The following is a 56,670-nucleotide window of genomic DNA, read 5'->3' on the forward strand; positions in this document are numbered from 1 at the left end:
CCGCGACACGGCGTTCGTCAACAAGCCCGAGGTCGGGACGCTCATCCTCCACCGGCAGCCGAATGGCTCGTACATCTTCGACAATCAGAGCTTCTTCCCACTGGACAACCTGGGCTGGGTCGCCTCCGGGCAGGAGCCCTTGCGCGGCGACAACGGCAACCCCGCCCGGCCGCGCAACTTCAGCTTCACCAGCGAGACGCGCTATTGGTTCGAATACAAGGGCACCGAGGTCCTCGATTTCCGAGGCGATGACGATGTCTGGGTGTTCATCAATCGCATCCTCGCCCTCGACATGGGCGGGGTACACGGCGCGATGAGTGGCAACGTCAGCCTGTCGAACCAGGCCACGCGGCTCGGGCTCACGCCAGGCGGTATCTACGAGGTCGCGGTGTTCCAGGCGGAGCGCCACACCACCGCGTCCTCGTACCGACTCACCCTCCACGACTTCACCACCCGGCACACCGAGTGCAGCGCGCTCTGCGGCAACTTCATCGTCGATGAAGGGGAGCAGTGCGACGACGGCACGAACAATGGGGGCTACGGCGAATGCGCGCCGGGCTGCGTACTGGGGCCTCGCTGCGGAGACCACGTCGTTCAATTCACCTCCGGCGAGGAGTGCGACGACGGCAACGGCCAGAACAACGACGGCTGCAGCGCCACCTGTAAAATCGAGATTCACTGAGCCCTGAAGGAACGGGCTCCGGGGACCTCTTGCTCCGGAGCCCGTGGCACCTCGCGCGGAGGGCCAGGCACCGCGGGTCAGCGCCGGCTCACGAGCGGATGCGCCGGTACATCAGGTCCGTCCGCAGCGCGTACTTGCGGCCCGCGGTGACCTCCGCCCCTTCGTGAAGCAGGTGGTGGTTGAAGAGCAGCGCGGTGCCCGTACGCGGCGTCACGGAGCGGTCGAGCGAGAGGAAGTTCGTCGCGCCACCGTGGGTGCAGTCGTTCAGGTACACCATGAAGGTGAGCAGGCTTCGCTCGTCACGGTCGCGAACGAAGGCCCCGTCGAAGTGCGGGGCGAAGTACTGCCCCGCATCGTAGCGGTAGCACCGAAGCCGCTCGTTCGTGCCAGAGAGCTCCCACTGACGCTCCAGCCGGCGCGGGACGTGCGGCGAGATGCGCTGGAACAACAGGTCCGCCAGCTCGTAGTCGTCGAACATCACGCGGGTGTTGTTGCGGATGTCGGGACGCATCACGAAGCCCGAGGAGGTGGTGATGGGCGCCGCCGTCGGGCCCGCCTCCTCGATTCGCTCCACCAGCGCCCGGCACTCGTCGTCGGTGAGCAGGTCATCCACGGTGATGACCAGCGGGTTGCGAGCATCCAGCTCGCCATCGGGGTCGGGGAGCAGTGGCGTCATGGGCCCCCATAATTCAGCCCCCTCGAAATGTAAATCACCCCTCCCCCGGCACGGCCTCGGCGAAGACGCGGCTCGCGGAGGAGGCACGGAGCAGGCTCGCCGCGGCCCCTCCGAGGTGCGCGGCCCACTGTGCTCACATCTTCACGGAGTCTTCATGACGGAGGCATGAAGGGTTCAGCCCCAGCCCGTTCCGGGCGATACCAGGGGACGGCTGGGGCGACGACGCCAGCCCCCCACGCGAGTCCCCCGGGACGGATGGAAAGGAAGCCATGCAACTCATCACCAGCGCGAGACAGGGAGCCAGGGTGCGGTTGGAGAGCATCGACACGACTCCGCCGAAGAAGGCCCTCAAGGCCGATGCCAAGGCGGAGTTCGACGCGCTCGGCGAGGAGCTGTTCGACCTCCAGGACCTGCAATGGGGCGCGCGCCTGAACTCCGTGCTCATCGTCCTCCAGGGCCGCGACACGGCGGGCAAGGACGGCACCATCAAACACGTGGTGGGCAGCCTCAATCCCCGAGGCGTCAGCGTCGCCTCCTTCGCCGTCCCCAGCACCGAGGAGCGCGAGCACGACTTCCTCTGGCGCATCCACCGCCATACACCCCGCCAGGGCGAGTTCTCCATCTTCAACCGCTCCCACTACGAGGATGTGCTCGCCGTGCGCGTCCATGACCTGGCGCCCAAATCTCTCTGGACGAAGCGCTACGAGCACATCCGCGACTTCGAGGAGATGCTCTCCGAGAACGGCACCATCGTCCTGAAGTTCTTCCTCCACATCAGCAAGAAGGAACAGGAGCAGCGCCTGCTGGACCGCGAGAAGGAGCCGCGCAAGGCCTGGAAGATCAGCGCCGGGGACTGGGAGGACCGCCGGCACTGGGCGGACTACACCCAGGCCTACCAGGACGTGTTCGCGCGCACGTCGACCAAGAACGCCCCGTGGACCATCGTCCCCGCCGACTCCAAGTGGTACCGCAACCTCGTCGTCGCGCGCACCGTGGCCGCCGCCCTGCGGCCCTACCGCAAGCGCTGGCAGGACAGGCTGGATGAAGTGGGCGCGAAGAAGAAGGCGGAGCTCAAGGCCTGGCGCAAGAAGCCGTAGCGGAAGCTCGCCCGCAACGCACCCCGCAGCCCAGGCACCCGCGCGTGCCTTGCAGGTCCCCCTGATGTCGCGTTCGACGCACCGCCGCGATACTCAACGCGGCGCCTGTCGATTGGCACACGTGCTTCGCCAGACAAGCGCAAGGTCTCCAGGCGCGAACTGAACTCCATGCATTTCATGGATTCCGGCGGTTTCCCGAAGGGCTGACTGACCTCGGGAGCTGTCGGTCTGTTGAGTGGAATGGAGCAAAACATGGAGTTCAATCGAAGGGCCACGCTGTGGCACACGCTGAGCACGGTGTTGATGTTCACCGTTCTCGGCGCCTGTGGTGTCAATTCAGAGGGGGATGCCCCCGCCAACGACGAGTCCGCGAAGCAGGAGGAAGAGGACTCGACGGACAAGGTGTCCGAGTTCGCGATAGACCCTTACGCGGACGCGGTGGCACCGGGCGGTGTCGTCGCCGTCCTCAACCCGAACAACGCAATAGGCGCGCCGAATGGGACGGTGGCGAGCTTCCTCGCGGCCCTGGGCGGCTCGCTCAACCTGGACATGGGCGAAGGCGAGGAAGGCACTGGCCCGCTGCGCATCCACTACCGGGGCCTGACGGTGGCGGTGGTGGCGCAGGTGGAGTTCCTGCGCGCCGACATGACGGTCATCACCACCGGACAGGTGCGGCTCATCGAGCTGGGGCTCGGCACCTATACGGCGCTGGTCCCCTATACGAATGCCACGCCCTATCGCTTCGTGAAGCTGCGGGGCGGGCTGGCCGCCCTCTACCAGGTGGACGCGGTGGAGGCGACGGGACCGCTGTGCGGCGATGGCAGGGTGGTGACGGGCGAGGGCTGTGACGACGGCGCCCGCACGGGGGGCGACGGCTGTAGCGCCACCTGCCAGGTGGAGCCGGGGTACGCCTGTTCGGGCCAGCCCAGCGTCTGCACGGACGTCAATGAGTGCACCAACGGCACTTCTCAGTGCTCCACCAACGCCACCTGCACCAACACGCCGGGCAGCTACACCTGTACGTGCAAGGGTGGCTACACGGGCAACGGCAGGACGTGCAACGACATCAACGAGTGCACCAACGGCACCTCGCAGTGCTCCGCCAACGCCACCTGCACCAACACGCCAGGCAGCTACACCTGCGCGTGCAAGGGCGGGTACACGGGCAACGGCAGGACGTGTACGGACGTCAACGAGTGCACCAACGGCACCTCGCAGTGCTCCACCAACGCCACGTGCAGCAACACGCCGGGCAGCTATACCTGCGCGTGCAAGGGCGGGTACACGGGCGATGGCAGGACGTGCACGGACGTCAACGAGTGCACCAACGGCACCTCGCAGTGCTCCGTCAACGCCACCTGCTCCAACACGCAAGGCAGCTACACCTGCGCGTGCAAGGGCGGCTACACGGGCAACGGCAGGACGTGCAACGACATCAACGAGTGCACCAACGGCACCTCGCAGTGCTCCGCCAACGCCACCTGCAGCAACACGCAGGGCAGCTACAACTGCACGTGCAAGGCGGGTTACTCGGGCAACGGGCGCACGTGCAATGACATCAACGAGTGCACGCTCGGGACGCACACCTGCACCCCGGGCCAGCGGTGCGTGAATCAGACCGGCGGCTTTGACTGCGTGCCCGGCAGCTGCCCGGCGCCGCAGGTCAAATGCTCGGGGCGGTGCGTGGACGCAAACACGGACGAGGCGAACTGCGGCTGCTGCGGCAACACCTGCGCCAGCGGGAGGACCTGCACGTCCGGGGTCTGCGGAACCAGCGTGACGCCGTTCCAGCTCACCGCGACGTGGGAGCAGGCGCTGGACACCCAGCTCATCATCCGGACGCCCTCCGGCGAACTCGTCAGCTACGAGGCTGGCATCACCGGCGAGCAGGCCCGGGCGCCGGGCGGGGAGGAGGCCGCGCCTGCGCGAGGCATCTATGACGTCTGTCTGAAGACCACGAGCTTCGAGACGACGCATGGCGACGACAGCCCGCTGCCCTACACCCTCACGGTGAAGCGGCCGGGCCAGCCGAGCCGCATCCTGCGCGGCACCATCGTCGGTGCCGACGTGGAGGCCGCGTGCCATCCAGGCCACCCGTCCTTCGTCGAGTCCATCTCCTATCCTTGATGGCCTGAGCCGATGAGTCCCTGACGCGCGGGGAGCTGTCTTCCCCGCGCGCCACGGGCGCGGCGATGCGTCACTCGTAGCGCTTCCACGTGGTGCCGTCGAACGAGGCCACGTCGTCGCGGCCAATCGACCACAGCACGTCCTCCGCGGTCGCCAGCCCGTAGCACGTAGGCGTTCCCGCCTCGCCGAAGTCGACCTCGACGAGCCTGTCGCCCTCCAGCGTGTACAGCGCGGACAGGGTGGCGACGTAGAGCTTGCCGCGGAACCAGCACAGGTCCCACAAGTCACTCGTCACTTCCTCCGCCCAGGGGACCGCGGCGAAGGCGCTTCCGCGCCCCTTGAGCAGCACGCCCTGCTGCCCCGCCACATAGACGGTGCCATCCGGCGCGCAGCAGACAGCGCTGAGGATGACGCGCGTGGGGCTCTCGCAGGGCGACCAGCTCTTCCCGTCGTAGCGCCACACCTCTCCGCCCCAGCCCGCGGCATAGAGGTCGGTCTCCGAGGTGCCGTCGATGGCCGCGAAGCCCGCCTTCTCCGTGGCCTCCGCGGCAGGCGCGTTCATCGCCACCCACTTCGCCTCGCCGATGCGCTTGTAGACCTGTCGCTTCATCCCACAGGCGTAGACCCACCCCGCGATTTCGCGCGCGTTGCGAATCATCACCGGCGCGGGCTTCAGCGCCTCGTTCTTGCTCTTCCCACCGACGTAGGTGACGACCTCTCCATCCTCCCCCACCACGACCATCTTCTCGGAGGGCTGTCGCGCCACCGCGATGGCCGTCGAATTCCAGGTCGTGTCCACGCCGTCGGCCCAGTCCCCACCGTCGACGCTCACCACGCTGGTATGCGCGATCTCGTCCCTGAGCAGCGTCTTGCCCTTGCTGATGATGTAGACGAGGTCATGAAACCGTGCGGCGCCTCGGACGAGTTCTCGTGTCGCGATGATGGGGTTTTTCATGGGGTACCTGGCGGATGAATACCCCACCTCTCCGGGCGAAGCCCAGGTTCGACCGGGCGAGGCAGCCACACCCTGAAGCGGGTGCCCTCCTCGGCGGAGTCCACGTCGATGCGCCCATCGTGCCCCAGGACAATCTGCCGGGAGATGTAGAGCCCCAGGCCGATGCTGCCTTTATTCGTGCGTGCCTCGGGGCCTCGCCGGTACGGCTCGAAGAGGGTGGGCAACAGGTCCGGAGGAATGGGAGCGCCCGCGTTGTGGACCTCCAGGCACACGCCTTCCTCTTCCTGCCGGAGCACCACCCGCACGAGCGAGCCCGGCTCGCTGTGCTGGAGCGCGTTGCCCACCAGGTTGGTCACCACCTGCGCCAGCCGGTCCTCGTCCGCGTCCAGCCGCCCGTCTCCGTGCAGCTCCACGTGGACATGCCGCTGGGGATGCGCGAGCAACAGCTCATCCACGGCCTGCCGTGTCAGTCCATGCAGGTCCATGGGACGCGGCCGGATGGGAATGCGCTCGCCCACGCGCGCCTGGGTGAAGTCCAGCAGGTCGCGAATCATGCGCGTGGCCCGCTGCGTCGCATCGCGGATGCGTCCGATTCCCTTCACCCCTTCCTCGGACAGCCCGGCGCGCCGGAGCAGCGCGGTGGCCGTCAGGTGGATGGCGTTGAGGGGATTGCGCAGGTCGTGGCTCACGATGGCCACCACGTCCTCGCGGACCCGCACCGCCTCGCGCGCCTCCCGGTACAGCCGCGCGTTCTCGATGGCCACCGCCGCGCGGTCGGCCGCGCCTCGCGCCAATTCCACCAGCGCCTCCATCTCCGCGGGCGCATGCGGACGCGTCCACACCAGGTGGATGAGCCCCAGGGCGCGCCCGCGAGACACCAGCGGCACCAGCGCGGAGGACCGGGGCGACAGGGCCTCCAGCAGCGCGCGGTGCGCCGCGTTGGTGGACACGGACTCCAACCAGTCCGGCGTCACCTGGGGCACGGCGAGGGCCTCGGCTCGAGCCAGCGCCTGGCTCAGCGGCGTGTCCACGTCCACGCGGGGAGCGTAGGGCATGATGCGGCGGATGAGCTCCTGGCGCGAAGGCTCCCTCGCGGCGGCCTCCAGCCGGACGAGCTTCCCTTCCCCATCCAGCAGGTCCACCGTGCAGTAGTCGGACAGGTGCGCCACCACCAGGCCCGCGAGGCTCCGGAGGGTCGCCTCCAGCTCCAGCGAGGCTGACAGCACCCTCCCCGCCTCCAGCAGGAAGTCCCGGGCCGCGTTCGTGCGGCGGATGTCGGTGATGTCCGTGGAGATGCCGCAGACGAAGGGGCCGTCCGGTCGCGCCCCGCCGGGCAGCGGGAACTTCATGGCGAACCAGGTGCGCACGCCCTTCACGCCGGGGATGTACTCGTCCGCCATCAGGGGCGCGTGCGTGTCGCGCACCCGCGCGTCGTGCTCACGGTTGCTGTGCGCCACATCGAAGGGGAACAGGCCGTAGTCCGTCCTCCCGAGGATGCGCGAGCGCGGTATCCCCAGCGCCTCCTCGAAGCTCCGGTTGACGAGGACGAAGCGCCCCTGTGCGTCCTTCGCGAAGATGACGGGCGGGGCGTGGTCGATGATGGCCTGGAGCCAGGCACCGTCATCATGCATGTGGGAGTTCGCCGAGTGGCGACTCACCGCGTCCGCGGTCGCCTCCGCCAGCACCGCCTCCACGATTCGCAGCTCACGAAGGGACGCGCGCGCCCCGACCTCCTCGAGCAACTCCAGCAGGCAGTCGTGGAACAGGCCGTACTCTCGCGCCAGCAGGCCCACGTCCGCGTCCGGGCGTTCCTGCCAGCGCTCCGCCTGCCCGACGCGCAGGGCATGGAGCATGGCGGGAGACGGAGGAACGCGCGCTTCCCAGAGCGCCCGGGTGAGGGCTTCCAGGAGCACGGGGAGCATCTCCACCAGCCTGCTTTCGGCGAGGCCCCGGGGACCGCGCTCCCGCTCCACCCGGCGTACGTAGCGAGCCCTCAGCTCACTCTCCCAACCGGCCAGCAAGTCCCCCACCCGAGCGGCGGAGGCATCCCCCTCGTGCATCACGCGCGGCTCCTTCCTGAAACGACTGCGCGGCGCGTCCTCACGGACCCCCTCGCGCGCCCTCCCTCACGAACCCCATCGCCCCGTGTCCCTTCCAGGGGGAAGCGGGACTCGCTCCAGATCTACGCACGGGAGCCCCGGGGGCTCATGCGGTCAGCCGACCGTGAAGCCCCCAGGCCAGGCAATCCGCCAGCCCCCGGTCGCCTGCCCCCACCTTCCGGAGGTCGTCGCCTCGCTCGATTCCCCAAGGCACGCGCCCGTGCTCAGCCCTCGCTCCGGATGAAGTGCGCCACCCAGGCCTCCAGCCCCCGGAGCCGGCCGCCCATGAGGTACGGGCAGCACGACAGCCCGCTGCGCCGCTCCACGGTCCCCGCGTCGGAGAAGTGGGGCTTCAAACCACTGCTCTGCGACGTCCGGAGCTTCAACTCCTTCGGCGGCTCGTTCCACTGCGCCACACTGGATGTCCGGCGGCGAGGGGGGCCTCCAGACCTCCTTCTAGGGACGCTGGAAGGCGTGCCAGTCCGCGAGGGGTCCGTTAAAAAGGGCCCCCATGACGGCACTGGCTGACCTCTTTCCGACCGACGAGCAGATTCCCCCGGGTGTGCGGCTCCCCGCCTATCTCGAGCAGCGCGAGTATCTGGTTGGCGGCGAGCTTCGGACGTGGGCGGGAGACCTCAGCCCCGTGCGCAGCCCCGTCTACGTGAAGACGCCCGAGGGACTGAAGCAGAAGGTGATGGGCGCCACGCCGCTGCTCACCTCTCGCGAGTCGCTGGAGGCGCTCGCGGCGGCCGTGAAGGCGTATGACCTGGGCCGGGGGGTCTGGCCGACGATGAAGGTCGCCGAGCGCATCGAAGCCGTCGAGCGCTTCGTGGTGGCGATGCGTGCCCAGCGCACGGCGGTGGTGAATCTCCTGATGTGGGAGATTGGCAAGACGCAGCCGGACTCCGAGAAGGAGTTCGACCGCACCATCGACCTCATCGTGGAGACCATCCGCGCGCTGAAGGAGCTGGACCGCACCTCGTCCCGCTTCGTGCAGGAGCAGGGAATCATGGCGCAGATTCGCCGGGCCCCCATGGGCGTGGCGCTGTGCATGGGGCCCTACAACTACCCGCTCAACGAGACGTTCAGCACGCTCTTCCCCGCCCTGCTGATGGGCAACACGGTGGTGTTCAAGCCGGCGAAGTTCGGCGTGCTGCTCATCCGCCCCTTGCTGGAGTCGTTCCGCGACTGCTTCCCGCCGGGCGTCATCAACATCATCTACGGCAAGGGCCGCGAGACGGTGGGCGCGCTGATGGAGAGTGGCCAGGTGGACCTCTTCGCCTTCATCGGCACCAACCGGGGCGCCAGCGAGCTGAAGAAGATGCACCCCCGGCCCCACCGTCTGAAGTCCGTGCTGGGGCTGGACGCGAAGAACCCGGCCATCATCCTGGAGGACGCGAACCTGGATGAGGCGGTGAAGGAGTGCATCACCGGGACGTTGTCCTTCAACGGCCAGCGGTGCACGGCGCTCAAGCTGCTCGTGGTGCACCGGAGCATCGTCGATACCTTCTTGAAGAAGTTCACCGCCGCGGTGGACCAGCTCAAGCCCGGCATGCCGTGGGAGCCGGGCGTCTCCGTCACGCCCCTGCCCGAGCCGGGCAAGGCGGACTACCTCCAGGGCCTCGTGGACGACGCGGTTTCCAAGGGTGCGCGCGTGGTGAACGCGACGGGAGGCCAGGCGGCCCATTCCTTCTACGCGCCGACGGTGGTGTACCCGGTGACGCAGGACATGCGGCTGGCGAGCGAGGAGCAGTTCGGCCCCGTCGTCCCGGTGATGGTGTTCGACGAGGACGAGGAGGTGGTGCGGCTGGTGGTGAACTCCCAGTTCGGCCAGCAGCTGAGCCTGTTCGGAAAGGACTCGGCGCGCATCGGCCGCTTCATCGACGCGTTCTCCAACCAGGTCGGCCGCATCAACCTCAACTGCCAGTGCCAGCGAGGCCCGGACACTTTCCCTTTCAACGGGAGGAAGGACTCCGCCGAGGGCACGCTGTCCGTCGCGGATGCGTTGCGCGTGTTCTCCATCCGCACGCTCGTCGCCACGAAGACGACGCCCGCCAACACCACGCTCGTCCAGTCCATCCTGACCCGGCGGGAGTCGGACTTCCTCACCACGGACTTCCTCTTCTAACGAGCCACCCACGGCGAGAAGGGCCCGTCGATTTTCCGCAACAGCGGGCTCCGGCCTGTCTCCTCCTGTCGGGGGTTGGTTCCCCACCGACTTGATGCAGGAGGACCCGATGAAGAAGATGCTGCGTGCCCTGTCACTGTCCCTCTCGCTGTCCCTCCTCGCCACGGCATGTGGCGACTCCCATGAAAAGGAAGAGGAGGGGGGCGCGCTCCAGTGCCATGCCGTGAGCTGGTGCTCGAACATGAGCGTGGACGACACCGAGGTGACGAACGCACCTGCGCTCACCGGAGGAACCCTTCCGGACGGCCTCTATCGCCTCGAGCAGGGCCTCGGTGCTCGGTCCACCGAAGCCATGCTCATCAAGGGAAGCTCCTTCATCCACATGGAGCAGGTCTGGGACAACACGCTGGGGACCTGGAAGGTGGCGGACGGAAAGCTGGTGATGACGAGGGCCACCTCCTGCGACACCTCTGGCGAGAGCTCGCTGGAGTCCAACCAGGACGTCTTCACCTTCGCGGTCCGTGGGGATGAGCTCTTCACCCGGTATGACGATGTCGACCAGTCCATCAGGCGCTGGAAGCGCGTGAGCGACCTGTGCGAGGCGTCCAACTCGTTCAAGTGCCGTGGGAGTCGTCCATGCGCCTGTATCAGCGCGACGAACGAGTCCCTGACCGGCAACCAGAACTGCACCCTCTGACCCTCTCGAGCGGAAACGGACGGCTCGGACGGGCCGTGCCCAGGGCTCAATCGAACTCGAGCGCGCGCTGGAAGTCAGCCGGGTTGGAGGCAGCGCCCTGGGCGGTCTCCAGGGTGATGAGCCCCTCGCGGTAGAGCTGTGTCAGGTGCTGGTCGAAGGACTGCATGCCGAACATGTCGCGGCCCTTCTCGATGACGTCCTTCAGCTCGTTGGCGCGGTCGTCCCGGATGTACTGCTCCACCGTCTTCGTCTGCACCATGATTTCCAGCGCCACCGTGCGCCCCTTGCCGCTGGCCCGGGGCAGGAGCCGCTGGGACACCGTCGCCTTCAGACAGTCCGCCAGTCGCATGCGCACCATCGTCTGCTCCTCGGCGGGGAACACGGACACCAATCGGTTGATGGTGCGCGAGGCATCCGTCGTGTGCACCGTGGAGAGCACCAGGTGGCCCGTCTCCGCCGCCTTGAGCGCGATGTCGATGGTCTCCGTGTCGCGCATCTCTCCCACCAGGATGACATCCGGGTCCTGGCGCAGCGCCCCTCTCAGCGCCACCGCGAAGCTCGTCGTGTCCGAGCCAATCTCGCGCTGGGAGATGGACGACTTGATGTTCTTGTAGATGAACTCGATGGGGTCCTCGATGGTGAGGACGTGCAGGTTCTCCGTGCGATTGATGTGGTCAATCATCGACGCCAACGTGGAACTCTTCCCGGAGCCCGTCGCGCCCGTCACCAACACCAACCCTCGCTCGTTGCTCGCAATCGTCTTGAGCACCTGCGGCAGGCCCAGCCCGTCGATGGTAGGGATTTCATCCGGGATGATGCGCAGGATGCACGCCAGCGAGCCCCGCTGACGGTAGATGTTCACCCGGAAGCGCGCGACCCCCGGCAGGCTGTAGGACGCGTCGCACTCCTGAAGCGTGTCCAACTGCTTCTTGATGGAGGGGTCCGTGATGACGTGGAACGCCACCTGCTTGGTGTGGTCCGCCTGGAGCTTGTCCATCTTCAGGGGGCGCAATGCGCCGTTCACCCGGTAGATGGGCGGGTCACCCGGGCGGAAGTGGATGTCCGATGCGCCATTCTGCACACCCACCGAGAGCAGCTTGTTCAGCGTTGCCAGGTCCAGGAGACAGCCTCACTTCAACGAGGAGAACCCGGGATTCTAGGGCAACGCCTCTCACCTGCCCACGGAGTGGGTAATGACCTCGCAGCCCCTGGGTTGAGAGAACCCCGGCCCCACGTGTCACTCGGCCGCGAGGACCTCGGCGGGAATGGGCGCGAGCGGCACCATGGCGAACCGCTGCGCGGTGTTGCCTGTCATCAGCCCCTTGGAGAGCGTGGACATCTGACCGGCGATGCGCCTCCAGCGGCCTTCCTCGACGAGGAACTCGCCTCGCGCCACGTAGGACATCTCCATCATCCCAGGCATCGACTTCGACGGGTCGGAGTGCTCGAACTTGCCGTCGTGCCGCTCCGCGAGCGTGAAGTCGATGACGGCCACCGTGCGCCCCTCCGCCTCGCGCTCCAGCGCCACCAGCTCCACGCGGTTGAGGACTTCATGCTCGCCCTGCCACCGGCCGCCCATCTTCAGGAGGTCCGCGCTGTGGGTCCACACCTCCCCCACGGAGACCGGCTTCGTCGGCAGCTCCACCATGAACGCCAGCAGGTTGCGCTGCTCTCGCTTGAGGTCGCTGGTCACCAACCCCGAGGGCGTCAGGCTCCCACGCAACTGCACCGTGCCCTCCATGGACTTCATCGCCTTGGCCATCGCCTGGTCCTGCTTCGACGGGCGCCTGGCCTTGGGCATGTCCATCCGCGTCACCACCACCTTGGCGGCCACGTCACCCGAGGGCTTCGGCGTGAGCACCAGCACCATCTCGGCCTGCGTGGGCTGCTGAATCGTGAAGAGCTGCCGACGCTTGCCCACTGAGACGCCCTGCGACTTGAGGCTGGAGAGGTCCACGCGCATCCGGCCGCCCTGGGGGTCCGTGTCCTCCGTCGTGTACGCGTAGCCCAACGACTCCTGCGGCACCTTCCACCGGAGCGTCACCGGAGCGGAGCTCGCCGCCCCCGTCGCGGCGGGAGGCGCCGCGCCCAGCAGGAGGGCGGACGACAACGAGAGCAGCAGCACGACGGGAAGCGCGGGGCGGCGAGGCATGGCGACATCATCAAGCGCCCACCCCGCCGCGCGAAAGCCCCACCGCGTTGAACCCACACACCCGCGCGGTGTCTTGAATCGAGCACCCCTCCCCTCCCCCTGGCTGGCGCGGGGTGCCTCCCACGGGCACCCTGGCGCGCCTGGCTGCGTGATGCACCAACGCACCAGCGTCCGCACACGACGCGGGTGGATGCGGGCCCCGTGGGGCTCGTTCCTCTTTCCGGGAGGTTGCAGCCACTCCTGGACAGGGGCCCTCGCCTTGCACGGGCAGCGTCGCAGTCGTCCCCTCTTACCCCTGGGTCGTCCATGAGCGTCTCTCACACTCTCCTGCGTCAGCTGACGGTGGGCGGTGTCCTCGCCGGAGCCGTCATCGTCGCCTGTGCCACCACGTCGCCCTCATCCTCTCCGGTGGGCTCGACGGACACTCCGTCCGCCCAGGCACTCCCGCCGGGGTGCAACCCGGACCCCACCTGTCCCGGCTCCACGTGCGCCACGGCCATCACCCCCGCGCAGTCGGTGGTGCCAGTGGACGCGTGCCCTCGCTTCGGCGAGTTCCAGTCCGACGTGGACGTCTACTCGTGGAACACCTTCATCGCGCTCAACTGGCCGGCGACGACGTCCGCGTGCGCGCCCAACACCCAGGTCAGCATCCTCACGGGACAGGGGCCGACCGTCTGGGAGACCTACCCGGAGGACACCGACATCTTCGTGCCACCCGGGAGCAAGCCCGGCGCCTGGTGCACGTTCAACACGCCGGCGGCCCTGGAGACGAAGCTGCGGCGGCTGACGAAGCTGACCGAGGCCGGCCGACTCGAGGCCGTCAACTCGAACGTGGACAAGCTGCTCGTGAGTGACTCCAAGGCGTCCGCCATCGTCATCGAGAGGTTCCCCGACATCAAGCAGGCCGTCGGCGGACCCCTGACGGACCAGAACGGCCGGTTCGTGCGCTACGAAAAGCGACTGAACCAGGACGAGTACAACTACCTCATCACCAACAACCTCTGGAACGCGGCGGGTCAGACGAGCGCCACCATCTCCTTCCCCACCGGTCCCACCCAGAACCCCGGGCCCTGCAATGGCAAACCCTGCGGTCCGGTGGGCGCCATGGAGGTCAAGGCGGCGTGGAAGGTGTTGTCCGCGCAGGAGGTCGCCGGAAAGCGCTTCTACATGCGCAAGGCGTGGGTCCTCAACGACGAGTCGGGCGCCCCGAGTCCCGGAGCCAACCCCGTCACCGTGGGACTGGTGGGACTGCACATCATCCACAAGACGGCCAGCCAGGCGAAGTGGTTCTGGTCCACCTTCGAGCAGGTGGACAACACGACGTCGTCCTTCTTCAACCCGCACTGCACGACGAACTGCCAGCCCAACCAGCAGACGGCGACCCAGCCGTACACGGAGCTCGCTCCGGACGGCGGGCCGCTCAACGCGCCGGTGCAGGTGACTCGCACCACGCCCATCCAGGCCGACCCCAGCCTGAATGCGTATTACCGGGGGCTGCTCAAGGGTTCCGTCTGGGCCAACTACCAGCTCATCAGCACCCAGTGGGCCACGGGTGGAGCGCCCCAGGGAACGCCGCCAGTGCTCGCCAACACGACGATGGAGACCTTCATCCAGCCGACCGCGTCCTGCATGGGCTGCCACTCCAACGCCCCCAAGGCGAGCGGCAGTGGGACGGCGGACTTCAGCTTCCTGATGCTCGAGGCGCAGTAGGCCTGCCCGCGGCATTGACAACCACCCCTCGCGACCGAACCCTTCCAGCGAAGCCAACGCCAGGGGACCGATGACCGACGAGGCGAGCAACGCCTCGCCTCTCCACTCCGAGCAGGAGGGCCGCCACGCATGGATACGGCAGACGAGGCGGCCTTCATCTCCACCGGACACCTCCCCGCTTCGGAGCGGGTCGGGGAGCTGGTCATCGAGGCGCACCGACGTCATCGAGAGAACACGGAGGGAGCGTGCTCCCAGGTCTACCCCGCGCTGGCGAGGGTGGACCCCCGCCTCTTCGGCGTGTGCGTCGCCGGCATCAACGGCAGCAGCCACGGAGCGGGCGACGTGGACCACCCGTTCACCCTCATGAGCGTGTCCAAGCCGTTCGTCTTCGCCCTCGTCTGCCAGGCGCTGGGCCCGGAGGTGGCGCGGCGCAAGCTGGGGGTCAATGCCACCGGCCTGCCGTTCAACTCGGCCGTGGCGATAGACCAGAGCCCGGACGGGCGCACCAACCCCATGGTGAACTCAGGAGCGCTCGCGACGACGAGCCTGGTGCCGGGCACCAGCCCCGAGGCCCGGTGGCGGTTCATCCACGAGGGGTTGTCACGCTTCGCCGGCAGGCCCCTCGTGCTCGACGAGGAGGTGTATGTCTCCGCGACGAAGACACACCACCGCAACCAGGGGCTCGCCTGGCTGCTGCATGGCCTGGGCCGCCTGGAGACAGAGCCCTCCCTCACGACGGAGCTCTACACGCGTCAGTGCTCGCTCGCGGTGACCGCCAGGGACCTCGCGGTGATGGGGGCCACGCTGGCGGACGGAGGCGTCAACCCGGTGACCCGGACCCGGGTGGTCGACGCGGAGGTCTGCCACCACGCGCTCGCGGTGATGGCCACGGCGGGGATGTATGAGACCTCGGGAGATTGGCTCTATGACGTGGGCACTCCCGGCAAGAGTGGCATTGGCGGCGGAATCGTCACCGTCGCGCCGGGCAAGGGTGGGTTGGGCACGTTCGCCCCACGGCTCGACGCCGCGGGCAACAGCGTCCAGGGGCAGCTCGCCGCGCGCTTCCTGTCGCAGCGGCTCGGGTTGAGCCTGTTCAGGTCGAGCCCCGACGCCTGAGGCCGGCCGCTCCCTGGCGGCCAGTCGACGAGGGGCTCGTCTTCGGCAGCGGGCATGACCGCGCCGGATATCGCGTGACTACATTTTCGCGAGTTCGACAGTCAGCGCCGCGCTGGCACAGCGCCCGAGGACAGAGCCATGACGATGACGTTTCCAACGTACCATGCGGAAGCAGTGTCTGACTTCCATCCCGCGCCTTCCGTGGATGAGCTCGAGGCCACCACGCTCCAGGTCTCACGGGCCCTGCCCAAAGAGGCGGGCGTCCTGGGCATCCCTGTCGGAGTCGATGGGGAGGTCCCCCGTGAGCTGGGGCTCAGCCGGGCCCAGCTCAAGGCGGCTGGATTTACGGGCAAGGTCGGCCAGTCCCTCGTCATTCCACGCGCGGAGGGTTCGGCGCTCGTCGTCGTCGGCATCGGAGAAAAGGCAGACAGTGACCTCGCGTCCCTGCGCGATGCCGCGGCGGCCTTCGCACGGGCAGCGGGCCACTACGTCCACCTCGGCTTCACGCTGCCGGACCTCGGCGGTATCGCGCCCGACGTCGCCGCTCAGGCGGTCGTCGAGGGAGTCCTCCTGGCGCGCTATCGCTATCGCCCGCTCAAGCGCACGTCCCAGCAGGAGCCGCCCCTGGAGGCCCTCACCCTCCTGTCGTCGTCGCTACCCCTCGAAGAGGTGAAGCGCGGCGTCGAGCGTGGCCGAATCACGGCCCGGGCCACCGAGCTGGCCCGCGACCTGGCCAACGCGCCGGCCACGCTCCTCACCGCGCGCCGCGTGGAGGAGATTGCCCGCGTGGTGGCGGCCGCGTCGGGGCTGGACATCGAGGTCTTCGACGAGAAGGCCCTCGCGAAGATGGGCTGCGGCGGCATGCTCGGGGTGAATGCCGGGAGCGCGGAGCCTCCGCGCCTCATCAAGCTCTCGTATCGGCCGAAAGACGAGCGAGGCAAGGCCCTCGAGCCCCTCGGCCGCGTGTCGTTGATTGGCAAGGGCATCATGTATGACTCGGGCGGACTCGGCCTGAAGCCCAACGACCTGGTCCACGCCGCGATGAAGACAGACATGTCCGGCGCGGCGGCCATCCTCGCCGCCATGTCCACCTTGTCCGCGCTCGGCGTCAAGGCCTCCGTTACCGGGTATCTCATGTGCACGGACAACATGCCGGGAGGCAAGGCGATGCGGCTCGGCGACGTCCTGACGGCCCGGGGCGGGAAGACCATCGAGGTCCTGAACACCGACGCCGAGGGCCGGCTGGTGATGATGGACGGCCTTGTCCTCGCGACGGAGGAGAAGCCAGCCCCCGACGCCATCCTCGACATCGCCACGCTCACCGGAGCCTGTGAGCGGGCCCTGGGCAACGACAACGCCGGGGTCATGGGCAACCATCAAGGCATCGTCGACCAGGTGCGCGCGGCGGCCGAGAAGTCCGACGAGACGGTGTGGCAGTTCCCGCTCGACAAGCGCCTGCGGGGCGAGCTCGATTCAGAGGTCGCGGACCTCAAGAACATCGGCGGGGTGAACGCGGGTCAAATCACCGCGGGCCTGTTCCTGGAGGAGTTCGTCGACGGCATTCCCTGGGCGCACATCGACATGGCGGGGACGTCGCGAATCGACAGCGACAAGGCGTGGCGCTCCAAGGGGGCCACGGGCTACGGCGCGCGGCTGCTCATCGAGTTCCTACGCTCGTTCAGCGCGCCCAAGGAAACCCGCCACTGACAGGTGCGGCAAGGGGCGCCCGCCACCGCGCGGGCCCCCTCAAGCCAGGGAGTGCCCGACGCTCGCGGGGTGGGCGCGCGGCCCGCGAGCGGAGACCGCGATGCTGAGCTGCGCGGCCCAGTACAGCAACATGATGGCGTAACCAGCGCCGGGCACGGGCTGCACGAAGAGCCTGATGGCGAGCAGGCCGTCACTGACGGCGAACAACAGCGCGCCGGCGAACGCGGCCTGCTGCTCCAGGCGTGACAGGCCGGGCGTGCCCAGCATCGCCGCCGCGCGCCAGGTCATCGTGCAGATGACGGCGACATAGACTGTCACGGGGAGCGCCATGTCCCCCAGGCCGGGCCACAGGAACACGCTGGCGCTCACGGCCAGGAGCAGGAAGGGCAGCGCCCTCGCCCACTGGAGCCCGCGCGTCACGGTGAGGTACGCGGCGGTGTAGCTCACGTGGGCCAACAGGAAGGCGCCCAGGCCGGGCAGGAAGAACTCCGGCCCCAGGTCCAGCAACACGTCGCCGAGCAGCGACAGCCCCAGGCCCGCGAAGACCCAGCGGGCATAACGCTCCCGAGGGGGCCACTGCCACAGGAGCAGGCAGAGCATGGGCACCGCCTTCGTCATCAGCCGGACCTCGGGGCGCCCCGTGTCCATCGCGAGGAGGAAGCCCACCGCGCCCACGACTCCGACTCCCGCGAGAATCCTCGACCCACCACCCGTCAGCATGGGTGGCAGCCTAGCGCGGCGCCGTCCCAGGCAGGTACGCGCCGCGAGCGCTCAAGCCGTGGCGGCGGGCATGGCGCGGGGCTCCATCCGGAACCACCGGTAGCCGTACCCCTCCAGCGTCACCCGATGCCGCCCTGCCTTGCCCGGCGCGGAGTGCGCCTCCGACAGGAGATGCACCAGCCGCGCCGGAGGCCCACCGGGCGAGAAGCCCACCTCGCACGCCTTGCCGGACAGGTTGTGCAGCATCACCAGCGTCTCGCCCTTCCAGTCGTAGCGCAGCGCGAGGACGTGCGGAGGCTTCACACGCAGGAGCTTCCACGCGCCCCAGCCCAGCTCCGGGCACTCCTTGCGCATGCGCACCATGCGCTCCATCCAGTTGAGCAGCGAGGACGGGTCCCTGCGCTGTTGCTCGACATTCACCTGGGGAAAACCAAAGGGCGCCCTGGCCACTACCGGGCGGAAGGGCTCCGGCGCCCGGGTGAAGCCCCCATGGGGCTCGTTGGACCACTGCATGGGCGTTCGCACACTCTGCCGCTCGTGCAGGGACAGGTCCTCGCCCATGCCCAGCTCGTCCCCGTACCAGAGCACCGGAGTGCCCGGCAGCGAGAGCATCAGGCTGAACGACAACTCCAGCCGGCGACGGTCCGCCGCGAGCATGGGGGCAAGCCGCCTGCGCAGTCCCCGCCCATACAGCTGCATCCTCGGCTCCGGGCCCAGCTCCGCGAAGACGCGCTTGCGCGCCGCCGCTGGCAGTCGCCCCAGGTCCAGTTCGTCATGGTTGCGCAGGAAGTTCGCCCACTGCGCCAGGTGAGGCAACCGGGGCGCTGAGCGCAGCGCCTCCACCAGCGGCGTCGCGTCCTCCGTCACCAGTGAGAGGAAGAAGTTCTGGTTGGCGGCGAAGTTGAAGACCATCTGCATCCGGTCCCCCTCCTTGCCGTAGAAGTTCATCACCTCCTCCATGGTGACGTTGGCTTCGGCCAGAAGAATGGCATCCCCGCTGCGCCACGAGAGGAACTCCCGCATCCGGCTGAGCAGCGCGTACGGGTCCTTGTTGCCGTCGTCCTTCGTCCCCTTGAGCTCCACGAGGAAGGGAACCGCGTCCACCCGGAAGCCGGACACGCCCAGCTCCAGCCAGAAGCCCATCACCTTGAGCAGCTCCTCGCGCACGGCGGGGTTGGCGACGTTGAGCTCCGGCTGGAAGGGAAAGAAGCGGTGGAAGTACCAGCGCTTCACCGCGGGGACATGCGTCCAGGTGGTGCTCTGCGAGCCGGGGAAGACCATTCCCTCGTGCGCGTCGCGGGGCTTCTTGTCGGACCACACGTAGAAGTCATGGAAGCGGCTGTCGCGGCCCTTGCACGCGTCCAGGAACCACGGGTGCCTGTCGCTGGTGTGGTTGACGACCAGGTCGATGATGACGCGCATCCCGCGCTGCTTCGCCTGATGCGTGAACTCCACGAAATCACCCGGCGTGCCCAGCCGGGGGTCCACTCCATAATGGTCGGTGATGTCGTAGCCGTTGTCGCGGTTGGGCGTCGGGTGGAAGGGCATCAACCACAGACACGTGACACCCAGGCCGGCCAGATAGTCCAGGCGACGCTGCAGGCCGATGAAGTCGCCCACGCCGTCGCCATTTCCGTCCATGAACGTCTCGACGTCCAGGCAGTAGATGACCGCGTTCTTGTACCAGAGGTCCTGAATCATCCGTCTCCCTGGATGCAGGGTGGGGATGCCGAGGCAGAGGCGCCGCCACGACGTGACACATGCGTGCGACAGCGCACACTTGGTCATCAGGTGGACTCGCGAAACCAAGAAGGCGACACCAACGTGCGCGCGCATGCTCACGCTCGGCTACCACGCCTCCCACGAGCAGATTCCTCCCAGCGAACTGCTTCGACTGGTACAGCGCGCGAACGCGGCGGGCTTCACGGCGGCGCTCAACTCCGACCACTTCCACCCATGGAGCGAGGCACAAGGACACAGCGGCTTCGCCTGGAGCTGGATGGGCGCGGCCCTGGCCACCACGAAGCTGACGAGCCTGGGCGTGGTGAACGCACCGGGACAGCGCTACCACCCCGCCATCATCGCGCAGGCACTGGGGACGCTCGCGGAGATGTTCCCAGGACGCGCCTGGGCGGCGCTGGGCAGCGGGCAGCTCGTCAACGAAGGCGTGACGGGGGAGCCCTGGCCGCCGAAGGATGTGCGCAACGCCCGGCTGCGCGAGTGCGTGGACGTGATGCGCGCCCTCTTCCAGGGAGAGACGGTGACGCACCGAGGACTCGTCCGGGTGGAGGAGGCGAAGCTCTACTCACGCCCGGCCCAGGCGCCCCTGCTGGTGGGCGCGGCCATCACTCCCCAGACGGCGGAGTGGGTGGGGAGCTGGGCGGATGGCCTCATCACCGTGAGCAAGCCTCCCGAGCAGCTGCGGAAGATGGTGGAGGCCTTTCATCGCGGAGGCGGCGAGGGCAAGCCCATGTTCCTCAAGGTGCAGCTTTCGTGGGCCGAGGACGAGCAGGCCGCGCTCCAGGGTGCCATGGAGCAGTGGGCTCCGAACATCTTCGCCAGCTCCGTGCTCTCGGACCTGCGCCGCCCCTCCCAGTTCGAGGGGCTGGCGCGCACGGTGCAGCCCAGGGATTTGGAGGGCCACGTGCGAGTGGCCTCCAGCCTCCAGCGCCACGTGGACTGGCTCTCCCAGGACGTGGCGCTCGGGTTCAGTCACCTCTACCTGCACAACGTCAATCGCTGGCAGGAGCCGTTCATCGACGCCTTCGCCGCGCGGGTGCTGCCAGCGCTACGCTGAGCCCCTCACGTCAGGCGCATGCCGCCCCGGCACGGGCTTTGACCCGTGCCGGGGCGAGCCGTCACAGGACCTTGGCGAAGGTGATGGTGCCCGCGCCACTGGTGAATGTCACGCCTTGCGCGGTGAGACAGTTGTCGAGGTCCGTCGTGAGGAGGGCCACGGTGATGACAATGGTCGCGCCGTTGAACTTCCCACTGCTCAGCGTCCCCGTATAGACGACGACCGCCCCCCCCGGGGCGTACGTCGATGGTGGCGGTGACGGACGCGTTGCTCGTGGAGTTGTCATTCCAGTTGATGACCGCATCGAAGGTTGAATCTCCCGTCACACAGCTCAAGGTGCCGCCGCCAGTGGCGGTGAAGGTACCGGAGGGCAAGGTCAGCGGCACACCGACGCAGGGCCCGAAGCTCCCCATCGCCGTCGCGGAGATGGCCTGGGCTTCGAGCTTGATGCCTGGATTGTACGTCGCCGCGATGGTGCCAGGGCACTCCAGGGCCACGAGCTGCGCGCTCGCTGGACTGGCGAAGAGGACGACTCCGAGCGTGAGAACAAGGAAGCAAGGGATTGACTGCGCACGACGACTGATCTGGCTGGACATGGGACTCCCTCGCTCGCGAGTGAACTTGTCTGACTTATGCGAGCGATATGCATTTGCGGGGAGTGATTGCGATGATTCAACCCATCCCCCAAGCGCCACCCGCACGACTCAACACGGGCATCGTACCTTCGTCCGAGGACAGGTCCCGCAATCCCAGCTCAATTCAATCCAACAGCCTCAATGAACAGCACCCGTCGCCAGCCCTCACTCCGGCTTGGGTCCGCCCGGGGCTCCCCGCGCACCCGTGCCGCTCTCCCGGGAGGAGGGATGCAAGCCCGCAGCCTGTTGCACTGCGGGGGAGTTCTGGCTCCCTCGACGGCGACGGCGGCGGCGCTTCATCGCGGCGCTCCCCGACGGCCCCCCCAATTCCCGGAGCACCACCGCGCGCGCGCCGGCCTCCAGCCTCAGCTCCTGCATGAGCGTCTGCGCCTGCCGCGCGCCGGACGGATGACGCAGCGCCTCGGCGAGCCGCTCGACGACATCGATTCGCAACGCCACGGAGCCCAGCACCTCGTACCCGAAGGCTCGCGCCTCCCTCGCGCCGAACACAGACGCCTCGAGCGAAACTTCACTCGGCACCCCCTTGGGTGCGGGCTTCTGGAGAAACAGCGCCGTCAGCATGCAGCGCCGCTCCATCGCCGGAGGCGACAGGGCGTTGGCCACGTAGAAATAGCGTCGCCCCTCGCGAACGCCCAGCGTCCTCAAGCGCTCTCGCGACTCCTCGTCCATCAGCCCCCACTGCTCCCGGGCCTCGCCCTGGGTAATCACTCCCACCCCTTCCGCCAGGCGGTAGGAGAGTCCCCGCGTCACCGCGGAGCGCCCCGCGCCAGTGAGGGACTCGGCGGGAAAACCTCCCATCGCCTCGGTGACCAGGTCCCTCGCCAGGGCGTTCAGCCGCCGCTCGAGCCGCCGCCGCGCGCCCCCCGTCCAGACCTCCGGCTCCGCCAGGGCCAGCTGCGGCGAGCGCCGGTCCGTGCCGCGCACCAGTCGCGCCAGCGGCTGCCCCTCGAACGAGATGCTTCCCAACGCATCCACCTCGAAGGCCTCATGCGTCGCATCAACGACGCGCTGGACGAACTGCTCCTCCGTCAGCGCCGGGCCGTCCGCCCCCGCCACCTCGCCCAGGAGGAGCCCCAGCTTGGCGAAGGGACTGTCGGAGCCGCTCCCGGCGACAGGCGCAGTGGCCCTCACGAAGCGCCGTGCGCTCCTGCGCGCGGCCCGCTGCACGAAGCGCTCGACGAGTCGCTCATGTAGGGCATCCCCCAGCGCATCCTCGATGTGGCGCGTGCGCTCCTGCCACTGCTCGGCGTCATGCAACCATGACGAGCGATGACTGATGTACGTCCAGATGCGGATGGCGGCGAGCCGGTCCATCAACGTGTGGAGGTCCCCCGAGACGTCGTCGAGCGGTGACACCTGCTTGCCGAGCCACGTCGCGTCCAACGTCCCATCGCCCTCGGCGAGTTGGAGGAACGTCTCCCGCAGCAGCCCGACGTGCTGGCCGAGGAGGCCCTTGCGGAAGTCGGGAATCTGGCAGACCTGCCACAAGAGCTCGACGCCCGCGCGGTCCGTCACCAGGTCCCGGACGGCGGGGACCTGGGAGAGGTCCTTCAGCGCATCGAAGTCATCCGCGCGCTCCACCCGGATGAAGGCGCTGTGGCGGGGTGCCCGGGTCAACGAGTCCAGCAGCGCCTCCGGGCTCGCGAAGTCCAGCTCGGCGTTGCGCCAGATGAGGCTGCGCACGGCGGGGAACTGGTGTGACTCGATGGAGGAGACCACCCGGGGGGACAGCTCGGACAGCGTGTTCAGGGTGCCAAAGCTGCCGTCGTTGAGGTGACGGCCCGCGCGGCCGGCGATCTGCGCCAGCTCATCCGAGAAGAGGTCTCGCTGCTCGGCACCGTCGTACTTGGACAGCGCCGCGAAGGCCACGTGGTTGAGGTCCAGGTTCAACCCCATGCCGATGGCATCGGTGGCCACCAGGTACTGCACTTCGCCGGACTGATACATCGCCACCTGGGCATTGCGCGTCCGGGGCGACAGCGCGCCCAGCACCACGGCGACCCCGCCGCGCAGGCGCCGAAGCGACTCGGCCAGCTCGTACACCCGGTCCGCGGAGAAGGCGACCACGGCCGAGCGCGGAGGCAGGCTCTTCAGGGAGCGCCGCCCGGAGTAGCGCAGCTGGGACAGGCGCGTGGCGCGCTTCACCGAGGCGTGGGGGATGAGCGACTGGAGCATCGGCCGCATCGTGTCCGCGCCCAGGAACCAGGTCTCCTTGCGCCCTCGCGCATGCAGCAGACGGTCCGTGAAGACGTGCCCGCGCTCACGGTGGGCGGCGAGCTGGATTTCGTCCACCGCGAGGAAGTCGACCGTGCGGTCCAGAGGCATCGCCTCGACGGTGCAAATCCAGTAGTCGGGGCGCGGAGGCAGCCGCTTCTCCTCCCCTGTCATCAGGGCCACCCGCCCCTCGCCCACCCGGGCGGTCACCCGGTCGTAGACCTCGCGGGCGAGCAGGCGAAGCGGCAACCCCATCATCCCCGTGTCGTGCTCGAGCATGCGCTCGATGGCCCGGTGGGTCTTTCCAGTGTTCGTCGGCCCCAGCTCCGCCACGACGATGGCCGAGCGGCTGGATGGACTGGAGTTCATTGGCGGCAGTCTAACCGCGGGAGGGGCCCTGCGCCGCAGGCCGCGCGGTCCTCGCGGGCATGGCTGGGCGCTCGGCTCCACGAGCAGGGGCACGTGACGTCCCGGAACGTGGGTGACTTGACGCGCGCCACGCGCCATGGACGGCGCCTGGGGGTGCCCTCTAGCGTGGGGCCCATGACCCATCCCGTCAGAGACACCCTCCTCGGGCAGCTCGACATCGCCTGGGCGCTCACCCAGTACCATCTCGAGGGATTGACCACGGAGGAGTGCCTGCGCCGCCCGGGCCGGGTGGGCCTTCACGTTCAACAAGGCGCGGACGGACACTGGCGCGCGGACTGGCCCGAACACGAGGGCTATGACTTGGGGCCCGCGAGCGTCGCCTGGTTGACTTGGCATCTGGGCTTCTGGTGGTCGATGGTGCTCAACCACTCGTTCGCGGATGCGACCCTGACCAAAGAGGCCGTGTACTGGCCCGGCACCGCCGACGGCGTGCGCGAGTGGGTCCATCGACTGCACGGAGAATGGCGGGCCCACATCGAACGACTCGGCGACGAAGACCTGCGCTCGACGGAGCGCACGCGCTGGCCGCTGCAGGGCAAGCCCTTCGGAGACATCGTGGCCTGGGCCTCGCTCGAATTGATGAAGAACGCGGCGGAACTCGGCTACGCGCGGTTCGTCCTGGCGGTCTCCAAGGCGCCCTAGCCAGGCCACCGTCTGTCATTGATGCCTTCATCCTGGCGGGCCACTCTCACGTCCCGGCCCTCTGCTCGGCGAGGACCGGGGCGCTGGGGCCGCGCCATGCTCAGCTCCGGACGGTGGCGTGCTGGGCGGCCCAGTTGAGGGCGAGGTCCGCGACCGCCTCCCAGCCCGGCTGCGCCACGGTGTAGTGCGAGCGGCCCTTGAGCTCCACGTACTCCGTCACCGCCTTCGACTTCGCGTAGCGCTTCACGTTCTCCCGCTGGATTTTCGCCGGGAGGATGATGTCCGAGTCACCCGAGAGGAACAGCAGCGGCGCGCGCTCGTCGTTCTTCAGATTCACGGTGACTTCGGAGCGCGGCGTCAGGTTGGCGAGGGCGCCCTGGAACAGCGCGCGGCCCGAGCCCGGCACGTACTGCGTGCGGTACACCTCGTCCGACTCCTCCTGCGTCAGCGTGTTGGTGAAGGCGTAGTGGAACTGCTCGGGCGTCATCGGCGCGGGGCGGTTCACATTGGCGGGGTTGAGCAGCGTGGACGCAGTCGACTTGATGGTGGTGAACGGCAGCGTGTAGACGCCCTTCACCGGCGCGGAGTGGATGGCGACGCCCGCGGCGCCCACGCCCCTGTCCAACAGCATCTGCACGAAGGCGCCGCCGTACGAGTGGCCCATGAGGATGGGCGGGGTGGGCAGCGCGCGGATGATGCGCTCGTAGTGGTCGACAATCTGCTTCACGCGCAGATTCTCCAGCGGCGTCGGGTCCTTCTGGAGCGCCTCCACGCCGACCTCCAGGCCGGGCCACGACGGGGCGATGACGCGGTAGCCGGCCTTCGTGAAGCGGTCAATCCAGCCCTGCCAGCTACGGGGCGTCATCCACATGCCGTGGACGAGGACGATGGTGTCGGGCTGGGTCTGGGTCTTCTGGACGGTGGCGCTCATGGCGTACTCCCTCTTGGTTTCACCGCGTCTGCCGCGGTGTGCGTTGCTGACAAGAGGAACAGTAGAGACCTGGGCGTCCGCGAAAAATGGGGCGCCGGGCAGAGGACTGTTTCCACGCGGGAAACAATCCAGGGCGCCCTACGCGCCATCCCGGCGCAGCACGAAGAAGTACGGCGCCGCCATCCCCCGGGCGTCCATCACCCCCAGCAGCGTGTTCGCATCGACCTGTCGGAACACGTCATTCGTGGGCCAGTCGTCGTAGATCATCGTCGCGCTGACCTTGCCCCGGTACACCGTCAGGCGCAGGCGCGCCTTGAACTTCTCGGTCTCCACCGCCGCCCGGTGCGGACCCACGAGGCCGCGAATCGTCGGCGACGGCCACTTCCTCGGGTCGACCGGGAACACCGACGCGCGGTCCTCCGTGTAGAACAGCAGCGGGTGCACGCTCTCCTCGTCGACGAACCGCTTGCCGTACCAGCCCGTCGCACCGAGCATCCCATCCATCGGGTGCCCCGTGTGGAGCTCACTGCCCTTCCAGGTGCCTCGCATGAACCCGAGCTCCACCGTGGGCAGGCTGTCGAACAACGCGAGCGCCTCTTGCGCGTCCAGCCGCCCCGCCTTCACCGCTTCGTCGAAGGTCATCGCGTGCTTCCTCCGTGCATGCGCAGCACGGGCTTGATGGCAGTGCGCGCTTCCATGTCGTGTACCGCGTCGTTGATGGCCTCGAAGTCGTAGGAGCGGCTCAGCTTCTCCAGCGGGAAGCGCCCCTCCGCGTGCAGCGCGACCATCCGGGGGATGAAGGTCTTCGGGTCCGCGTCCCCTTCGATGATGCCCACCAGCCGCTTGCCGTAGAGGAGGCGGGTCATCGACAGCGTCACCTCCGACGCCTCGGGGCTGGGAAGCCCCAGCAGGCCACACGTGCCCAGGGGCCGTGTCACGTCGAAGGCCTGGCGCAACACCTGGGGCAGGCCCACGCACTCCAGCGCGAAATCCACCCCGCCCCGGGTGCGCTTGAGCATCGTCTTCGTCAGCTCGGGCTCCGTCGCCAGGAACGTGTCGGTGGCGCCCAGCTCGCGCGCCAGCTCCAGTCGGCCCGCGTCCAGGTCCACCGCGAGGATGCTCGCCGCGCCGGCGACACGCGCCGCCATGACCGCCGCGAGCCCCACCGCGCCCACGCCGAAGACGGCGAGCGTCTGTCCGGACTGGAGCCGGAACGCCTCCAGCACCGCCCCCGCCCCCGTCTGGAACCCACACCCCAGCGGCGCGAGCAGTTCGAGCGGCGCCGCCCGGTCCACCTTCACCGCGTTGTGCCGGTGTGCCAGCACCTGCGTGGCGAACGACGACTGGTGGAAGAAGCCGGAGCGGATGGGCGCCCCGCGCCACCGCATGGGAAACGAGCCATCCGGCCGCGCGCCGGAGAAGTTCCCCGCGTACCCGCGCTCGCAGTAGGCGGGATGCCCGCGCTCGCACGTGCCACACGCCCGGCAGGAGTAGTAGCTGAGCACCACCGCGTCCCCGGGCTCGAAGTCCGTGACGCCCTCCCCCACCGCCTCCACCACCCCCGCGCCCTCGTGACCGAGCACCGCCGGAAAGGGGAACCTCCCCGCCCCCGCCCGGTAGGTGAGGTCCGTGTGACAGATGCCACTGGCTGTCACTCGAACCCGCAGCTCACCCGCGCCAGGCCTGTCCAGTTCGACCTCGTCGAGAATGAACGGCCCACCCACCGCTTGAACCAGCGCCGCACGCACCGGAAGACCCATGGGGCCGCATTATTGGCACTTTGCCAACGAAGCCGCCACCGACCCCCAACCCAATGGCAGGCGCCCCCCTGAAACACCTACTCCGAGTTCAGTTCTGACTCACTTGCGGTGATTTCTTACAGTCCCCTATAGAACGGACTCACTGGAAAAACAAACCAAGGACGGAACATATCTATGACAAGCACGCCCCAAGGGAAGTGGATGTGGCACGCGAGACAGTGCGCTCGGCTGTCGGTCACAGGACTTCTGGCGTTGGCCGCCAGGGGTGAGGCCGCGCTCCCCGTCTCGCCGGAAGCCGGGTCGCCAGGCGAGGTCGCCGCGCTGGCGAACGGCCAGTGCCAGGTCCAGCCCCCCTTCGACCCGAACTTCGAGCCGGAGCTCGAGTGGGCCTGGAGTTCGAGCACCGTCATGCCGACCCACGTCCAGGTGATGATGACGCCCATCGTCGTGGAGGTGAACGGGGACGGTGTCCCGGACGTCGTCTTCAGCTCCTTCGAGGGCAGCAACTACACCACCAATGGCGTGCTGCGAGCGCTGAGCGGCGCGGATGGCAGCGAGCTGTGGACGGTGACGGACCCGGCCCTGCGCGTGCGCGGCGCCGCGAGCGTGGCGGGCGCGGACATCGACGGGGACGGACTGGTGGAGCTGTGTGCCATCCCGGAGAGCGGCGCGGGGTTGCTCTGCTTCGAGAACACGGGTGCCTACAAGTTCCGGACGACGGCTTCCCAGAATAGCTGGGGCGGTCCCTCGTTCGCGGACCTGGACGGCGACGGCACGGTGGAGATCCTCAACGGCCACCACGTCTTCCGCAACACCGGGGCGCTGAGGTGGGCGGGCACGGACACCAACAACGGCCCCCAGGGTCCCATCTCGTTCGCGGCGGACATCGACGGTGACGGACTGCAGGAGGTGGTCAACGGTCGGTCCATCTATCGCCACACCGGCGTCCTCAAGTGCCGGAACACCACCATCGGCAACGGGCTTTCGGGGGTGGGCAACTTCGACGCGGACTCGAACGGGGAAATCGTCGTGGTCAGCGGCGGCAGCGTCCATCTGATGGATGACGACTGCACCCTGCTCTGGAGTCAGACGATTCCCGGGGGCGGCAGCGGTGGCGCGCCCAACATCGCGGACTTCGACGCGGACGGGCTGCCGGAAATCGGCGTGGCGGGCGCCAGCCGCTATGCCGTCTTCGAGTCCGACGGCACCGTCAAGTGGGCCAGCCCCACCCAGGACAACAGCTCGAACGTGACGGGCTCGTCCACCTTCGACTTCGAGGGCGACGGCCGCGCCGAGGTCGTCTACGCCGACGAGGTCCGCCTGCGCATCTACGACGGCGCCACGGGCACGGTGCGCTTCGAGGTCGCGCACGCCTCCGGGACGACATACGAGAACCCCCTCATCGTCGACGTGGACGCGGACGACAACGCGGAAATCGTCGTCGCGTCGAACAACTACGGCTTCCCGGGGCCCGCCGGCATCCGCGTGTTCAGAGACCGCAAGGACGGCTGGGTGAACACGCGTCGCATCTGGAACCAGCACGCGTACTCGGTCACGAACGTGAACGACAACGGCACCATCCCCGCGCACCCCATCGCCAACTGGCGCACGCCGGGGCTCAACACGTTCCGCGCCAACAGCCAGGGCACGGGCACCACCAGCCCCTACGCCGCGGCCGACGTGACGGTGACGGAAATCACCTCGTCGTGTGACACGACCAACGGGGCGCTGACCCTGCATGCCCGCGTCACCAACCAGGGTGACGCTGCGACCTCCGCGGGCCTGCGCGTGGCCTTCTACCAGGGTGACCCCACCTCCGGCGGCACGCTGCTGGGCGTGGGCATCCTTCCCACCGTGCTCTCCGCTGGTAACAGCGCGATGGTGAGCGCGACGCTCGCCTCGGCCTCTGGAGGAAACACGGTGGTCTTCGCCCGGGCGGACGATGACGGCACCGGCACGGGCCGCGAGACGGAGTGCATCGAGACCAACAACGCGGGCAGCGCGCCCGTCAGCCTCACCTGCATCGCCATCATTCCGCCCGTGGCCCTCTGCCGCCACGTATCCGTCAACGCGAGCGCCACCACCTGCTCCGCACCGGCGAATGTGGACAACGGAAGCTATGACCCGAACCAGCACCCCGGGCCCTTCTCCGTGTCGCAGTCGCCAGCGGGCCCCTTCGGCCTTGGAACATACTCCGTGACGTTGACGGTCTCCGACGGGCAGGACACCGACACGTGTACGGGCACCGTCACCGTGGTCGACGTCACCCCGCCGGTCATCGCCTGTCCGCCCGAGCGAATCGTCGAGGCCACCGGGCCTGGCGGAGCCTTCGTCACGCCCGGGGCTGCCACCGTTTCCGACGCCTGCGGTGCGCAGGCCAGCGGTCCGGCCGCCGGCACCTATCCGCTTGGAACGACGGCGGTGACGTACACGGCCACCGACGCCGCGGGCAACAGCGCGTCCTGCATCACGGCCATCCACGTGGTCGACTCCGCGGGCACGCCGCCCAGCCTCATCATGTGCGATGTGCCGCGCTACACGTCCGCCGCGCAGGTGAAGGCGTGCGGCTGGGCGACCGCCAGCCCTGGTGGCGCCCCCATCAGCGTGGTGCTGCTCTCCATCGACGGGGGCGCGCCGGTGCGCCTCACGCCTGACGCCGGAGGCGGACACGTCGTCCAGTGGCTGAGCCTGGCGGAAGGACACCACACCCTCACGCTCACGGTCATCGCCACGGATGGGCGCATCGCCATCGCGAGCCGCCAGGTGACGGTGGACCGCACCGCGCCCCTGCTTCGCGTCGTCGCGCCGAATCCCGGGGAGGCGCAGCCGCGGACGGTGAACGTCATCACCGAGGTGACGGACCTCACGTCGGTCCAGCTGACGGCCAACTGGGTCAACTCCACCACGGTCGGCGCGGGGACGAACCTCGCGACCATCCCGGTGACGTTCTCCGGCCCCGGCTCGCATCTGGTCCTGATTAGAGCCACCGACGCCGCGGGCAACACGGCGGAGCGGGTCATCCAGGTGCTGGTCGAGTAGTGCTGTCCCGGGCGCTCCGTGGAGAAAGTGGGCCACGGAGCGCCTGAGTCCGCCCCCCCTCGGCACAGGCGGGAGGGGGCGCCCTATCGCTCTCGCGAGGTCCCTAGCGCGGCGCCTGTCCCTCGCGATAGTGCTTGAGGCAGTCCTTATCCTCGAGGCTCGCGCAAACCTGACTGAGCAGGGTCAGCCCTCGGTCCTGGCTCGGATTCGCTCGAAGGGACTCGTCGAGCCAACGAAGCGCCTCCTGACTCCGTCCGGCCCGCGCATGGTAGGCCGCCATGACTCGAAGGAGGCCCGGGTGTCGTTGCTTTCGCAGCTCGGTCTGGAGCTTTTCGAAAGCACGCGCCGGAGCGGACTCGACCTCGTGGTCCAGCCTTTCCACCGTGGCATGGATGGGGTTCACCGCACGGGACCGCGAGAAGCATGACTCCGCGCGCTCCGGCATTTTCAAGTCCAGGAAATAGTGCCCGCAGAGCGCGAGGCTCGCTGCACCCTGCTCTCGCTCGAAGTCCTTCATGAGCTTGATCCACGCCGCCCGGGAACGGGCTTGCTCGAGCGATGACGTCGCCACCGGTCCGAATTGCGGGACCCGCCCCCAGGACTGTATCGCCTCCCCGGGCCGCCCCAGGGACTGAAGGATGAGTCCTTCGAGGAAGTGACCTTGCGGGATCCGCGAGTCGTTGGCGATGCTCGTGCGAACGTGCGCCAGGGCCTGGACATCGTCACCTTGGAGGTAGAGCAGCATGGCGAGGTAATAGGGACCGGCCTTCCTCGACCCCATCGCCACGGACTGCTTGCAAGCCGCGAGCGCATCCTCCTGCTTCCCCAGCATGTGCAGTGCGGCGCAGCGATTCGTCAGCAGCGCGCTCTTGTTCGTGACGTCACCCCGGACGTCCGTAAGCGTCACCGTCGCGAGCGAGGCCGCGTCGAGCGTTTTCAGCGCCCCCTGTGCGTCCCCGAACCCGAGCTGGATGGTCACGAGGCCTACAATCGCGTCGAGGTTGTCCGGGTCGTGCTTCAGTATCGCCTCGTAGACACGAACCCCCGCCGGCCCGTCCATCAAGTGGCCCAGCAGCCACCCGCTCGAAAGATTTGGAGCCATTGGCTCTTCGACAGCCGTACGCAGCTCCTCCAGGGTCTCGATGCCAAACTTGCGCTGGAGTCGAGGAAGCACCATCTCCACGGCGGACGTCGTCAACGGCACGGTCGAAGGCGCCTCCGGCTTCGCCTCCGTGAAGCGGAAGCGAACCTGATGTGGCTTTCCCGGCGGACACTCCAGGTCGTAGATACGGAGGTCCTCTTTGATTAAGCGCCTTCGGCGGAGTGCGTTGATGGGTTGTCCCCGGCACACCACCCCCGTCAGCCAGCTATTCGCAACCCCCATATGCGCAACCTGCAGGGCTGCCTGGGTCGACGTGCCCAGGGACGCGATTTCCGCCTGACGCTCGGATGAAAGCTTGGGAAAGAGGGCGATGAGCCCGAGCGCCGCATCTTCGTTGTCGGTCGGCGACACCACTTTCTTCATCAGTGCGGTCGCGAGTTCATCCGAGGTCTGGGTTGAAGTTGGAGAACCGGTACCACGCTCCGGCGGTGCGGCAGTCACCCCTGCGGCCCCGCCAAGTATGAGCGACGTCAGGAGGGCCCGCAGCGAGCGCGGCAACCAGCGAGAGGAAAGGGAGAAGGGCATGAACTGGCATCCTAGGGCGGCTTCATGCAATCCCTCACTCCTTTCCAAGACCACCCTCACTCAGCGGGCGCGCCGAGCAGCTCCTGGATGCGTGAGGCATTGACGGGGTCCCTGCCCCGCGCGGCCTCGAGCGCCGCGCGGCCCTGCTCCTCGTCTCCGGCCAGGCGCCAGGCACTCCAGGCATTCGCGTAACAGACACGCCGGTTGTAGGCCATGACGTCCCAGGCGGGCGCGCCCTCTTCCTGGAGCAGCGGCTCCGAGGCGCGCAGGAAGTCCCGGGCCGCGCTGGCGTAGTCGCCCGACTCGTATGCGGCGACGGCCTGCTCGTAGACTCGCTCGGAGGCCTCCTGGCGCGCCGCGCGCTCGGAGGCATCCGCATCCGTGCCGGTGGGATAACCCAGGCGCTCTTCCAGCAGGGGCGGCCCCATGTCTTCCTCCTTCGTCCAAGTGGCTCGGTGCCCCTGGCACGCCACGACCGGGCAGAACACGACACCCATCAGGGCCAGCAAGAGCGCGCGACTCACTTCGTGTAGTCGCCGTTCTGGAAGAAGTCGTGGATGGGCAGGTAGTTCGTCTGGAGGAAGGCCGGATTCGTGAGCCACAGCGAGTAGGCCTCCGCGTAGAACTCCTCGGGACTGTGGGGCCAGTTGTCGCGGGCGTACTTCGTGAAGGGAACGATGTTGTGGGCCTTCACCACGTCCACGAAGCGCTGCAGTCGCAGCGAGCGCCCTCGGGTATGGGCGAGCTCACGGGCCGCTTCCCTCCAGGCATCCTGCGAGGTGAGCACCGACGCATAGGTCACGAGCGCGGGGTTCGCCGCGTTCGCGGTCCGCAGCGCGTCACGTGCGGCGGTCCGCGCGGAGAACGCGGCGAGCAGGGTCTTGTCCAGCGCGTCCAGGTCGCTGCTCGCCGGAGCCTGCGCCACGTAGGCATCCAGGGCGGCGACGGTGGCGGTGATGGCGGAGCGGAACGCGGCACTCTCCGTCTGGTCCGCGGGGGCGAAGGCCGCCGCGGCGGTCGTCGCGGTGGTGAGCTCGGCCTGGGCCTGCGTGCGCTGCGTGCTCAACGCGGTCTTGAGCAAGGCGATGGTCGCGGCTGGGACCTGGACGGCATCCAGCGCGGTCTGGCGTGTGCGGACGGTCCGGAGCGCCCGGTCATAGGTCGCCCGCTGCGCAACCACCGTCGGCCGGAGCGACTGCGTCTCCGACTGGCGGCCCGCGACCCGTGCACGCTCGTAGCGCTCCACGGTTGGATTCAGCGCCGCGACGGCTTTGTTCTGGTCCACGACGGCCTCCGCGTGCCGCGCATGCAGCGGACGCGCGACCTGGACCTCCACGGCGTGACCGACCTCGTGAAGGATGGTTCCATAGCTGGCGGGCCGGGGGTTCGCGGCCTCTCCCAGGAAGCGGGTGTTCGCGGCGAACGCACCATCCGCCAGCTTGAGCGTGGCCCGGCTCGGTGGTGCCGTGGAGCCCTGCGGCACCGCGCCTCCCCTGGAGAACTCGCCCGCGCGTCCGTTGGGGAGCGCCTGCATGCGCACCAGGTCGACGTCCTTCAAGGCCGCGACATCCGTCGCGGGCAACAGGGCGAGGGCCGCGGCCACATCGCTCAGATGGGCGGCGGTCCAGGTGCTGTCACCATTGACGACCTTGAGGCCAAAGGTCGTGGTGAGGTGCGCATTCACCACGGGGTCGGCGAGCTGTGGGGACGGTGGGACAGCGGCCCTGGAGAGCAGTTCGATCCGGGCATTGCCCGTGGCGTCGATGGCGACGCGCACCAGTCCCCTGGGTGAAGGAGTCGTGCTGCCCGGCGGCGGTGGCCACCCCAGCGGGACGGACTGGGTCAGCACCGTGTCCCAGCGGTCCCTGCGGCTCATCTGCCACAAGAAGTACTGAAGGAAGATGAGCGCATCGACGCTCGTGCCAGCACCCGACACGGTGGCACTGAGGATGTCTCCCTTCTTGATGCGCGCGTCGAGCAGTGCCCGGGTGCTGGCGACGGTGTGCCCCGGAGGAAGCGGACTGGAGGTGTACTCCGTCAAATCGAAGAGGGGCGCGCGAAGCACCACGGCCGGACTCCGAGGAGCCCCCGCTGCGTGCGCCAGCTCATGCCACAGCAGCTCCCTCCCCGCGGGAGTCTGGGGCGCGTACTGCCCCGCACGGAAGACGACGTCCCTGCCAGAGGTGAACGCGCGCGCGCCCGCGGCCCGTGCGAGGCGATGCGCTTCCGGACCGTCATGCAGCTTCACCGAAGCCAGCGAGCCACCGAAGCGCCGCTCCGCATCAGCCCGCAGGGCCGGAGGCAGCGGCTGTCCCTGATGCCCCCGGAGCGCGCTCTCCAGCCCCGTGGGCGCCCTCGCCTCACAGCCGCTCCCACCGACAGGAGGAAGGAGGCTCAGCTTTCCGAAGTCGTGCCCCAGTCCGGAGGGCGTGCCACTCACTGGCTCCAGCTCCGTGCGTGGCGCGGGTGGCACCACGTTCGCCCAGGAAGCGCCCCCGGACACTTTCGACGAAGAATCCGTCGAACCCTCCCAGGTCCTCTTTGACTGGCGTGCCATGCCAAAGACTGTGACACCTGGATGGATTCAGGCGCAAATCAATCACCCTGGAGGTCGAGCCGAACGAACTCCAATGTCAGACATGCCACGGCGCGGCTTCAGGGGCGCGACTGCTTCCGCACCTGCTCCCAGGCCTCGATGATGCGGCGCGTTTCTTCCTGGGCCAGGGCCTGAAGCTTCGGCCCCAGCTGGGCGACCTTGTCCGGATGGTATTGCGCCACCAGCGCGAGGTACGCCCGCTTCACGTCGGGCAGTGGTGCGCCGGGTGAGACCCCGAGCACTTCCCACGCGGTGGGAGGTGTCTCGGCGGGTGGCTCGACGGGCTCCTCGGGCTCCTCGGGAGGAACCTCGCGCGACTCGTCTCGAGGTCGAGGCGCCTCCGCCTCACCCACCGGGTCGAAGCCCTCCGCGCAACCCGCGCACAGCAACCGCTCCTGAGCCTCACCACCGTCCTGGGTGACGACGCGGACGTCACAGCAGTCGCCGCACACCACGTGGTGACACCGCTCACAGCGCGCGGCCGACGCGGCCTCCTCCAGCCCCACTCCACACCTGGGACAGTCGTCGGGGAGCGGGGCCTCTTCTCCGCAGCGCACGCAGAACGCCCAGCCCTGGTCGAGCCGCACCTCACACTCGTCGCACTCCAGGCTCCCCTCATGCTCCCAGTGCTTCTCCTCGCCGCACCAGGGACAGAAGGGCATCAGCCACGCCAGCTTGCCCGTGCACTCCGGAGCATCACAGTCGAAGTCGAGCCGATACCCACGGGCGACGGGCCTCGGCGCGTTCTCTTCCTCGAACGACTCGCCACACGCCCAGCAACAGTTGAAGTCCCGGTGGGAGGGCGCGCCACAGGCCTCGCAAGAGGGGTTGCCGTGCTCACTCTTCCAGGAGACCTCGTCGCCACACGTCGGACAGAACGCCATGCATGGCTTCACGTCACCGTGGGTGCAACTTTCCCGTGCGGTTCGTCTCGCGCGCTCACGCTGTCCGCGCGGCGCGGGAAAGGGCGGTGTCTCCCCCCGGTCCATCAACACATCCCACAGGCAGGAGCGACACACCCGCCCCTTCACCTGCACACCCGCCTGAGCCGAAGTGCCCGCGCGTGCCCGGAAGTCCGTCGCGTCAAGGACTTGCGTGCTGAGACACGTCTCACACACAGCGTCGCCACATGACTCACAGCGTCCCGCCAGGCGCCGGCTGCCGAAGCCCAGCAACCCGGCCGTCAGCGTCTCCATGCAGCACGGACAGGCTCGCATGCACTTCCTTCACCGGGAGAGGCCCCTACATGGAGCCCGTAAGTGGACGGCCCTCCTGCATGCCCGAGTCCAGAGACGAGGTCCAGAAAGCAACCCCTCACTCCGACATGTCACAAAAGCTTGGATTGTCAGTGACCCATGCGACTGGTGTATGGGGGACGCCTCACGCCACACCCCTGAGGAGTCATCCATGCGTCGTCTCGGTTCAGCCTTGCTTTCCGCCAGCCTGCTGGTCGGCTGCGGTCCCACCACGTCCCCCGAGCCTTCCTCCGAACCGTCGTCGACGGAGGCGCCCAAGGACCAGGTCGCCCCCCTCACGACGACCAATGTCGACCTCGCGCCCGAGTGCCAGGGCCTGCTCACCTTCGTGAACACCGCCGCGCCCGCGACGCTGGACGCGTATCTGCCCAGCGACGTCGTCCTCAACCTCGTCAGCCGCCGCTCGACGGCGCCCTTCGTGACGTTGGCGGAGGTCTCCGGCGTCCACCTGGTCGGCCCGGTCCGCCTGACGCAAATCGAGAGCGGCGCGCGCTCGCTGGGCTACATCACCAGCAGCTGCGTGGGCATCCTGGACGAGCTCGCGCTCTCCACCGATGACGCCGCGGCGGTGGTCTCCCTGGTCAACACCGTGAACGCCAGCACGCTGTACGCCATCCTCCCCTACGCGTGGAATGGCGCCACGCAGTTGCTCGGACTGCGCCCGTTCACCTCGGTGCAGGCCATCTCCAACGCGTCCGGCATCGGCGCGGCGAGCCTGCGCACCCTGCGCAACGCCGCCACCCAGGGCTACGACCTGGAGGTCCTCGTCTCCACGGTGAACGCCGTGCCGGAGAGCAACTGGACGGTGAAGATGGACCTCTCGTTCGACATCGAGGACGTGATGGCGGGCGCGCACGGAAATGACCGGCTGGACTACGCCACGTGCTTCGGCATCGACCCCGCCACCTTCCCGAACTCGCGCTTCACCAACCGCCCGAACCTGGCCAACGCCGCCGAGGTCCACAGCTACGTCGCGAGCGCCGCCAGCACCGCCCAGTACCAGGGGCAGATTCCGACCAGCATCGTCACCAACGGCCTGTCGGACCTGGACTCGCGCACCGCGGGCGGCACGTTCAAGGGCTGCCACCTCGGCTACGACGACGGTCCCTGGGCCGGCATCCAGGTCCACTTCTTCGTCAACGTCGCCACGGGCTTCCGCATCCTGACCGTCCAGCACTGGGTGGAGTGATTCACCCCTGAAGTCCCCCCAGGCCCTCGTCACCGGGCCTGGGGGCTCCGGTGCGAGAAGCGAGGGACCTCGCGCATGCGGACGGCTTCAGGTCTTCGCGTGCGTGGGGTTCGCGCCCGCCTTCTTCGTGCTCCTCGCACCGCCTGGGCCCCTCTTCGGGCTCGCGCGCTTCGCGGTGGGGCGGGAGGTCTTCGCCGCCGCGGACCGCCCCGAGGTCTTCCGTCCCCGCGCGGGGGCGTTCTTGCGCGGGACGCGCGCCTGCTCCGCCACCTCGGGCGTACCGCCACTCCTGGCACGGCTGACCCTGTCGCCGACCGACTTCGTCACGCCGCTGAGCGACTTCCTCGCCCGGGCGAGGACCTGACTTTCACCAATCGAGTGGGACAGCGACTTCACCTTGCCGGACGCCGAGGACAAGGCACGTCGCTCGCGGTCCGAGACCGGGAGCAGCGCGGCTCCCGCGATTCCCGCGGCCAGCGTGGTGAGTCCTATCGCGACCGCATGCGCCCCCATCTGGTCCGCGGCCCATGTTCGGGCCTGGCCCGCTCGCGCCTGAATCTCCCTTCCGCTCGGCACCCGCTCGCGCAGGTGCTCCATGGTCTGCCGGCCTCGCTCACCAACCTTCTGGACGGCCGCCCGAGCGCGCTCGCTGACCTTGCGCGAATCGGCGCCCGAAATCCGACGTCCCAAGGCAGAGGGGCCATCCAGCCCCTTCCGCCCCGACTTGCTCGCCTGCGCCTTGGCCATCATGTTCTCCCTGGTTCCGTTCGCCCTCGGAGCCGACGTTCGCGCCCTTGAAAAAGCTAGGGATGGCAGGCCCTCACGCAACACACCTCCCCGGGTGAGGACCGCTGGCACGAAGAAGAGTCGCTGCATCCCGAGCCCCACGCCCGCCCACAAACCACCGCGCGTGGCCAGCGCGACGGCCGTACTGCCTTTCGGGCCGCGGGCCCACGCCACGCCCGCCTTGACCAGGGTCACCGCGCCGCCGAGCGCCAGGCCAGTCCTCCCTTTCTTCAGCCGCTCGAAGGCTTCACGGTCCTCGAAGAGGATGACCTCGGAAGAAGTCTGTCCCCCCAGTTGCACGCCAAGCGTCAACTGGACCAGCGCCGAGTACCCCACCAGTCGCCCCCGCACGAAGACCTCGCCCAGTCCCCAGACACCGCCGAGGACCACGCTGCCCTGTCCCAGGGAGGGGAAGACGACGCAGGCATGGGCGCGGGCTCTCGCCCGGGCGAACTCGGGCGAGCGCGCTTCCAATCCGCGCAGCGTCGCCAGGACGTCCCGGTGAAGCCGCCCATGAACAGCCAACTCCTTGCGCGCGAGCGCCAGCACCCGCCGCGCGAGATTGACGAGCGTCTCTCGCATGCGTGCCTCAGCTCTGCGGAGAGGACCGGGCACTGGCACGCGTCTTCAAGAGCCGGGTCACCAGCATCGCCGCGGTCGACAGTCCCGTCGCCAGGGCCGCGGGGTGGCGCGGCGTCCGAGGCAGCCAGCCACTCCTCTCTCCGTTGGAGCGCTCGTCCGGGGAGCCTTCACCCGCCTTCTGGCCCTCATCGCCGTTCACACGGGCCGGCGCATTGGAGGGGGGAATGAACGTGAACTTCTGTCCGCCCAGCGAGGCCTCGAGCAGCATCCCCCCGCGTGAGTAGGCGTGGGCGGTGCATTTCGCGTAGTTGGTGGTCCCCGACGCCGCGGCCTTGAGGATGACCGCCGAGGCATTGGCGGCGAAGGCCACCTTGCCACCCTTGAAGGCTTCGATGGCGTCCCGGTCCTCGAAGAAGATGACCTCGCTCAGCGTCTGTCCTCCGACCTGCACACCGATGGTCATCTGGGAGAGGGTCGCGAAGCCGATGGGCTTGCCCTTCTCGAACACCTCTCCATGGCCGTAGGAGCCTCCCAGCACCAGCGACGCCCGCCCCAGCGAGGGGAAGACGGCGTACCCTCGCACCCGCTGGAACTCCTCCTCCAGCTCCGGATTCTTTTGCTTGAGCCGGTCCAGCGTCGCCACGACCTCTTCGTGCAGCGTCTTCTCCTGCTCCGCCTTCATATCGACCTCCAGGAGAAGAAAGGTGGCGATGACCGCATCCGCGCGGAACCGGCTGCTCGGACGAGCAGACACACCTTGCGCAGTCCGACTGCCCGGCCGAAGCGCGCGGTGCCTAACTTCAAGACATCCCCGCCGCCTGCGGGGAACAGAAGGAGGGCACGTCATGGGCTCGGCGAAGGCGAAGGGCGAGCGGCGGACGCGCGGCGATACGCAACGCCAGACACCCGGGAAGAGGCTGAAACGGCAGCCCTTGGAGCATGCGGCGGGATTCGCTCGCGACCGGGTCATCGAGCGGCTGGACGTTCAGCGCGGAGACCTCGCCCAGGCGTTGGAGGACGCGGCCCGAGGTCTGGAGCAAGCCACCCGGCGGACCCCCAGTCCCCTGTCTCAGCACATGCTCGAGACAGGCGAACGCGTGCTGCGTGGCGCCTCATCACGACTGGACCAGCACTCGGTCGGAGAGCTCATGGAGCACGCGGGGCGTCAGGTGAGACAGCGCCCCGGCTGGTTGATTTCGGGCTTGTTGGGAGTGGGGCTCATCGCCGGACGCGTGTTCCGCGCCAGCGGTGTGACGGATACCGAGGGGAGGGCCGAAACATGAAGAAGGCCGCGAGTAAGAAGCAGGCACCCGCACGGGCGGACGACGGGCCTCCCCGGCGTGGGGCCCGGGAGAGCACCTTGGCAACCCTGCGGTCCGTTCAGCGAAAGGGACAGGCCGTCACGGGAACGCTCAAGGAGCGGATGCCGACCCGGGACGAGGCCCGTGCCCGTGTGGCCCAGGCCCGCTCCTGGACCGAGCGCACGGTGCGAGCCCATCCCGTGGGCCTCGGGTTGGGCGCCCTGGCCGTGGGCTTCCTCTCGGCCTCCCTCCTCCCCTCCTCCCACGCGGAGCGGCGGGCCTATACACGCGCGGCGGACAAGCTCCGAGGGCTCGCAGACGAGTTGGAGAGCTCCGGGCAGTTCGAGGACGCGGTTTCAAGCCTTCGGCGGATGGCCATCACGTCGGCGGCCGAGCGACTGACTGAAAAAGAACCCGACACCTCTCCCAAGCGCACGGCAAAGCGCGGCGAGCGAAAAGGCGGCTGACCGCGGGCAGCCTCGAAGCAGGCCAGCGCCTCAGGGGCGGCGCGGCTTGCTCGAACGCTTCCGACGAGGCCGGACGGGAGGCGACTCTCCATGAAGGCGTGGAGGGTCGGGCAGTCGCACCCCCACTCGCATTCCGGCTTCGAAAGGACCGTGGTGCTCGCCCGGCGCGAGGTGCGCGGGGAGCCCGACCCGGTGCGAGTCGTGGACGCGCCGCGCGTCGGGCGGCGCCCAGGTGCGCACTCGCACCCCCTGAAGGGCGTGGACTTCGAGTGAGCGTCCCTTCGCCTTCGCGCTGATGACCGCGTCGAGGTCGGAGTTCTCCGGGGCTTGCGTGGACGCCGAGTCGCCCCGCGTGCGCCGGGTCATGACTCGGTGCGAAGGGCCCTTCGAGGGTGTGGCCGTGCGCCCCGAGGGACGGCGACGTCGGGTGGGCTTGCCTCGACGTTCTGGCATGGGTTCTCTCCCGCTCCACACGTGGAGGCGTGACATTTCGCGGTGAGTCTCAAAGATAGGAAGGCCCCGCGGAGAGGCAGGGCCCGAGGCCCTCCTGTTCGAGAGGCCATGCCTGCGTCCGCCCGCGTCCCACGAGGCACCCAGACCCACCGGTCAGGGCGGACGACCCCGAGGATGACAGGTCGCGAGACGTCCCCAGGTTTGGGCCACGAGGGGGAGTCGACCGTGGCGAAATGGAATCCGTGGAAACGGGACGCGGAGAGGTCCGGCGCGAAGAAAGCCCGACGGGACGCGCCTTCGGGGAAGATCGGACGCCCGACGGGTGAGGTGACGCGCGAAGACACCCGCCACGTGCTCGCCGTGGCGGGCGCCGACGAAGGGCCTATCGAGACCATTCCTGACGTGCTGCTCGACGTGCCGACGGTGAAGGTGGACGAGATATCACTCGACGTGGAGAGACTGCACGCGCGGGTGGCCCTGCACGCGGAGCTCGCCAATCTGGTGAAGCTGGACGTAGGCGCGGAGGTGGACATCGACCGGGTGGCCTTGACCATCAAGGGCGTGGAGGCGCAGGCCCTGCTGAAGGTCCGGCTCCAGCGCGTCTATGAGATCCTGAATCGCGCCCTGCAGACGGTGGACAACAACCCGGAGCTGCTCGCAAGCCTTCTGCGCCCGGTAGGCCACGCAATCTCGGAGGTGGGAGAGGCCACCCACGAAACGCTTCGGCCCGGAGGCGCCATCTCCGAGGCGGTTCACGACGTCGGAGATGTCGCCAAGGGGGCCACTGGACCCGGAGGCGCGCTGACACGCGTCTTGGGAGACGTGGGTGGCACCGTGAAGGGCACGCTCGCTCCCGGCGGTGCTGTGGACGAAACGTTGAAGGGGACCCTGGGCCAGGACGGGGTGGTGGCGGGCGCCGGTCGCACGCTCGACCGGGCGCTGCAAGACGGCAAGCAGCGCCCCTCGAAGCGCAAGACACCCCGACACAAGCGCGGCCCTTCGAGCGGAGCGAAGAAGAAGCGTGTGGCCAACAAGGCGCGTCAACCGAAGCGCTGAGAAGCGCGACGCGCGCGTGGAAGTTGAGGACCCGAGCCGCGCGGCCATGGCCCTGATGACAGCGGCCCTGCTCGGAAAGCCCCTCGCCGGACGCGGGGGCCCGGGTGCCCTCGGCGCTCCGCGAGTGTCCGACACCGGGGCGGGTTCGCACCGGAAGCTCGCGCATTGCCCACGGCACCGGCGAGGCCTAGTCTCCACGGACTAACCGCCTACCAAGGAAAAGCCGTGCGTCCTTTCCCCGGAGCATTCGCCGCGGCAGTCCTCGCCCTCGGCGCGGCGCTGCCCGCGCTGGCCGTCGAGCCGCCCCCTGAGTTCGGTACGGATTGGGATGACCCTCGCACGGCCGTCCCCACGGTGGAGCGGCCGGCGACGGCGTCGTGCACCGTCCGAATCGTCGACGAGAAGTTCGACGACTTCACGCCCTTCACCGGCACCTTCACGCCGCCCGCGGATTGCCCGGGGCCGTGGCACAAGGTGGTGCTGCGCATGGAAGGCAAGGTCCAGGGCGTCCAGTACGACCGGCTGGGCCACCTGGAGGTGGGCGGCGTCACCCTCTTCAAGACGTCCACGCCCGAGCCGTCTCGCGAGGGAATCGCGTGGTCGGTGGAGAAGGATGTCACCGCCTACGCGCCGCTGCTGCGCCAGTCCCAGCCCGTGTGGATGCTGATTGGCAACGTGGTCAACGACACGTACACGGGCGTACTGGACGTGCAGGTGTACCTGACGTTCTACCCGGCGCAGGGACGGCGGTTGCCCCCGGCCAGCACCGCCAGCGACGTGCTTCCGCTCGTCAACCCGCGCCGAGAGGGAAGCGCGCTGGTGGGCGAGGTGACGGTGCCCCAGAACACCGCGCGGCTCATCGCGGAGGTCTACGCGACGGGCTCGGGCGGTGGCTGCGAGGAGTTCTGGTACATCACCGCGCCCACCGTCGTGCCGTACTCGTGCCCCGCCGACGCGGGCCCGTACCGCGAGGTGCGGATTGAAGTGGATGGAAAGGTGGCGGGCATCGCCATGCCCTTCCCGCATGTGTACACGGGCGGCTGGTCCAACCCGTTCCTCTGGTACGTGCTGCCGGCGCCGCGCGCCTTCAACATCCGCCCCATCGCGTATGACCTCACCCCCTTCGTGGGCCTGCTGACGGACGGCCAGCCGCACCAACTCCGGGTGAGCGTGCTGGGGGTCCCCGAGGGACGCCCCGGGTGGGACTTGCCCACCAACGTCCTCGTCTGGCGGGATTCGCACGCCGCGCGCGTCACGGGCGGACTGCTCCAGCACTCGCTGGGGGCGCTGACGAATGACTCGACGTACGCGCTGGTGGACGGCTGGCACCAGGTGGACACGCAAGGCGGCCAGCACCTGCGCGTGTCTGGTTACGTGAAGACCTCGCGCGGCTGGGAGCTGACGACGGTCGAGCAGAAGGTGTCCAACGCGAGCATGCACCGCTGGCTGGGCGACATGGAGAACCCGGACGAGCTCACCGCCACGTGGAATGACACCAACACCGTCACCGTCGTGGGTCGCGACCTCTTTCCGACGGTGAGCCGCTCCGACAAGCGCTTCGTGCTCGACGGGCTCATCAGCGTGACGCCCGAGAACCGGCTCACCACGACCATCACCATGAACGACGCGGAGGACGCGTTCGACCTCCGAGGTCTCCAGACGCTGGCGCACCGCGAGAGCAGTGACGTCTTCACCGGAGAGGCCGCGTACACGCTGGGCGTCCCCCGGGCGCAGCGCAACGCGGTGGGGACCTCCACGCATCGCTACCGGGTGAGCGGGTTCCCCGGCGACTGCTACGACCGGAGCATCTCCAGCCGCAACGGCTTCATCACCGAGGACGTCCAGCGCTGCGATTGAGCCGTCCTCCAGCAGTGTCGCTCGGGACGGGACGCCCCTGGAGCCTGGGGGCGTCTCACCCTGGCTCGTGCGGTGTTTGAATCCGCGTCCGCTGGACCCAGGCGCGGGCCTTCTCGAGTTCGGCGTCGAACCAGCTGTCCGCGTTGGCCGCCATCACCTCTTCATGGGTGAAGCCGATCTCCGCGGTGGCGGGAGGCGGTTGCTGGCGTCCCCACCGCGCGGCGATGGCGCGGGCCCATGGAGACTGGCTCCGTGCGAGCGCGAGTTGGAGGTACTTGGAATCTCCCGCGTCCGACGCGGCGCGCTCCTGGAGGGCCGCGCTCAACTCCCGCTGAGTCCACGGTGTGTCCAGGACACAGAGGACGGTGGCGATTCGCATCCGGCAATAGGGCACGGAGGAGCGCAGCGCGCGCCGCACCAGCTCCAGGGCGTTTTCAGGCGCATGCTCCAGGGCCAGGAGCGCGAAGTCTCCGTCGAAGGGATTGCCTCCGTAGCCCTTCACCTTGTCCACCCGAGCGAAGGCGAGCACCGCCGCGAGCACTCTCTCCCGCTCGAACTGACGGCGAAGCAGGTAGCTGGCGGCGGCATGGAGTGAATAGGGGTGATGCTCTTCCGGAGACAAGCGCTGGAGCAGCGCGAACACCGCGGGGCCTCCCGCGACGCCCGGCAGCGTGTCCAACCGCTCAATCGCATCTCCCATGGCCGAGGAGATGGGGCCGGAGAGGACTCGCGCGCAAGCCTGGACGAACGCGTCGGGAGGCAAGAGTTCCTGAAGCGCGGCCAGGGCATCACCCGCAGAGGTGGGGGCGGTCGTCCGCGCCAGGAGCCACTGCTTGCGTGCCTCCCGTGCCTCCCGCGCCCTCGCCGCGAACGTGCTGTCGTCCAGCGCCTCGAAGTCTCCGAGCAGGACGAAGCTCTGCTCGCGTGCCTGCCGCGAGCCGAGGTCCAGGGTTTCGGCTGCCTCGGCCAGGGCCTCCAGCTCCGGCGGGAGCCGGAAGACATGCTCACTGGTCGGGTGCCGCAGGAGCCCCTGGTTCTGGAGCTCCCGGATGGCGCTCACCACCAGGTCTCGGCCCGGAAGCAGGGCCATGAGACGGACCTCGGGAACCCCTGGCGCGGAGAGGGAGTGGAGGCGGGTCGCGAAGAAGTAGGGGTCGATGGTGGTCCCCTCGTCTCCGTGGAAATCGACGTCCAGGATTTCGCCGGCGCTGGAGAGGCAACAGCCGCGTCCATGGAAGTCGTACGTCCAGCCCTCGAGACCCGGGACATCCCCGTCCTCTTCGCCTTCGTCCCACTTCGGGGTGAGTCGCTCGTCGATGATACGGACGAGCCAGCGCTGACGGACGAGCTGGCGCATGAGGCAGACGAGGAGCCACGCGGAGGCTGGGCGAAAGGCAGGCGACTCGTCATCGCTCGCGGGCGCACGGCTCAGCAGGTCGCCAACCGTCTGGATGAGGTCTCTCATGGCATTTGTCGGACGGAGGTCGCCAGTCGCCTGCTCCCCCAGGCGACAGTCGCCTGGAACCGGGGAGGCAGGCCAGCTTTACCCCACCTGGGGCCTCACCGTGTTACGAGCATGCCCATGTCGAAGACCCCGCCAGTTGTTCGCCCCCGTGCCGTCCTCGTGGGCGTCCAGTTTCCCAGCGTGACGGACACGGAGCACGCCGCGGACCTCGCGGAGCTCAAGAGGCTGGTGCACACCCTGGGCTACGACGCCGTGGCGACGGTGTCCCAGCGCCGAGGAGCGCTGGCCACGGGAACGGTGCTCGGCAAGGGAAAGCTCAAGGACCTGGCCGCGCTCACCGGAGGGCCGGGAGTCATCACCTCGGGCGCCCGGGACCGGACCTCCAAGGCCCGAGCGAAGTGGGAGGCCGCCGAGGAGGACTCCGAGGCCGAGGAGACCTCCGAGGAAGGCACCGAGGCGACCGACTCCGAGTCGGAGGACACTGAGACTGAGGGCACCGAGTCGGAGGACTCCGAGACGGACGACTCCGAGGCCGAGGACGTCGACGAGGATGACGACGCCTCCGAGCCCGAGGAAGACGTCAGTGGGCCACGTCCCACGGTGGTGGTCGTCGACCACGAGCTGTCGCCGAGCCAGTTGCGCAATCTGGAGAAGGCCACCGGCGCCCAGGTGATGGACCGCACGGGCGTGATTGTCGACATCTTCCACCGGCACGCGCGCAGCCACGAGGCGCGCATGCAGGTCGAGATTGCCCGGCTCACCTACCTCGCGCCCCGGTTGCGGGAGTCCTCTGGAGGCCGGGAGCGGCAGCAGGGGCGTGGCGCGGGAGACTCCGCCGTGGAGCTCGACCGGCGGAAGATCCGGGACCGCCTCGCGGAGCTGCGCGCGGGGCTCGCCGTCATCCAGAAGGAGCAGGACCATCGCAGGTATGCCCGCAGGGAGCAGCTCCGGGTGGCGCTCGTCGGCTACACCAACGCGGGCAAGTCCTCCCTGATGCGCGCCCTCACCGGGAGCGAGGTCCTGGTCGCCGACCAGCTCTTCGCCACGCTGGACACCACGGTGCGCGCGCTGCATCCAGAGACCCGTCCTCGCGTGCTCGTCTCCGACACGGTGGGCTTCATCCAGAAGCTGCCGCACGACCTCGTGGCGTCCTTCCGCTCCACGCTGGATGAGGCGCTGGAAGCGTCGCTGCTGCTCTACGTGGTGGATGCGTCGGACCCGACCTGGAAGTTGCAGTTGGAAGTCACCCGGTCCGTGCTGCGAGAGATTGGCGCGCACACCGTGCCGAGCAAGCTCCTGCTGAACAAGACCGACCGGCTGGACCAGGCGGCGCAGGATGCACTGCGCGCGGAGCATCCGGAGGCCGTGCTGCTCTCGGCCCATCGGCCGGACGACGTGGCGAAGCTCCGCCAGGTCATCATCCAGTTCTTCGAGGCGTCGATGGTGGAAGCCCACCTGGTGATTCCATACGCCAGTCAGGGACGCATCGGCGAGGTGTACGAGCACACCACGGTGCTCAACGAGGAGTACGACGAGCACGGCCGGAAGCTCCGCGTGCGCGGCCTCCCCGCGGCGATCGCCAGACTCACGCAAGCATTCCAGGCGTGACGCTGGCGATGACCTGTCGCCGGTGACAGTCAGCGGCGACTGTCACTGGCAACGGTCCCAAGCGCCTGGTGCAGGCCACGCTCGCCCCCAGCTCCTTCGCGGTCGATGAGCACCGCGCACAACCCGCTGAGCAGGCCGGCGTCACGACCCGTCGGATCCCCGGCCTCCCGTCGCTCCGTGAGCACGTCATCGGGGTGGCATCCGACGCCCCACCTGCGTTTTCGCCCCGCGGCGACATTCCCCACGACAACGGGGACTCGCGGCAGGAGGAGGCGCACCCCGGGCATTCTTGAGACATGAATCAGGATTCAACATCATCCCTCCACTTCGACGCGCTCGGCGACTCTCCCCCGGCGCATCACTGGAGCGGTCATGCAAGAGGCGCAGGCCTGGGTCCTTCATCGCGGAGAGAAGCAGCGGGACGGCAAGAGCGTCCCGGGTGAGCTGGTCCAGGAGTCCTTCATCATCCCGGACCTCGGTCCCGAGCACGTGCTCGCCGAGCCCCTCTATGGCTGCTGGGAGGGAAACATGGGGCACGCCCTCCAGCGCGTGCCCGTGGACATCTGTCGGCTGCGTCGGGAAGACAAGGTCGTCATCGGCAACGCGGGCGTCGTGCGCGTCCTCGAGACGGGCAGCGCCGTCACGCGAGTCCGCCCGGGAGACCTCTGCCTCGTGTTCTGCAACGCGGAGCAGGACGAGCACGGCTACCCGGTCAAGGTGCTCGCCTACGACGCCAGCCACACCATGGGCCTGCTGGCCCGGAAGACGCGGCTCCCCGAGCGCGTGCTCGTCCCCATTCCTCGCGACACCCGTCACTCGCTGAAGCAGTGGGCCGCGTTCTCCCTGCGCTACATCACCGCCTGGTCCAACTGGCGACTCGCCTATGGCTGCTGGCGCCTGCAGGTCAGCGAGTCGGACTGCCCCGCGCCCTTCGTCGTCGGCTGGGGCGGCGGCGTCTCCTATGCGCAGCTCCGACTGGCCCGGTACGCCGGGTGCCGGGTGGCCATGGTCGCCTCCCAGGACGAGCGCCTGCGACACCTCGCCTCCGTGGACATCATCCCCATCGACCGGCGCGAGTTCCCCGACCTGATGCTGGACCCGGCCCTCTTCGCTTCGGACTCCGGCTACCGCCAGCGCTACACCCAGTCGGAGAAGCGCTTCCTCGCGAAGGTGAAGGAGGCAGGACGTGGCCAGGATGTCTCCATCTTCCTCGACCACATCGGCGCGCCCCTCTTCCAGGCCACGCTGAAGGCGCTCGGCCGCCAGGGCGTGATTGCCACCGCGGGCTGGAAGCTCGGCGCGGAGCTCATCGACCTCTCGCGCTCCACCGAGTGCACCAAGAGGCACCAGCACATCCACACCCACTACGCGCGCTACTCGGAGGCCGTGGCGGCGGTGGGCTTCGCGGAGGAGATGGGCTGGCTGCCCCCCGTGGACGGCGAGCGCGTCTACACCTGGGAGGAGATTCCCCAGCTCGCGCGTGACGTCGAGGAGGCCCGCGTCGCTTCCTACTTCCCCCTCTTCCAGGTCAACCCCGAAGCGCCGAGCCCCGTCCACCAGGAGGCCGCGTGACCCAGGACGCGACGGACGCGCTCGCCACCGCGAGGCAGCGGTTCAAGCACCAGTCCCGTGCCTTCGGCCTCACGCGAGTGCTCCTCGTGGACCTCGTCACGATGGCGTTCGCCCTGCCGCCGGGCCTCGTGGCGTGGTGGTCATGTCTGCTCTTCCTGCGCTGGCGCTGGGACAGGCCCGGGTTCGCCGCGTGGGCGCTGCTGGCGCCCGGAGTCCTCGCGGGAGTCTTCCTGGCGACGTGCTGGCTCATGCGCCTGTGCATCCCTCGCATGCGGCCGGGCACCTACGCGATGGAGCTGTCCCGGGACTACCTCGCCTGGTACTCGGTCCTTTGTCTGGGTCACGCGGTGCGCATCTGCGGACTCCAGCCGTTCTTCTTCACGTTCTACGTCACCAAGTATCTGTACTGGCGGGCCATGGGGGCCCGCATCGCGTACGGGGTGAACTCGTCCCTCTTCGCCATCCTCGCGGACTACCCGCTGCTCACCATCGGCAAGGGCTGCACGATGGGCGCGAATGTCTTCGTCCTCGGCCACGTGTTCCTCGGCGACAAGGTGCAGTTGGGCGAGGTGAACATCGGCGACAACGTGTTCCTCGGAGCCGGCGCCATGGTGGGGCCCCGGACGACCATCGGCGCGAGGAGCTGGATTGGCATCAACAACAAGCTCTTGAAGGACACGCTGCCGGAGGACTCTCGTCTCGAGAACTTCGAGTGGGAGCACTTCAACCCGGCCCGTGCGCAGGTGACGCCGGCTCCCCAGGCTCCCGTCGAAGCGAGCGCGCCATGAAGGTGCTGGAGCCACGCCTGGGCATCCAGGTACTGGGCCATGGCCGTTCGTGGCCTGGAACGCGGACCGTGTCCAACGCGGAGCTGCTCGCCCGGGACACCGAGCAACACGGCCGCTCCGCCCAGACGCTGGAGGCGCTCGGCCGGAAGCTGCGAGCGCGACTGGGCTTCGGCCAGCGCTACCTCGCGAGACTGCCCGGAGCGCTCCCGGGAGAACCGCCCCTCGCCCCAGGAGACGAGGAGACCAGCGAGTCCCTCGCGCTGACGGCGACCCGGCGCGCACTGGGTGGCCACGGCGGCGCCGACATCGAAGCGCTGATTCATGGCACCACCACGACGAGCCGCTACACGGGCTCGCAGGCCGCGGCCATCCTGGGACGGCTCGACAGTCACGCCGCGGCCTATGAGCTCAAGGCGGGGTGCTCCACGTCCCTGGCCAGCCTGCACCTCGCGATGTCCTTGCTGGGCAGCGGCTACGACAACGTGATGGTGAGCTGCGCGGAGACGCTCTCCAAGGTGATGAACCCGGCCCTCAAGGAGACCTGGTTCATCCTCGCGGATGGGGGCGCGGCCCTGTGGCTTCGCCGTGAGCCGACCTCGCCCGACTTCGAGGTTCGCCAGTGCCTCTACGCCACCGACGGAACGCTGGTGGACCTGTACACGACGCCGGGGAGACTGCCTCCCGACAGGAACGTCCTGGAGCAGGGAGGCTATGCGATGGCGGGAGATGGCACCCGGCTTCGCGAGGAGGCGCTGCGACGCTACCTGGAGATGCTCCGCGCGATGTTCCCTGGCGGCCAGGGCCTGGCGCGAGTCCGCTGGGTGGTGGCCCACCAAATCAACCGCAAGCTCATCGAGCAGGTCTGCGCGGAGGGAGGACTTGAGGCCCGCCTCGTCTGGAGCGCGGACCGCGTCGGCAACATCGGCGGCGCCTCCGTCCTCTTCTCGCTGTCGGAGGCGCTGGAGCAGGGACTGTTCGCGCCGGGGGACTCGGTGCTGCTGATGAGCGTGGGCGGAGGACTGTCCTTCGCCATGCAGCACTGGGTGAAGCAGTGAACCGGGGGAGCCCAGACATGGACCTGCTCGAACGCATCAAGAAGGCCCTGCGCATCGCCGGCATGGAGGAGCTTCCCTCGGACACCTCCGAGCCCCTGGCCGCGTACGGAATGGACAGCTTGCTGATGGTGCTCGGCGTCGCGGCGCTGGAGAAGGAACTGTCGCTGCGCATCTCCGGGCGGGACTTCTCCGAGCAGGCGTTCCACAGCCTCGACTCCCTGACCGCGTGGCTGCGAAAGCTGGGCGCCACATGAGGGTCCTCATCACGGGAGGCGGCTCCGACATCGGACGCTCCATTGCTCGCCGACGGCTCGCCCTGGGTGACGAGGTGTTCGTGACGGCGTCCTCGGAAGCCTCGCTGGAGAAGCTGCGGGCGCGGTATCGAGACGACGGACTGAAGGCCCAGGGGCTGGTGCTGGACCTCGCGGCGCCCGGACGCAGCGACGCGGCCCTGGAGGGACTGCTCGCCCAAGGCCTCCAGGGACTGGTGCTGAATGCCTGGACGCGGCGCCCTCCCCTGCACCGCTTCCATGAACTTCCCCAGGCGGCGCTCGAAGAGGATGTCACCGCGAACCTGATGGGCAACGTCTGGCTGCTGCGCCGCCTGCTGCCGTCCATGGTCGAAGCCCGCTGGGGCCGCATCGTCTTCATCTCCAGCATCTCCACCGTCAGCGGCACGGGGCGCTATGGCGCATACATCCTGTGCAAGTCCGCGCTGGAAGGACTGATGCGCAACCTCGCGGTGGACTACGGCGCGTTCAACGTCCTGAGCAACACCGTGCGGCTGGGGCTCTTCAAGACGACGCGGACGAAGAAGTACTGGTCCAGGCCCCTCTACGTGGAGCGGATGGGCGGCGTCATCCCGCAGGGGGGGCTGGGTGAGCCCGAGCACTTCGGCGAAGCGCTCGACTCCCTGTTGTCCGCGCACCAGTACATCAACGGCGCGGTGTTGGACGTCACCGGGGGCCTCCCCATGTTCCGATTGGAAGGAGTGTTGAAGCCATGAGCTTCTTGAAGCCCACCGCACCGGTGTACCTGCTCGGGCCCCGCTCGTGGCTGCCCGCGAAGGTGATGACCAATCAGGACGTGCTCGACTGGATGGGGACTCGGGCGCGCCCCAGTTGGATTACCCACAGGACCGGCGTCGAGAAGCGGCACTGGGTGGAGCCGGAGCAGGCGTGCAGCGACATCGCGGCGGCGGCGGCCCTGCGGCTGCTGGAGGACTGCGCCATCGACCGCCGGCGAATCTCCCAGCTCTTGCTGGCCACCGTGTCGGGTGACTTCCCCACCCCGCCGACCTCGCCACTGGTCCTCCCCAAGCTGGGACTGGATGGCATTGGCGTGCTGGACCTGGTGGCCGCCTGCGCGGGCTTCACCAGCGCCGTCCATGTGGGAGCAGGACTCGCGCTGGCCACGGGGAGCGACCATCTGGTCATCGCCGCGGATATCCGCTCCAAGTTCCTCAACCGCGAGGACCTGGCGACCACGGCCCTGTTCGGTGACGGGGCCGCCAGTTGTCTGGTAACTCCGCGCCCCGAGCAGGCCGACTATCAGCTCGTGGCGAGCGAGCTGGGTGCGGACGCCTCCATGGCGGACATCATCGCCATCCGTGCCGGAGGCTCCCGCCTGCCCCACCACCTGAACGATGACCCGACCAAGGTCTTCCTGAAGATGGAGCACGGGGCCACGCTGTTCATGAAGGGTGTGGACAACATGTCGGCGGGCGCGGCGTCGCTGCTGCGGCGGCTGGGCATGAGCGTGGCCGACGTGGACTGGTTCGTCCCCCATCAGGCCAACCTGCACCTCATCCGGGCCATCACCGACAAGCTGGGGGCGGACCCCGCGAAGGTGGTGGAGACGGTCCAGTTCACAGGCAACACGTCGGGAGCCAGCGTGGGCATCGCGCTCGCGCACCTCCAGGAGAAGCTCCCACTGCGCGCGGGGCAGAGCGTCCTGCTCATCTCCGCGGGTGCGGGAGGCGCGTCCGCCTGCGCGCTGCTCAAGCGCCTCTAGCCACGGAGCGGACGCCTCATGAGCACCGCACACGCCTTCTTCCGCGCGGATGACACCCCTGCCCTCATCCTCGGAGAGGAGACCTGCTCCTTCGCCGCACTCCGCCGAGAGGTCGAGACCCTCAAGGCGGGCCTCGTCGACAGGCCGCGCGGTCTCGCCATCCTGCGGGCCCATCGGAGCCTCGGGTTCATCACCCGCTTCCTGGCCTTCTACGAGGCGGGTGTTCCGCTGGCCGTGTTCGCGCCGGAGTGGACGGACTCGGAAGTCAAGGCGCGGAGAAGCGGCCTGGGGGACTGCTTCGAGCTGGACGAGTCCCTGTCCGTCTCCTGGCGAAGCGGCCGAAGCGAGCCGCCCCACCACCCGGAGACAGCCGTCGTCCTGTTCACCTCCGGAAGCACGGGGGCGCCTCGGGCGGTGCAGCTCTCCCGGAGGAACATCGAGGCGAACGTGGCCGCGGTCCTCGCGTCCCTCGACTTCGCGTCGGTGTCCCAGCAGACGCTGTTCCTTCCGCTCTCCTACTCCTTCGGACTGCTCGGACAACTGCTCCCCGCGCTGGCGGCGGGTGTCCCCACGTCCCTGCTCGGCAACCTGGTCGAACTCAAGCGGCTGCTCGACGAAGGGCGACTACATGGGATGATCAGCGGAGTCCCCTCCCATCACGAGACCTTGCTGCGACTGCTCGGCGACGCACCCGCGCTCACGAAAGACGTCACCCACGTCGTCTCCGCTGGCGCGGCGCTGAACCTGGAGCTGCGCCAACGCCTGATGCGGGCCTTTCCCTCCAGCCGCGTCTACACCTGCTACGGCCAGACGGAGCTGGCGCCCCGGGTGCTCTGCCTGCGCAGCGACCACCCCGCGTTTCTCTCCACCGCCACCGGCTTCCCGGTCGGCTCGCTCACCGTGAAGCTCACCCCGGAGGGCGAGCTGTGCGTGCGCGGCGAACAGGTGATGTTGGGGTATCTGGGAGCACCCGAGGCCACCCGCGAGAAGGTCCGCGAGGAGGGCTGGCTGCACACCGGCGACGTGGCGGAACGGAGTCCCGAGGGGCTGGTGACGCTCCTGGGGCGCAACGATGACCTGCTCAAGGTCGGCGGGGAACGACTGAGCCCGCTCGAAATCGAGGCGGCCCTGCGTGCCCTGCCAGGAGTGACGGACGCCGCCGTGTCGGGCCGCGACGATGCCTTGTATGGAATGACACTGACGGCCTTCCTGCAATTCGAACCCGGCGCGCCCAACCCTCTCAAGCGCGAGCTGCGGCAGGCCCTGCGTGAGCGCCTGTCCCCGCACAAGGTCCCCACCGAGTTCTACCGGGTGGAAGAGCTCCCCCGGACGTCGAATGGCAAACTGCAACGGGGCCGACTGGCGGCGTGCCTGCACCCCGAACAGCGCCTCGGCTGAGCACCCTTCCTCTCGCCCTCTCACAAACGCGCATCAACAACAAACACATCCAAATCCACCAAATTGACAGGATATCCACGAAAACCTAGACAACTCACCGCCTCCTGGGACTTCACTTTCACCAGACAGGCGCGAAGGAGTTGTCATGAAGAGACATGTGATGTTGCTGGCCGTCCTCGGCATCCTGGGTTTCGGTGGCGCGGGCTGCGGGCCTGGGGAGGAGCAGCAGGAATCCCCCTCGGAGGAGACGACCGAGCAACTGCCTGGGGAGGAGACCTCGTCCGAGGAGAACAACGTCGAGCAGTTCGCGCGCAACTGCAAGACGACCTGCTCGGGCATCACCGCCAGCGGAGGCACCTGTGGTGTCGTTGGCTTTGGCTCCACCACCTTCCTCGGCGGTTGCAAGAAGGCGTGTCGGTTCGCGCGACAGGACGCCGATGCGAAGGCGGCGAGCTATGGCTGTCAGCTCACCCAGTGCAGTGACGCCTGCGGGTAGTTCACCGATGAGCACCTGAGCCGGACCTCGGTCTGGGGACAGCAGGCCCCTGGCTTGCCGTCCCCTGCCCCTCCAGAAGCCAATCACGCACCGCGAGGAAGCGCGCCGAGGGGGCAGCGGCGCCAGGCCGGACAGTGGGCGAGAACCTCGCCGCACCGTACAGTCCGGCGCGTGACGCATTCACCGAACGACCTGGCGGCGCTCGCAGCCGATGCGACGGACACCTTTCGCCTGCGACTCGCCGAGGCGCTACGACACCAGGGCGACCCACGGGGCGAGTTCATCCAGGTGCAGTGCGCGCTCGCCAAGGCCGGGACGAAGGCCGCCGCGCCGACGCTTCGGGAGCGCGAGGCCTCGTTGCTCGCGGCACATGAGGCGACGTGGCTCGCGGAGCTCGGACTCCTGCCGGGGGACGCCGTGTTCGTGCGCGGGTTCGTGGACCGCGTCACCGTGGACGCAAGCCGCGCCCGTGGCGTCTACGCACGGCTCATCCGGATGGAGCCCGTTCGAGCCTTGAGTCTGCGCGTGGACCTTGGAGGCTCTGAAGCAGAACTCTCCCTCGTCCTCGAGGAAATCCGTCGAGCCGGCCTCCCTCCGTCGCTGGAGCAGCTCACCATCGACCGGAAGAACTCCTGGGAGGACATCCATGACGATGCGCTCGAGCGTCGACGCCAGGACACGCGGACGCTCGGGCTCTCGTTGGACCTCCACGACTTCACCCGCCCCGACGCGGGGCTCGCGCTGCTGAGCATCGCCCTCACCTCCCCTGACACAGCGTCGCTCGAGTCACTCGGCATCAAGCTCACGGGCCTCGGGGCGAATCCGCTGGAAGAGCTCCTCGATGCCTTGGAGCGCGCGGGCGCTCGACCGTCGCTGCGTGAGTGGTCCCTGGAGTTCTCCAGTCCCAACGGGAAGGAGCGCATTCGCTGGGTCCAGCTGCACTCGCTCGCGCGCCTGCTGGCCCTGTACCCGAGGCTCCAGACCCTCGTGCTGCCCATGACGGAGCTTCACGCCGAGCACGTCGAGCATCCCGAGCTGCGTGAGCTCTCACTTCACTGGCTGGGGCACACACCCTGTGGCCCCTCGGACCTGTCGCAGTGGAAGCACGCGCCCGTTCCCAAGGGCACCGGGCTCCAGTTCCTGCGGGAGGCACGACTCCCGAAGCTCGAGCGACTGCACATCGATTTCCAGTACGAGTGGTACATCGCGTGGACCCCCGAGGACCTGGCGCCCCTCTTCGAGGCGAAGGGACTTGCCGCCCTCCGTCGGCTCGAGCTGCACAACTGCCACTTCGGCGATGTGTTGTGCCGCGAGCTGGTCCGCATGAAGCACGTCCAGTCGCTCGAGGTGCTCGACCTGACGGGAGCCATCCTGACCGACGGGGGCGCCGAAGCGCTCACGCGCAACCGGGTCCATTTCCCGCACCTGACGCAGCTGATCTGCGGTCCCTGGGGGCTCTCCGAGCCCGCCTGGAAGGACCTGGTGAAGCACTACCCCGTCGTCTCGCCCTGAAGCCCCGCGGGCGCCCAGGACCTCGTGTCGGTCCTGGAGCCCGTGAGGACGGCTGACGAGGGTCAGTCCCCCGTCGCCCGCACCGTGCCACCGCTCGCCCAGTGGTCCACGGCGGCGCGCGCGGCGGTCTTGTCGAGCAGCTCCTCGAGCAGCTTGGGGCGCGCGATTTCGTCCGGCTCGAAGACACCCAGCAGCGCCAGCTCCGGCTTGGCGTCGCCGTAGTGCTCCTCGCCCACGGTGAGGAAGCTCGGGGTGTAGCTCGCGCCAATCAGGCCGCTCACCAGCGGGGCGATCTTCAGCGACGCGCCGTGGGCATGCACCGGCCCGGCGGGAACGCCGTTGCCCTTGACGAGGCCGATGTCGTGCCCCAGGAACCGGACCTCGTACGCCCGCGAGTCATCCCAGTGGGGGACCTGCTCGATGACGAGCGTCAGGGTGCCCTCGGACTTGGGGCCGGCGTCCTGGTTCGCCTTCTGGATCTGCCCCTTCAGGGCCTCGAAGACCTCGGGAGCGAGGGCCGCCCAGCGGTCGCGTCGGGCATAGGCGGCCCGGATGTTCTCGTTGATGGCCTTCAGAGATGCTCCAGCGCTTTTCGACGGCATTGCGGCCCCTCGGGGTTGTTGGGAGGCGGCGATGGTGCCTCCCTGCTGGCGGCCCTGTCCAGAATCTCACGATTCCAGGAGGTCCACGCACCCACATGGAAGCGGGGCCCGCCCCTTCAAGCCCCCTGGAGCCCTCCAGTGAAGGCGGCCGCGAGGAGGTCGCCGGCCTGCCCACCGGGGCGGCAATCTCCCTTTGAAATTCGCGGCGGCTTCTCGTAGTTTCCCCGCGACTTCGAGGAGTGTTGCGAGGCCTCTGGCCCCAGGCTCGAAGCGGAATACCCAACGGCACTCACCTGGACGCGTTGCTTGCGAGGGTGGGTCCGCTTTCAGCGGCTCGGCAGGTCCTCGCCAGCACGATTCGCAACCATCAGCAGGAGCCATTCTCATGACCGCCATTCCCCAGACCCAGAAGCAGGACCACGCCGTCGCCGACCTGTCGCTCGCCGCGTGGGGCCGCAAGGAAATCCGGATCGCCGAGAGCGAGATGCCCGCCCTCATGGCCATCCGCGAGGAGTACGCCAAGCAGCAGCCGCTCAAGGGCGCTCGCGTCACGGGCTCGTTGCACATGACCATCCAGACGGCGGTGCTGGTGGAGAC

The 56,670-nt window shown here is 68.6% G+C and carries 49 protein-coding genes and 1 riboswitch (2 of these 50 only partly in view); of the genes, 28 read left to right on the forward strand and 21 right to left on the reverse strand.

The window, feature by feature from the left end; translation table 11 throughout:
- A protein-coding gene (locus tag HUA76_RS35295; protein WP_174463319.1) for a DUF4215 domain-containing protein crosses the window boundary here: on the forward strand, positions 1-682 show its 3' portion. The gene continues 1,250 nt to the left of window position 1, outside the view; the window shows 682 of its 1,932 coding nt (coding positions 1,251-1,932); the start codon falls outside the window, past its left edge; the stop codon is at positions 680-682.
- Between the two features lie 88 nt (positions 683-770).
- On the opposite strand, the gene HUA76_RS35300 is transcribed toward HUA76_RS35295, so the two are convergent.
- On the reverse strand, positions 771-1,358 hold the full coding sequence (locus tag HUA76_RS35300; RefSeq protein ID WP_141646446.1) for a 2OG-Fe(II) oxygenase: 588 nt from the start codon (positions 1,356-1,358) through the stop codon (positions 771-773).
- 269 nt (positions 1,359-1,627) lie between these two features.
- On the opposite strand from HUA76_RS35300, the gene HUA76_RS35305 reads away from it, so the two are divergent.
- Both HUA76_RS35305 and HUA76_RS35310 read left to right on the forward strand, forming a co-directional pair.
- Positions 1,628-2,455 carry a PPK2 family polyphosphate kinase gene (locus HUA76_RS35305; RefSeq protein ID WP_141646447.1) on the forward strand — a complete coding sequence of 276 codons (828 nt, stop codon included), beginning with the start codon at positions 1,628-1,630 and terminating at the stop codon, positions 2,453-2,455.
- A gap of 252 nt (positions 2,456-2,707) precedes the next feature.
- Positions 2,708-4,582, forward strand: coding sequence for an EGF domain-containing protein (locus tag HUA76_RS35310; protein WP_174463320.1), 1,875 nt, complete (start codon positions 2,708-2,710; stop codon positions 4,580-4,582).
- Between the two features lie 70 nt (positions 4,583-4,652).
- On the opposite strand, the gene HUA76_RS35315 is transcribed toward HUA76_RS35310, so the two are convergent.
- The 3 genes from HUA76_RS35315 to HUA76_RS35325 form a co-directional block, all read right to left on the reverse strand.
- Entirely contained in the window at positions 4,653-5,537 is an 885-nt protein-coding gene (locus tag HUA76_RS35315) for a hypothetical protein (RefSeq protein WP_217440642.1), read from the reverse strand.
- Positions 5,534-7,597 (reverse strand): ATP-binding protein, encoded by a 2,064-nt coding sequence (locus tag HUA76_RS35320; protein ID WP_254614702.1) that lies wholly within the window; start codon positions 7,595-7,597, stop codon positions 5,534-5,536. The genes HUA76_RS35315 and HUA76_RS35320 overlap by 4 nt, the downstream gene beginning before the upstream one ends.
- 263 nt (positions 7,598-7,860) lie before the next feature.
- Positions 7,861-8,052 carry a hypothetical protein gene (locus tag HUA76_RS35325; protein WP_174463268.1) on the reverse strand — a complete coding sequence of 64 codons (192 nt, stop codon included), beginning with the start codon at positions 8,050-8,052 and terminating at the stop codon, positions 7,861-7,863.
- A gap of 95 nt (positions 8,053-8,147) precedes the next feature.
- On the opposite strand from HUA76_RS35325, the gene HUA76_RS35330 reads away from it, so the two are divergent.
- Together HUA76_RS35330 and HUA76_RS35335 are read left to right on the forward strand one after the other, a co-directional pair.
- A complete protein-coding gene (locus HUA76_RS35330; protein ID WP_174463322.1) occupies positions 8,148-9,764 on the forward strand; it encodes an NADP-dependent glyceraldehyde-3-phosphate dehydrogenase in 1,617 nt (538 codons plus the stop codon).
- A gap of 109 nt (positions 9,765-9,873) precedes the next feature.
- Positions 9,874-10,461, forward strand: a complete 588-nt coding sequence (locus HUA76_RS35335; RefSeq protein ID WP_174463323.1) for a hypothetical protein — start codon at positions 9,874-9,876, stop codon at positions 10,459-10,461.
- A 46-nt stretch (positions 10,462-10,507) separates the two neighbouring features.
- Here HUA76_RS35335 and HUA76_RS35340 read toward each other — a convergent pair whose 3' ends face one another.
- Both HUA76_RS35340 and HUA76_RS35345 read right to left on the reverse strand, forming a co-directional pair.
- Positions 10,508-11,581: a type IV pilus twitching motility protein PilT gene (locus HUA76_RS35340; protein WP_141646455.1), complete on the reverse strand. Its 1,074-nt coding sequence runs from the start codon at positions 11,579-11,581 to the stop codon at positions 10,508-10,510.
- 117 nt (positions 11,582-11,698) lie between these two features.
- Positions 11,699-12,613 carry a hypothetical protein gene (locus HUA76_RS35345; RefSeq protein ID WP_174463324.1) on the reverse strand — a complete coding sequence of 305 codons (915 nt, stop codon included), beginning with the start codon at positions 12,611-12,613 and terminating at the stop codon, positions 11,699-11,701.
- A 306-nt stretch (positions 12,614-12,919) separates the two neighbouring features.
- Here HUA76_RS35345 and HUA76_RS35350 point away from each other — a divergent pair, with 306 nt between their 5' ends.
- The 3 genes from HUA76_RS35350 (at position 12,920) to HUA76_RS35360 (ending at position 17,146) form a co-directional block, all read left to right on the forward strand.
- Complete coding sequence (locus tag HUA76_RS35350) at positions 12,920-14,323, forward strand: hypothetical protein (protein WP_174463325.1); 1,404 nt, start codon at positions 12,920-12,922, stop codon at positions 14,321-14,323.
- A 129-nt stretch (positions 14,324-14,452) separates the two neighbouring features.
- Positions 14,453-15,439, forward strand: coding sequence for a glutaminase A (glsA, locus tag HUA76_RS35355; RefSeq protein WP_174463326.1), 987 nt, complete (start codon positions 14,453-14,455; stop codon positions 15,437-15,439).
- A 174-nt stretch (positions 15,440-15,613) separates the two neighbouring features.
- Positions 15,614-17,146 (forward strand): leucyl aminopeptidase, encoded by a 1,533-nt coding sequence (locus tag HUA76_RS35360; RefSeq protein ID WP_371823557.1) that lies wholly within the window; start codon positions 15,614-15,616, stop codon positions 17,144-17,146.
- 39 nt (positions 17,147-17,185) lie between these two features.
- Here the strand turns inward: HUA76_RS35360 and HUA76_RS35365 are convergent, their stop codons facing one another.
- Together HUA76_RS35365 and HUA76_RS35370 are read right to left on the reverse strand one after the other, a co-directional pair.
- Positions 17,186-17,866 carry a lysoplasmalogenase gene (locus tag HUA76_RS35365; RefSeq protein ID WP_174463327.1) on the reverse strand — a complete coding sequence of 227 codons (681 nt, stop codon included), beginning with the start codon at positions 17,864-17,866 and terminating at the stop codon, positions 17,186-17,188.
- 51 nt (positions 17,867-17,917) lie between these two features.
- Complete coding sequence (locus HUA76_RS35370; protein WP_174463328.1) at positions 17,918-19,567, reverse strand: alpha-amylase family protein; 1,650 nt, start codon at positions 19,565-19,567, stop codon at positions 17,918-17,920.
- A 133-nt stretch (positions 19,568-19,700) separates the two neighbouring features.
- Between HUA76_RS35370 and HUA76_RS35375 the strand changes: the two genes are divergently transcribed.
- Entirely contained in the window at positions 19,701-20,663 is a 963-nt protein-coding gene (locus tag HUA76_RS35375) for a TIGR03885 family FMN-dependent LLM class oxidoreductase (protein WP_174463329.1), read from the forward strand.
- 61 nt (positions 20,664-20,724) lie between these two features.
- Here HUA76_RS35375 and HUA76_RS35380 read toward each other — a convergent pair whose 3' ends face one another.
- Entirely contained in the window at positions 20,725-20,949 is a 225-nt protein-coding gene (locus tag HUA76_RS35380) for a hypothetical protein (protein ID WP_174463330.1), read from the reverse strand.
- Positions 20,950-21,463: 514 nt separating this feature from the next.
- Positions 21,464-23,902 carry a helicase-related protein gene (locus tag HUA76_RS35385; RefSeq protein ID WP_174463331.1) on the reverse strand — a complete coding sequence of 813 codons (2,439 nt, stop codon included), beginning with the start codon at positions 23,900-23,902 and terminating at the stop codon, positions 21,464-21,466.
- A gap of 174 nt (positions 23,903-24,076) precedes the next feature.
- Between HUA76_RS35385 and HUA76_RS35390 the strand changes: the two genes are divergently transcribed.
- Positions 24,077-24,604 (forward strand): DinB family protein, encoded by a 528-nt coding sequence (locus tag HUA76_RS35390; RefSeq protein WP_174463332.1) that lies wholly within the window; start codon positions 24,077-24,079, stop codon positions 24,602-24,604.
- A 100-nt stretch (positions 24,605-24,704) separates the two neighbouring features.
- Here HUA76_RS35390 and HUA76_RS35395 read toward each other — a convergent pair whose 3' ends face one another.
- From HUA76_RS35395 to HUA76_RS35405, 3 genes are all read right to left on the reverse strand, one after another.
- Positions 24,705-25,535: an alpha/beta hydrolase gene (locus HUA76_RS35395; RefSeq protein ID WP_174463333.1), complete on the reverse strand. Its 831-nt coding sequence runs from the start codon at positions 25,533-25,535 to the stop codon at positions 24,705-24,707.
- A gap of 138 nt (positions 25,536-25,673) precedes the next feature.
- Positions 25,674-26,177 carry a DUF4334 domain-containing protein gene (locus tag HUA76_RS35400; RefSeq protein ID WP_174457993.1) on the reverse strand — a complete coding sequence of 168 codons (504 nt, stop codon included), beginning with the start codon at positions 26,175-26,177 and terminating at the stop codon, positions 25,674-25,676.
- Entirely contained in the window at positions 26,174-27,295 is a 1,122-nt protein-coding gene (locus HUA76_RS35405; protein ID WP_174463334.1) for an NAD(P)-dependent alcohol dehydrogenase, read from the reverse strand. Before HUA76_RS35405 ends, HUA76_RS35400 begins: the two co-directional genes overlap by 4 nt.
- A 252-nt stretch (positions 27,296-27,547) precedes the next feature.
- Here HUA76_RS35405 and HUA76_RS35410 point away from each other — a divergent pair, with 252 nt between their 5' ends.
- The gene (locus HUA76_RS35410) at positions 27,548-30,334 is read left to right on the forward strand and encodes an FG-GAP-like repeat-containing protein (RefSeq protein WP_371823558.1); all 2,787 of its coding nucleotides are present in this window, start codon (positions 27,548-27,550) and stop codon (positions 30,332-30,334) included.
- 103 nt (positions 30,335-30,437) lie between these two features.
- Here HUA76_RS35410 and HUA76_RS35415 read toward each other — a convergent pair whose 3' ends face one another.
- From HUA76_RS35415 to HUA76_RS35430, 4 genes are all read right to left on the reverse strand, one after another.
- Positions 30,438-32,021, reverse strand: a complete 1,584-nt coding sequence (locus tag HUA76_RS35415) for a hypothetical protein (protein WP_174463336.1) — start codon at positions 32,019-32,021, stop codon at positions 30,438-30,440.
- A 56-nt stretch (positions 32,022-32,077) separates the two neighbouring features.
- Positions 32,078-32,449, reverse strand: a complete 372-nt coding sequence (locus HUA76_RS35420) for a hypothetical protein (protein ID WP_174457997.1) — start codon at positions 32,447-32,449, stop codon at positions 32,078-32,080.
- A 92-nt stretch (positions 32,450-32,541) separates the two neighbouring features.
- Positions 32,542-34,578 carry a DUF4157 domain-containing protein gene (locus HUA76_RS44960; protein WP_217440644.1) on the reverse strand — a complete coding sequence of 679 codons (2,037 nt, stop codon included), beginning with the start codon at positions 34,576-34,578 and terminating at the stop codon, positions 32,542-32,544.
- 98 nt (positions 34,579-34,676) lie between these two features.
- Entirely contained in the window at positions 34,677-35,501 is an 825-nt protein-coding gene (locus HUA76_RS35430) for a DnaJ family molecular chaperone (RefSeq protein WP_254614681.1), read from the reverse strand.
- 523 nt (positions 35,502-36,024) lie between these two features.
- Between HUA76_RS35430 and HUA76_RS35435 the strand changes: the two genes are divergently transcribed.
- The gene (locus HUA76_RS35435; RefSeq protein ID WP_254614682.1) at positions 36,025-37,062 is read left to right on the forward strand and encodes a hypothetical protein; all 1,038 of its coding nucleotides are present in this window, start codon (positions 36,025-36,027) and stop codon (positions 37,060-37,062) included.
- Between the two features lie 87 nt (positions 37,063-37,149).
- On the opposite strand, the gene HUA76_RS35440 is transcribed toward HUA76_RS35435, so the two are convergent.
- Both HUA76_RS35440 and HUA76_RS35445 read right to left on the reverse strand, forming a co-directional pair.
- The gene (locus tag HUA76_RS35440) at positions 37,150-38,430 is read right to left on the reverse strand and encodes a hypothetical protein (RefSeq protein ID WP_174463339.1); all 1,281 of its coding nucleotides are present in this window, start codon (positions 38,428-38,430) and stop codon (positions 37,150-37,152) included.
- A gap of 7 nt (positions 38,431-38,437) precedes the next feature.
- The gene (locus HUA76_RS35445) at positions 38,438-39,112 is read right to left on the reverse strand and encodes a lipid-binding SYLF domain-containing protein (protein WP_174463340.1); all 675 of its coding nucleotides are present in this window, start codon (positions 39,110-39,112) and stop codon (positions 38,438-38,440) included.
- A gap of 163 nt (positions 39,113-39,275) precedes the next feature.
- Between HUA76_RS35445 and HUA76_RS35450 the strand changes: the two genes are divergently transcribed.
- The 5 genes from HUA76_RS35450 to HUA76_RS35470 all read left to right on the forward strand — a co-directional run bounded on the left by HUA76_RS35450 (position 39,276) and on the right by HUA76_RS35470 (position 43,564).
- Positions 39,276-39,713 carry a hypothetical protein gene (locus HUA76_RS35450; protein WP_254614683.1) on the forward strand — a complete coding sequence of 146 codons (438 nt, stop codon included), beginning with the start codon at positions 39,276-39,278 and terminating at the stop codon, positions 39,711-39,713.
- Positions 39,714-39,790: 77 nt separating this feature from the next.
- Positions 39,791-40,198 (forward strand): hypothetical protein, encoded by a 408-nt coding sequence (locus HUA76_RS45795; protein ID WP_254614684.1) that lies wholly within the window; start codon positions 39,791-39,793, stop codon positions 40,196-40,198.
- Between the two features lie 90 nt (positions 40,199-40,288).
- The gene (locus HUA76_RS35460) at positions 40,289-40,471 is read left to right on the forward strand and encodes a hypothetical protein (RefSeq protein ID WP_141641556.1); all 183 of its coding nucleotides are present in this window, start codon (positions 40,289-40,291) and stop codon (positions 40,469-40,471) included.
- 507 nt (positions 40,472-40,978) lie between these two features.
- The gene (locus HUA76_RS35465) at positions 40,979-41,707 is read left to right on the forward strand and encodes a hypothetical protein (protein WP_254614685.1); all 729 of its coding nucleotides are present in this window, start codon (positions 40,979-40,981) and stop codon (positions 41,705-41,707) included.
- A 225-nt stretch (positions 41,708-41,932) separates the two neighbouring features.
- Entirely contained in the window at positions 41,933-43,564 is a 1,632-nt protein-coding gene (locus HUA76_RS35470) for a peptide-N4-asparagine amidase (RefSeq protein WP_174463341.1), read from the forward strand.
- 55 nt (positions 43,565-43,619) lie between these two features.
- Here HUA76_RS35470 and HUA76_RS35475 read toward each other — a convergent pair whose 3' ends face one another.
- A complete protein-coding gene (locus HUA76_RS35475; RefSeq protein ID WP_174463342.1) occupies positions 43,620-45,029 on the reverse strand; it encodes a hypothetical protein in 1,410 nt (469 codons plus the stop codon).
- 117 nt (positions 45,030-45,146) lie between these two features.
- Here HUA76_RS35475 and hflX point away from each other — a divergent pair, with 117 nt between their 5' ends.
- From hflX to HUA76_RS35525, 10 genes are all read left to right on the forward strand, one after another.
- Positions 45,147-46,637 carry a GTPase HflX gene (hflX, locus tag HUA76_RS35480; protein WP_174463343.1) on the forward strand — a complete coding sequence of 497 codons (1,491 nt, stop codon included), beginning with the start codon at positions 45,147-45,149 and terminating at the stop codon, positions 46,635-46,637.
- Between the two features lie 372 nt (positions 46,638-47,009).
- Positions 47,010-48,209 carry a zinc-binding dehydrogenase gene (locus tag HUA76_RS35485; RefSeq protein ID WP_174458002.1) on the forward strand — a complete coding sequence of 400 codons (1,200 nt, stop codon included), beginning with the start codon at positions 47,010-47,012 and terminating at the stop codon, positions 48,207-48,209.
- Positions 48,206-48,997 (forward strand): DapH/DapD/GlmU-related protein, encoded by a 792-nt coding sequence (locus HUA76_RS46585; RefSeq protein WP_174458003.1) that lies wholly within the window; start codon positions 48,206-48,208, stop codon positions 48,995-48,997. The genes HUA76_RS35485 and HUA76_RS46585 overlap by 4 nt, the downstream gene beginning before the upstream one ends.
- Complete coding sequence (locus HUA76_RS35495) at positions 48,994-50,052, forward strand: 3-oxoacyl-ACP synthase III family protein (protein ID WP_174458004.1); 1,059 nt, start codon at positions 48,994-48,996, stop codon at positions 50,050-50,052. Before HUA76_RS46585 ends, HUA76_RS35495 begins: the two co-directional genes overlap by 4 nt.
- 17 nt (positions 50,053-50,069) lie before the next feature.
- Complete coding sequence (locus HUA76_RS35500; protein ID WP_141641549.1) at positions 50,070-50,306, forward strand: acyl carrier protein; 237 nt, start codon at positions 50,070-50,072, stop codon at positions 50,304-50,306.
- On the forward strand, positions 50,303-51,058 hold the full coding sequence (locus HUA76_RS35505) for an SDR family NAD(P)-dependent oxidoreductase (protein ID WP_174458005.1): 756 nt from the start codon (positions 50,303-50,305) through the stop codon (positions 51,056-51,058). The genes HUA76_RS35500 and HUA76_RS35505 overlap by 4 nt, the downstream gene beginning before the upstream one ends.
- Positions 51,055-52,065: a 3-oxoacyl-ACP synthase III family protein gene (locus HUA76_RS35510; protein WP_174458006.1), complete on the forward strand. Its 1,011-nt coding sequence runs from the start codon at positions 51,055-51,057 to the stop codon at positions 52,063-52,065. The genes HUA76_RS35505 and HUA76_RS35510 overlap by 4 nt, the downstream gene beginning before the upstream one ends.
- An 18-nt stretch (positions 52,066-52,083) precedes the next feature.
- Entirely contained in the window at positions 52,084-53,463 is a 1,380-nt protein-coding gene (locus tag HUA76_RS35515; RefSeq protein ID WP_174458007.1) for a class I adenylate-forming enzyme family protein, read from the forward strand.
- 145 nt (positions 53,464-53,608) lie between these two features.
- Positions 53,609-53,959, forward strand: coding sequence for a hypothetical protein (locus HUA76_RS35520; RefSeq protein WP_174458008.1), 351 nt, complete (start codon positions 53,609-53,611; stop codon positions 53,957-53,959).
- A 171-nt stretch (positions 53,960-54,130) separates the two neighbouring features.
- Positions 54,131-55,471, forward strand: coding sequence for a hypothetical protein (locus tag HUA76_RS35525; RefSeq protein ID WP_174463344.1), 1,341 nt, complete (start codon positions 54,131-54,133; stop codon positions 55,469-55,471).
- A 62-nt stretch (positions 55,472-55,533) separates the two neighbouring features.
- Here the strand turns inward: HUA76_RS35525 and HUA76_RS35530 are convergent, their stop codons facing one another.
- Positions 55,534-56,073, reverse strand: coding sequence for a hypothetical protein (locus HUA76_RS35530; RefSeq protein ID WP_141641543.1), 540 nt, complete (start codon positions 56,071-56,073; stop codon positions 55,534-55,536).
- A 228-nt stretch (positions 56,074-56,301) separates the two neighbouring features.
- A riboswitch (S-adenosyl-L-homocysteine riboswitch) is annotated at positions 56,302-56,371 on the forward strand.
- Positions 56,372-56,458: 87 nt separating this feature from the next.
- Between HUA76_RS35530 and ahcY the strand changes: the two genes are divergently transcribed.
- A protein-coding gene (gene ahcY / locus HUA76_RS35535) for an adenosylhomocysteinase (RefSeq protein WP_174463345.1) crosses the window boundary here: on the forward strand, positions 56,459-56,670 show its 5' end (the start). Its footprint extends 1,219 nt past the window's final position; only the first 212 of its 1,431 coding nucleotides appear in the window; the start codon lies at positions 56,459-56,461; its stop codon lies off the right edge, out of view.

The sequence above is a fragment of the Myxococcus sp. CA056 genome (genome assembly GCF_013336715.1).
GTDB lineage: Bacteria > Myxococcota > Myxococcia > Myxococcales > Myxococcaceae > Myxococcus > Myxococcus llanfairpwllgwyngyllgogerychwyrndrobwllllantysiliogogogochensis.

What these genes read in the sequence shown, in the direction of transcription:
- HUA76_RS35370 (WP_174463328.1), bottom strand. Translation starts at nt 19,567, where the DNA reads ATGATTCAGGACCTCTGGTACAAGAACGCGGTCATCTACTGCCTGGAC.
- HUA76_RS35400 (WP_174457993.1), bottom strand. Translation starts at nt 26,177, where the DNA reads ATGACCTTCGACGAAGCGGTGAAGGCGGGGCGGCTGGACGCGCAAGAG.
- HUA76_RS35320 (WP_254614702.1), bottom strand. Translation starts at nt 7,597, where the DNA reads ATGCACGAGGGGGATGCCTCCGCCGCTCGGGTGGGGGACTTGCTGGCC.
- HUA76_RS35300 (WP_141646446.1), bottom strand. Translation starts at nt 1,358, where the DNA reads ATGACGCCACTGCTCCCCGACCCCGATGGCGAGCTGGATGCTCGCAAC.
- HUA76_RS35310 (WP_174463320.1), top strand. Translation starts at nt 2,708, where the DNA reads ATGGAGTTCAATCGAAGGGCCACGCTGTGGCACACGCTGAGCACGGTG.
- HUA76_RS35500 (WP_141641549.1), top strand. Translation starts at nt 50,070, where the DNA reads ATGGACCTGCTCGAACGCATCAAGAAGGCCCTGCGCATCGCCGGCATG.
- glsA (WP_174463326.1), top strand. Translation starts at nt 14,453, where the DNA reads ATGGATACGGCAGACGAGGCGGCCTTCATCTCCACCGGACACCTCCCC.
- HUA76_RS35380 (WP_174463330.1), bottom strand. Translation starts at nt 20,949, where the DNA reads ATGACAACTCCACGAGCAACGCGTCCGTCACCGCCACCATCGACGTAC.
- HUA76_RS35430 (WP_254614681.1), bottom strand. Translation starts at nt 35,501, where the DNA reads ATGGCGTTCTGTCCGACGTGTGGCGACGAGGTCTCCTGGAAGAGTGAG.
- HUA76_RS35515 (WP_174458007.1), top strand. Translation starts at nt 52,084, where the DNA reads ATGAGCACCGCACACGCCTTCTTCCGCGCGGATGACACCCCTGCCCTC.
- HUA76_RS35510 (WP_174458006.1), top strand. Translation starts at nt 51,055, where the DNA reads ATGAGCTTCTTGAAGCCCACCGCACCGGTGTACCTGCTCGGGCCCCGC.
- HUA76_RS35505 (WP_174458005.1), top strand. Translation starts at nt 50,303, where the DNA reads ATGAGGGTCCTCATCACGGGAGGCGGCTCCGACATCGGACGCTCCATT.
- HUA76_RS35385 (WP_174463331.1), bottom strand. Translation starts at nt 23,902, where the DNA reads ATGAACTCCAGTCCATCCAGCCGCTCGGCCATCGTCGTGGCGGAGCTG.
- HUA76_RS35415 (WP_174463336.1), bottom strand. Translation starts at nt 32,021, where the DNA reads ATGCCCTTCTCCCTTTCCTCTCGCTGGTTGCCGCGCTCGCTGCGGGCC.
- HUA76_RS35450 (WP_254614683.1), top strand. Translation starts at nt 39,276, where the DNA reads ATGGGCTCGGCGAAGGCGAAGGGCGAGCGGCGGACGCGCGGCGATACG.
- HUA76_RS44960 (WP_217440644.1), bottom strand. Translation starts at nt 34,578, where the DNA reads ATGGCACGCCAGTCAAAGAGGACCTGGGAGGGTTCGACGGATTCTTCG.
- HUA76_RS35305 (WP_141646447.1), top strand. Translation starts at nt 1,628, where the DNA reads ATGCAACTCATCACCAGCGCGAGACAGGGAGCCAGGGTGCGGTTGGAG.
- HUA76_RS35335 (WP_174463323.1), top strand. Translation starts at nt 9,874, where the DNA reads ATGAAGAAGATGCTGCGTGCCCTGTCACTGTCCCTCTCGCTGTCCCTC.
- HUA76_RS35530 (WP_141641543.1), bottom strand. Translation starts at nt 56,073, where the DNA reads ATGCCGTCGAAAAGCGCTGGAGCATCTCTGAAGGCCATCAACGAGAAC.
- HUA76_RS35315 (WP_217440642.1), bottom strand. Translation starts at nt 5,537, where the DNA reads ATGAAAAACCCCATCATCGCGACACGAGAACTCGTCCGAGGCGCCGCA.
- HUA76_RS35365 (WP_174463327.1), bottom strand. Translation starts at nt 17,866, where the DNA reads ATGCTGACGGGTGGTGGGTCGAGGATTCTCGCGGGAGTCGGAGTCGTG.
- HUA76_RS35440 (WP_174463339.1), bottom strand. Translation starts at nt 38,430, where the DNA reads ATGCGAGAGACGCTCGTCAATCTCGCGCGGCGGGTGCTGGCGCTCGCG.
- HUA76_RS35435 (WP_254614682.1), top strand. Translation starts at nt 36,025, where the DNA reads ATGCGTCGTCTCGGTTCAGCCTTGCTTTCCGCCAGCCTGCTGGTCGGC.
- HUA76_RS35460 (WP_141641556.1), top strand. Translation starts at nt 40,289, where the DNA reads ATGAAGGCGTGGAGGGTCGGGCAGTCGCACCCCCACTCGCATTCCGGC.
- HUA76_RS35495 (WP_174458004.1), top strand. Translation starts at nt 48,994, where the DNA reads ATGAAGGTGCTGGAGCCACGCCTGGGCATCCAGGTACTGGGCCATGGC.
- HUA76_RS35420 (WP_174457997.1), bottom strand. Translation starts at nt 32,449, where the DNA reads ATGGGGCCGCCCCTGCTGGAAGAGCGCCTGGGTTATCCCACCGGCACG.
- HUA76_RS35475 (WP_174463342.1), bottom strand. Translation starts at nt 45,029, where the DNA reads ATGAGAGACCTCATCCAGACGGTTGGCGACCTGCTGAGCCGTGCGCCC.
- HUA76_RS35350 (WP_174463325.1), top strand. Translation starts at nt 12,920, where the DNA reads ATGAGCGTCTCTCACACTCTCCTGCGTCAGCTGACGGTGGGCGGTGTC.
- HUA76_RS35485 (WP_174458002.1), top strand. Translation starts at nt 47,010, where the DNA reads ATGCAAGAGGCGCAGGCCTGGGTCCTTCATCGCGGAGAGAAGCAGCGG.
- HUA76_RS35395 (WP_174463333.1), bottom strand. Translation starts at nt 25,535, where the DNA reads ATGAGCGCCACCGTCCAGAAGACCCAGACCCAGCCCGACACCATCGTC.
- HUA76_RS35345 (WP_174463324.1), bottom strand. Translation starts at nt 12,613, where the DNA reads ATGCCTCGCCGCCCCGCGCTTCCCGTCGTGCTGCTGCTCTCGTTGTCG.
- HUA76_RS35405 (WP_174463334.1), bottom strand. Translation starts at nt 27,295, where the DNA reads ATGGGTCTTCCGGTGCGTGCGGCGCTGGTTCAAGCGGTGGGTGGGCCG.
- HUA76_RS35520 (WP_174458008.1), top strand. Translation starts at nt 53,609, where the DNA reads ATGAAGAGACATGTGATGTTGCTGGCCGTCCTCGGCATCCTGGGTTTC.
- HUA76_RS35375 (WP_174463329.1), top strand. Translation starts at nt 19,701, where the DNA reads ATGCTCACGCTCGGCTACCACGCCTCCCACGAGCAGATTCCTCCCAGC.
- HUA76_RS35445 (WP_174463340.1), bottom strand. Translation starts at nt 39,112, where the DNA reads ATGAAGGCGGAGCAGGAGAAGACGCTGCACGAAGAGGTCGTGGCGACG.
- hflX (WP_174463343.1), top strand. Translation starts at nt 45,147, where the DNA reads ATGTCGAAGACCCCGCCAGTTGTTCGCCCCCGTGCCGTCCTCGTGGGC.
- HUA76_RS35330 (WP_174463322.1), top strand. Translation starts at nt 8,148, where the DNA reads ATGACGGCACTGGCTGACCTCTTTCCGACCGACGAGCAGATTCCCCCG.
- HUA76_RS35390 (WP_174463332.1), top strand. Translation starts at nt 24,077, where the DNA reads ATGACCCATCCCGTCAGAGACACCCTCCTCGGGCAGCTCGACATCGCC.